This window comes from Streptomyces sp. SID486, from assembly GCF_009865385.1.
GTDB lineage: Bacteria > Actinomycetota > Actinomycetes > Streptomycetales > Streptomycetaceae > Streptomyces.
In genome coordinates this window covers 1-42,430 of the sequence record NZ_WWJT01000632.1, presented here as the reverse complement: position 1 = coordinate 42,430, position 42,430 = coordinate 1, and the positions used below count along the sequence as shown (strand labels likewise).

The 42,430-nt window shown below is 72.4% G+C and carries 35 protein-coding genes; 25 read left to right on the top strand and 10 right to left on the bottom strand.

Annotated elements, in window-relative coordinates:
• Positions 1–666: saccharopine dehydrogenase NADP-binding domain-containing protein (locus tag GT045_RS29275; protein ID WP_202516231.1), on the bottom strand; the 666-nt coding region annotated here is incomplete at its 3' end.
• A 401-nt stretch (positions 667–1,067) separates the two neighbouring features.
• On the opposite strand from GT045_RS29275, the gene GT045_RS29270 reads away from it, so the two are divergent.
• From GT045_RS29270 to GT045_RS29260, 3 genes are read left to right on the top strand one after another with little or no spacing between them, the layout of a single operon-like run.
• On the top strand, positions 1,068–2,237 hold the full coding sequence (locus GT045_RS29270) for a CaiB/BaiF CoA-transferase family protein (protein WP_202529125.1): 1,170 nt from the start codon (positions 1,068–1,070) through the stop codon (positions 2,235–2,237).
• 39 nt (positions 2,238–2,276) lie between these two features.
• Positions 2,277–3,491: an acetyl-CoA C-acetyltransferase gene (locus GT045_RS29265; RefSeq protein WP_161336015.1), complete on the top strand. Its 1,215-nt coding sequence runs from the start codon at positions 2,277–2,279 to the stop codon at positions 3,489–3,491.
• 41 nt (positions 3,492–3,532) lie between these two features.
• Positions 3,533–5,713 carry a 3-hydroxyacyl-CoA dehydrogenase NAD-binding domain-containing protein gene (locus tag GT045_RS29260; protein WP_161336014.1) on the top strand — a complete coding sequence of 727 codons (2,181 nt, stop codon included), beginning with the start codon at positions 3,533–3,535 and terminating at the stop codon, positions 5,711–5,713.
• On the opposite strand, the gene GT045_RS29255 is transcribed toward GT045_RS29260, so the two are convergent.
• Positions 5,699–6,409, bottom strand: a complete 711-nt coding sequence (locus GT045_RS29255; RefSeq protein WP_161336013.1) for a MerR family transcriptional regulator — start codon at positions 6,407–6,409, stop codon at positions 5,699–5,701. The genes GT045_RS29260 and GT045_RS29255 overlap by 15 nt on opposite strands.
• Before the next feature lie 232 nt (positions 6,410–6,641).
• On the opposite strand from GT045_RS29255, the gene GT045_RS29250 reads away from it, so the two are divergent.
• Entirely contained in the window at positions 6,642–8,108 is a 1,467-nt protein-coding gene (locus GT045_RS29250) for an amino acid permease (protein ID WP_161293445.1), read from the top strand.
• Between the two features lie 87 nt (positions 8,109–8,195).
• Here GT045_RS29250 and GT045_RS29245 read toward each other — a convergent pair whose 3' ends face one another.
• Positions 8,196–9,683 (bottom strand): M1 family metallopeptidase, encoded by a 1,488-nt coding sequence (locus GT045_RS29245; RefSeq protein ID WP_161293443.1) that lies wholly within the window; start codon positions 9,681–9,683, stop codon positions 8,196–8,198.
• Positions 9,684–9,861: 178 nt separating this feature from the next.
• Here GT045_RS29245 and GT045_RS29240 point away from each other — a divergent pair, with 178 nt between their 5' ends.
• The gene (locus GT045_RS29240; RefSeq protein ID WP_161336012.1) at positions 9,862–11,811 is read left to right on the top strand and encodes a Xaa-Pro dipeptidyl-peptidase; all 1,950 of its coding nucleotides are present in this window, start codon (positions 9,862–9,864) and stop codon (positions 11,809–11,811) included.
• Between the two features lie 389 nt (positions 11,812–12,200).
• On the opposite strand, the gene GT045_RS29235 is transcribed toward GT045_RS29240, so the two are convergent.
• The gene (locus tag GT045_RS29235; protein ID WP_202529124.1) at positions 12,201–13,139 is read right to left on the bottom strand and encodes an FAD-dependent oxidoreductase; all 939 of its coding nucleotides are present in this window, start codon (positions 13,137–13,139) and stop codon (positions 12,201–12,203) included.
• A gap of 113 nt (positions 13,140–13,252) precedes the next feature.
• Here GT045_RS29235 and GT045_RS29230 point away from each other — a divergent pair, with 113 nt between their 5' ends.
• A complete protein-coding gene (locus GT045_RS29230; RefSeq protein ID WP_161336011.1) occupies positions 13,253–14,890 on the top strand; it encodes an ABC-F family ATP-binding cassette domain-containing protein in 1,638 nt (545 codons plus the stop codon).
• Positions 14,891–15,037: 147 nt separating this feature from the next.
• Positions 15,038–15,178, top strand: a complete 141-nt coding sequence (locus tag GT045_RS39135) for a hypothetical protein (RefSeq protein WP_202515211.1) — start codon at positions 15,038–15,040, stop codon at positions 15,176–15,178.
• 81 nt (positions 15,179–15,259) lie between these two features.
• Here GT045_RS39135 and GT045_RS29225 read toward each other — a convergent pair whose 3' ends face one another.
• Together GT045_RS29225 and GT045_RS40540 are read right to left on the bottom strand one after the other, a co-directional pair.
• A complete protein-coding gene (locus GT045_RS29225) occupies positions 15,260–17,728 on the bottom strand; it encodes a Tex family protein (protein WP_161336010.1) in 2,469 nt (822 codons plus the stop codon).
• 213 nt (positions 17,729–17,941) lie between these two features.
• Positions 17,942–18,073: an LPFR motif small protein gene (locus GT045_RS40540; RefSeq protein WP_345942789.1), complete on the bottom strand. Its 132-nt coding sequence runs from the start codon at positions 18,071–18,073 to the stop codon at positions 17,942–17,944.
• 140 nt (positions 18,074–18,213) lie between these two features.
• On the opposite strand from GT045_RS40540, the gene GT045_RS29220 reads away from it, so the two are divergent.
• Positions 18,214–19,173 carry a GlxA family transcriptional regulator gene (locus GT045_RS29220; RefSeq protein ID WP_161336009.1) on the top strand — a complete coding sequence of 320 codons (960 nt, stop codon included), beginning with the start codon at positions 18,214–18,216 and terminating at the stop codon, positions 19,171–19,173.
• A gap of 165 nt (positions 19,174–19,338) precedes the next feature.
• Here the strand turns inward: GT045_RS29220 and GT045_RS29215 are convergent, their stop codons facing one another.
• Positions 19,339–20,094, bottom strand: coding sequence for an enoyl-CoA hydratase/isomerase family protein (locus GT045_RS29215; protein ID WP_161287059.1), 756 nt, complete (start codon positions 20,092–20,094; stop codon positions 19,339–19,341).
• 237 nt (positions 20,095–20,331) lie between these two features.
• Here GT045_RS29215 and GT045_RS29210 point away from each other — a divergent pair, with 237 nt between their 5' ends.
• The gene (locus tag GT045_RS29210; RefSeq protein ID WP_161287061.1) at positions 20,332–20,874 is read left to right on the top strand and encodes an ATP-binding protein; all 543 of its coding nucleotides are present in this window, start codon (positions 20,332–20,334) and stop codon (positions 20,872–20,874) included.
• Here GT045_RS29210 and idi read toward each other — a convergent pair.
• The 3 genes from idi to galE all read right to left on the bottom strand — a co-directional run bounded on the left by idi (position 20,840) and on the right by galE (position 23,789).
• The gene (gene idi, locus GT045_RS29205) at positions 20,840–21,433 is read right to left on the bottom strand and encodes an isopentenyl-diphosphate Delta-isomerase (protein ID WP_161336008.1); all 594 of its coding nucleotides are present in this window, start codon (positions 21,431–21,433) and stop codon (positions 20,840–20,842) included. The genes GT045_RS29210 and idi overlap by 35 nt on opposite strands.
• A gap of 275 nt (positions 21,434–21,708) precedes the next feature.
• The gene (locus GT045_RS29200; RefSeq protein WP_161292483.1) at positions 21,709–22,650 is read right to left on the bottom strand and encodes a cation diffusion facilitator family transporter; all 942 of its coding nucleotides are present in this window, start codon (positions 22,648–22,650) and stop codon (positions 21,709–21,711) included.
• Between the two features lie 167 nt (positions 22,651–22,817).
• Complete coding sequence (gene galE / locus GT045_RS29195) at positions 22,818–23,789, bottom strand: UDP-glucose 4-epimerase GalE (RefSeq protein ID WP_161336007.1); 972 nt, start codon at positions 23,787–23,789, stop codon at positions 22,818–22,820.
• Positions 23,790–24,055: 266 nt separating this feature from the next.
• Between galE and GT045_RS29190 the strand changes: the two genes are divergently transcribed.
• From GT045_RS29190 to dxs, 16 genes are all read left to right on the top strand, one after another.
• Positions 24,056–25,987 carry a DUF5941 domain-containing protein gene (locus GT045_RS29190; RefSeq protein ID WP_161336006.1) on the top strand — a complete coding sequence of 644 codons (1,932 nt, stop codon included), beginning with the start codon at positions 24,056–24,058 and terminating at the stop codon, positions 25,985–25,987.
• The gene (locus tag GT045_RS29185; protein WP_161336005.1) at positions 25,984–26,736 is read left to right on the top strand and encodes a phosphocholine cytidylyltransferase family protein; all 753 of its coding nucleotides are present in this window, start codon (positions 25,984–25,986) and stop codon (positions 26,734–26,736) included. The genes GT045_RS29190 and GT045_RS29185 overlap by 4 nt, the downstream gene beginning before the upstream one ends.
• Complete coding sequence (locus GT045_RS29180; RefSeq protein ID WP_161297728.1) at positions 26,724–27,785, top strand: iron-containing alcohol dehydrogenase family protein; 1,062 nt, start codon at positions 26,724–26,726, stop codon at positions 27,783–27,785. The genes GT045_RS29185 and GT045_RS29180 overlap by 13 nt, the downstream gene beginning before the upstream one ends.
• Positions 27,763–28,548, top strand: a complete 786-nt coding sequence (locus tag GT045_RS29175; protein WP_161336004.1) for a CDP-alcohol phosphatidyltransferase family protein — start codon at positions 27,763–27,765, stop codon at positions 28,546–28,548. The genes GT045_RS29180 and GT045_RS29175 overlap by 23 nt, the downstream gene beginning before the upstream one ends.
• Positions 28,545–29,429 carry a glycosyltransferase gene (locus GT045_RS29170; protein WP_161297726.1) on the top strand — a complete coding sequence of 295 codons (885 nt, stop codon included), beginning with the start codon at positions 28,545–28,547 and terminating at the stop codon, positions 29,427–29,429. The genes GT045_RS29175 and GT045_RS29170 overlap by 4 nt, the downstream gene beginning before the upstream one ends.
• Positions 29,430–29,532: 103 nt before the next feature.
• Positions 29,533–30,462 carry an ABC transporter permease gene (locus tag GT045_RS29165; RefSeq protein ID WP_161336003.1) on the top strand — a complete coding sequence of 310 codons (930 nt, stop codon included), beginning with the start codon at positions 29,533–29,535 and terminating at the stop codon, positions 30,460–30,462.
• A complete protein-coding gene (locus GT045_RS29160; RefSeq protein WP_161297724.1) occupies positions 30,455–31,243 on the top strand; it encodes an ABC transporter ATP-binding protein in 789 nt (262 codons plus the stop codon). The genes GT045_RS29165 and GT045_RS29160 overlap by 8 nt, the downstream gene beginning before the upstream one ends.
• A 359-nt stretch (positions 31,244–31,602) precedes the next feature.
• Entirely contained in the window at positions 31,603–32,499 is an 897-nt protein-coding gene (gene hpnC / locus GT045_RS29155; protein ID WP_161297723.1) for a squalene synthase HpnC, read from the top strand.
• Positions 32,496–33,458 (top strand): presqualene diphosphate synthase HpnD, encoded by a 963-nt coding sequence (gene hpnD, locus GT045_RS29150; RefSeq protein WP_161297722.1) that lies wholly within the window; start codon positions 32,496–32,498, stop codon positions 33,456–33,458. The genes hpnC and hpnD overlap by 4 nt, the downstream gene beginning before the upstream one ends.
• A gap of 124 nt (positions 33,459–33,582) precedes the next feature.
• A complete protein-coding gene (gene hpnE / locus GT045_RS29145) occupies positions 33,583–35,010 on the top strand; it encodes a hydroxysqualene dehydroxylase HpnE (protein ID WP_161336002.1) in 1,428 nt (475 codons plus the stop codon).
• The gene (locus tag GT045_RS29140) at positions 35,010–36,143 is read left to right on the top strand and encodes a polyprenyl synthetase family protein (protein WP_161297646.1); all 1,134 of its coding nucleotides are present in this window, start codon (positions 35,010–35,012) and stop codon (positions 36,141–36,143) included. The genes hpnE and GT045_RS29140 overlap by 1 nt, the downstream gene beginning before the upstream one ends.
• Before the next feature lie 117 nt (positions 36,144–36,260).
• Entirely contained in the window at positions 36,261–38,291 is a 2,031-nt protein-coding gene (shc, locus tag GT045_RS29135; protein WP_161336001.1) for a squalene--hopene cyclase, read from the top strand.
• A 1-nt stretch (position 38,292) separates the two neighbouring features.
• Entirely contained in the window at positions 38,293–38,934 is a 642-nt protein-coding gene (locus tag GT045_RS29130; protein ID WP_161297644.1) for a 1-hydroxy-2-methyl-2-butenyl 4-diphosphate reductase, read from the top strand.
• A 5-nt stretch (positions 38,935–38,939) separates the two neighbouring features.
• Positions 38,940–39,962 (top strand): adenosyl-hopene transferase HpnH, encoded by a 1,023-nt coding sequence (hpnH, locus tag GT045_RS29125; protein ID WP_161297643.1) that lies wholly within the window; start codon positions 38,940–38,942, stop codon positions 39,960–39,962.
• Positions 39,963–39,966: 4 nt separating this feature from the next.
• Complete coding sequence (gene ispG / locus GT045_RS29120) at positions 39,967–41,100, top strand: flavodoxin-dependent (E)-4-hydroxy-3-methylbut-2-enyl-diphosphate synthase (RefSeq protein ID WP_161336000.1); 1,134 nt, start codon at positions 39,967–39,969, stop codon at positions 41,098–41,100.
• Between the two features lie 31 nt (positions 41,101–41,131).
• Positions 41,132–42,430: 1-deoxy-D-xylulose-5-phosphate synthase (dxs, locus tag GT045_RS29115; protein WP_161335999.1), on the top strand; the 1,299-nt coding region annotated here is incomplete at its 3' end.

Sequence of the window (42,430 nt, the reverse complement as noted above, 5' to 3'; positions counted from 1 at the left end):
GGCGCCCGCGGGCGCCGTCACCCGGCGGCCCGGCAGCCGCGGCTCGTACCGTGCCCGCTCGCGCGCGGCCCTCAGCATCTGCCGCCCGCGGGCCAGCTGGTTCAGCGCCGAGGCGAGGGTGCCGCCGGAGAAGGCCGCGTCCACGGTGACGTAGCCGTCCACGGTCAGCGGCACGCCCTCGGGCAGCTGCCGGACGGTGAAGTACGCGCCCAGGTCGTGCGGCACCGAGTCGAAACCGCAGGCGTGCACCAGGCGCGCGCCCGTCTCCCGCGCGCGTGCGTCGTGCCGGACGTACGTCAGGTCCACGAACTCCGGCTCGCCGGTGAGGTCCAGGTAGTCGGTGCCGGAGTCGGCGCAGGCGGCGACGAGTTCCTCGCCGTACAGCACGTACGGGCCCACGGTCGTGGCGACCACGCGCGCCTGTTCGGCGAGGGCGCGCAGGGTGGCCGGCTCGGCCACGTCGGCGCGGAGCACACCGACGTCCGTGCCGGCGGGCAGGCTCTCACGCAGCCGCGCCAGCTTCCGCTCGTCCCGGCCGGCCACCGCCCAGCGCAGGTCACGCGGCGCGTGCGCGGCGAGATGGTGTGCCGTGAGCGTGCCCACGAAGCCGGTGGCCCCGAAGAGCACGAGGTCGTAGGGACGGTCTGTCCTGCTCATCCTGCTCATGACACCCCTTGTCTCGCGCCCGCCACGCAGCACGCGCCGCTGTCGGTGGCCGAGGCTAGCGTGAGAGGTGCGCAGTCCGAAGACCAGCCCGGAGGCAGCGGTGGCCGTAGCCAGGAATGCCCTGAAGAAGCGGGAGAAAGCACCCGCGTGCCCGGAGCGGCCGGCCGGCTCTCGCGGGGCGGGACCGTGACCGGGGTGGGCCGGTAGGCACCCGGCCTGCGCACGTGGTCCGCTGCCGCCGGCCGGGGCGGCAGGGGGAGTGCTCACTCTCCCGGGTGAAGGCCGGGGCGCCGGGCACTTGGCTAAGCGCTTGCTCGTTCAGGTCTTGTGTCCGGTGGAACGCGTTCTTAGCATCACCGGTGTTACATCAGTTGTGTCACACACGCTTGGGGGCTGGACGCATGACAACGGCAGGGACGCCACCGGCGCCGGTCACCGGTCCGCTCTCCGGCGTGCGCGTGGTGGAACTGGCCGGCATCGGGCCCGGCCCGTTCGCCGCCATGCTGCTGGCCGACCTGGGCGCCGACGTGGTCCGGGTGGACCGTCCGGGCGGTGTGGGCCTCGGCATCGATCCGGCCTGCGACGTCACCAACCGCAACAAGCGCTCCCTCGTGGTCGACCTGAAGGCGCCAGAAGGATCCGAGCGGGTGCTGGACCTGGCCGAGCGGGCCGACATCCTCGTCGAGGGCTACCGGCCGGGCGTCGCCGAGCGGCTCGGCGTCGGCCCCCGGGAGTGCCACGCCCGCAACCCCCGCCTGGTCTACGGCCGGATGACCGGCTGGGGCCAGGACGGCCCGCTCGCCGACCGGGCCGGCCACGACGTCGCCTACATCGCGCTCACCGGCACACTCGGCATGATCGGCCGCCCGGACGAACCCCCGGCCGTGCCCGCCAACCTCCTGGGGGACTACGCGGGCGGCTCCCTCTACCTGGTCGTCGGCGTGCTGGCCGCCCTGCACCACGCGCGCGCGACCGGCACCGGCCAAGTGGTCGACGCGGCCATCGTCGACGGCACGGCCCACCTGTCCTCGATGATCCACGGCATGCTCGCCGCCGGCGGGTGGCAGGACAAGCGCGCCGCCAACCTCCTGGACGGCGGCTGCCCCTACTACGGCACCTACGAGACCGCCGACGGCGGGTACATGGCGGTCGGCGCCCTGGAAGCCAAGTTCTACGCGGAGTTCCTGCGCCTGCTCGGCCTCGACGGCCTGGCGTCCGCCCGCACGGACCGGACCCGCTGGGGTGAGCTGCGCGAACGGGTCGCCGCCGCCTTCAAGGCCCGCACCCGGGCCGAGTGGACGGCCGTCTTCGACGGCTCCGACGCCTGTGTCGCCCCCGTCCTGAGCCTGCGCGAGGCCCCGGACCACCCGCACCTCGCGGCCCGCGGCACCTTCACCGAGCACGAGGGCATCACCCAGCCGGCCCCCGCCCCCCGCTTCTCCGCGACCCCCGCCACCCTGCGCACCGGCCCCGCCCGGCCCGGCGCGGACACGGCGGCGGTCGTCCGGGACTGGGGGCTGCCGGCACACCCCACCGACGACTGCGACGACCTGGTCACCGACGGCGGCTGACCGCCACCCGCTCGGCCCACCCTCCCGAAAGGCACACCAGTGAGCACCGAAGCGTACGTGTACGACGCGATCCGCACCCCGCGCGGCCGCGGCAAGGCGAACGGCGCCCTGCACGGCACGAAGCCCATCGACCTGGTCGTCGGCCTCATCCACGAGATCCGCGACCGCTTCCCCGGCCTGGACCCGGCCGCGATCGACGACATCGTGCTCGGTGTCGTCGGACCCGTAGGCGACCAGGGCTCCGACATCGCCCGCATCGCCGCGATCGCCGCCGGGCTGCCGGACACCGTCGCGGGCGTGCAGGAGAACCGCTTCTGCGCCTCCGGGCTCGAGGCCGTCAACATGGCCGCCGCCAAGGTCCGCTCCGGCTTCGAGGACCTCGTGCTCGCGGGCGGCGTCGAGTCCATGTCCCGGGTGCCGATGGCCTCGGACGGCGGCGCCTGGTTCAACGACCCGATGACCAACCTCGACGTCAATTTCGTGCCGCAGGGCATCGGCGCCGACCTGATCGCCACCATCGAGGGCTTTACCCGCCGGGACGTGGACGAGTACGCGGCCCTGTCCCAGGAGCGCGCCGCCACCGCCTGGAAGGAGGGCCGCTTCGACCGTTCGGTGGTCCCCGTGAAGGACCGCGCCGGCCTGGTCGTCCTCGACCACGACGAGCACCCGCGCCCCGGCACCACCGCGGACTCCCTCGCGAAGCTCAAGCCGTCGTTCGCGGACATCGGCGACCTGGGCGGCTTCGACGCCGTCGCACTGCAGAAGTACCACTGGGTGGAGAAGATCGACCACGTCCACCACGCGGGCAACTCCTCCGGCATCGTGGACGGCGCCTCGCTCGTCGCGATCGGCTCCCGGGAGATCGGCGAGCGCTACGGCCTCACGCCCCGCGCGCGGATCGTCTCCGCGGCCGTCTCCGGCTCCGAGCCGACCATCATGCTCACCGGCCCCGCGCCGGCCACCCGCAAGGCCCTGGCCAAGGCCGGCCTCACCATCGACGACATCGACCTGGTCGAGATCAACGAGGCGTTCGCCGCGGTCGTGCTGCGCTTCGTCAAGGACATGGGCCTGTCCCTGGACAAGGTCAACGTCAACGGCGGCGCCATCGCCCTCGGCCACCCCCTCGGCGCCACCGGCGCCATGATCCTCGGCACCCTCGTCGACGAACTGGAGCGCCAGGACAAGCGGTACGGCCTCGCCACGCTCTGCGTCGGCGGCGGCATGGGTATCGCCACCATCGTCGAACGCATCTGAACTCCCCGCGGAACCAAGCGACCTCAACGGAGACGACTGTCATGACCGAGAGCACCACCATCCGCTGGGAACAGGACGACACCGGTGTCGTCACCCTCGTCCTGGACGACCCCGACCAGTCCGCGAACACCATGAACCAGGCGTTCCGCGACTCCCTGGCCGCGGTCACCGACCGGCTGGAGGCCGAGAAGGACACCGTCCGCGGCGTCATCCTCACCTCGGCGAAGAAGACCTTCTTCGCCGGCGGTGACCTGCGCGACCTGATCCGGGTCACGCCCGGGACCGCCCAGGAGCTGTTCGACGGCGGCCTGGCCATCAAGCGCGACCTGCGCCGCATCGAGACCCTCGGCAAGCCGGTCGTCGCGGCGATCAACGGTGCGGCCCTCGGCGGCGGCTTCGAGCTGGCCCTCGCCTGCCACCACCGGGTCGCCCTGGACACCCCCGGGACGAAGATCGGCTGCCCCGAGGTCACCCTCGGCCTGCTCCCCGGCGGCGGCGGAGTCGTGCGCACCGTGCGGCTGCTGGGCATCGCCGACGCCCTGCTGAAGGTGCTCCTCCAGGGCACCCAGTACAACGCGCGCCGCGCCCAGGAGAACGGCCTGGTCCACGAGGTGGCGCAGAGCCCGGAGGAACTGCTCGCGAAGGCCCGCGCCTTCATCGACGCCAACCCCGAGTCGCAGCAGCCCTGGGACAAGCCGGGCTACCGCATCCCGGGCGGTACGCCCGCCAACCCCAAGTTCGCGGCCAACCTGCCCGCCTTCCCGGCCAACCTGCGCAAGCAGACGGGCGGTGCCCCCTACCCCGCTCCGCGCAACATCCTCGCCGCCGCCGTCGAGGGCTCCCAGGTCGACTTCGAGACCGCCCAGGTGATCGAGGCCCGCTACTTCGTGGAGCTGGCCGCCGGGCAGACCTCGAAGAACATGATCCAGGCGTTCTTCTTCGACCTCCAGGCGGTCAACTCGGGCGCCAACCGCCCCCGGGGCATCGAGCCCCGCAAGGTCCGCAAGGCCGCCGTCCTCGGCGCCGGCATGATGGGCGCCGGCATCGCCTACGCCTGCGCCCGCGCCGGCATCGAGGTCGTCCTGAAGGACGTCTCCCTGGAGGCCGCCGTCAAGGGCAAGGGCTACTCGGAGAAGCTGTGCGCCAAGGCCGTCGCCAGGGGTCGCACCAGTCAGGAGAAGGCGGACGCGCTCCTCGCCCGGATCACCCCCACCGCCGACGTCGCCGACCTCGCGGGCTGTGACGCGGTGATCGAGGCCGTGTTCGAGGACACCTCCCTCAAGCACAAGGTGTTCCAGGAGGTCGAGTCGGTGCTCGCCCCCGACGCGCTGCTGTGCTCCAACACCTCCACGCTGCCGATCACCACCCTCGCGGAGGGCGTGGAGCGGCAGAGCGACTTCATCGGGCTGCACTTCTTCTCGCCGGTCGACAAGATGCCGCTGGTCGAGATCATCAAGGGGGAGCGCACCGGTGACGAGGCGCTCGCCCGCGCCTTCGACCTGGTCCGGCAGATCAACAAGACGCCGATCGTCGTCAACGACTCGCGCGGCTTCTTCACCTCCCGGGTGATCGGCCACTTCATCAACGAGGGCGTCGCCATGGTCGGGGAGGGCATCGAGCCCGCCTCCGTGGAGCAGGCGGCCGCCCAGGCCGGCTACCCGGCCAAGGTGCTGTCCCTCATGGACGAGCTGACCCTCACCCTGCCGCGCAAGATCCGCAACGAGACGAGGCGGGCCGTGGAGGAGGCCGGCGGCACCTGGACGGCGCACCCGGCGGAGGCGGTCATCGACCGCATGGTCGACGAGTTCGGCCGGCCCGGCCGCAGCGGAGGTGCCGGCTTCTACGACTACGAGGACGGCAGGCGGACCGGACTCTGGCCGGGCCTGCGCGAGCACTTCACCGAGCCCGGACGCCGGATCCCGTTCCGGGACATGCAGGAGCGCATGCTCTTCGCCGAGGCCCTCGACACCGTCCGCCTCCTGGAGGAGGGCGTCCTGACCTCGGTCGCCGACGCCAACATCGGCTCCATCCTCGGTATCGGCTTCCCCGGCTGGACGGGCGGTGTCCTGCAGTACATCAACGGCTACGAAGGGGGCCTGCCCGGGTTCGTGGCCCGCGCGCGGGAACTGGCCGAGCAGTACGGCGAGCGGTTCACCCCGCCCGCGCTGCTCGTGTCCAAGGCCGAGAAGGGGGAGCGGTTCAGCGACTCAGTCCGCCCCTGAACCGGTGACCCACTCGCTCAGCTCCTCCCGCAGCGAACGCTGGAACGTCGTCAGCAGCGCCTGCACCACCAAGGGGTGCATGTGCGCGGACAGTGACTTCACGTCCCGGGCGTCGCGCTCCGCCACCTCGCCGCGGAAGAGCTGGGAGAGCTCGTGAGCCGCGGCGCGCGAGTGCTCGACGAGCACCTTGCGCGCCGCGAGGATCACCTCGTGCGCCAGCGGGACGTCCAGGAGCTGCACACCGAGCCGGAGCAGTCCGGTGTCCACCCGGTAGGTGTCGCCGTCCGCCGCCACGACGACGTTCATCGCCGCCAGGCGTTCCACGTCCTCGGCGGTCAGGGGACGTCCCGCCCGCCGCTCCAGCTCCCCGCGGGTCACCGTGTCCACCGAGTCCGGCGCCCAGGACGCGACCACCGCCCGGTGGATGGCCAGGTCGTGCGGGGTCAGGTCGTCGGGGAGCTGCCGGAGGTACCGCTCGATCGCCGACAGGGTCATGCCCTGCTGCCGCAGTTCCTCGATGAGGGCGAGCCGTGCCACGTGGTCCGGGCCGTAGTGCCCCACCCGGCGCGGGCCGATCACCGGCGGCGGCAGCAGCCCCTTGCTGCCGTAGAAGCGGACGGTGCGGACCGTGACGCCCGTCCGGGCCGCCAGCTCGTCGATGGTGAGGGGTGCCTGGTCCCCGGCGTCGGTCGTCATATGGAACAGTATTGCTGTCCCACCAAAGGTGTTAAACCTCCGGTGAACGTCGTGTGGCCGCTGAGTGGATCGTGTGAGAAGCGACGCTCTGTGACATGGGCCACCGCGTACCGGCGGACCTGTCTGGGAAGCTGCTGTCTTGGTCTGTACCGCGACACGAGGGTGGTGCGGGCCGAGACCTGCTCGAACCCCGGGTCCATGAGGTCCGGGCGCACCAGGAATGGAACCACCCGTGAGCAAGGAAGCCGTGGAATCGGCACAGGCCACCACCCACCCCCAGGTGGCCGGGACGCCCGCGGACGCGGGCGACGCCGGTTACAGCAAGGACCTCAAGGCCCGCCACGTCAACATGATCGCCATCGGCGGTGCCATCGGAACCGGACTCCTCCTGGGCGCCGGCGGACGACTGCACAACGCGGGCCCCGCACTCGCGCTCGCCTATCTGGTGTGCGGCGTCTTCGCCTTCTTCGTCGTCCGGGCCCTCGGCGAGCTGGTCCTGTACCGTCCGTCCTCCGGGTCCTTCGTGTCCTACGCCCGAGAGTTCCTCGGCGAGAAGGGCGCCTACGTCGCCGGCTGGATGTACTTCCTGAACTGGTCGACGACCGGTATCGCCGACATCACCGCGATCGCGCTCTACACGCACTACTGGAGCCTCTTCACCTCCGTACCCCAGTGGGTGCTGGCGCTGATCGCCCTCGCTGTGGTCCTCGCCGTGAACCTGATCTCGGTGAAGATCTTCGGCGAGATGGAGTTCTGGTTCGCGATCATCAAGGTCGCGACCATCGTCGGCTTCATGCTGATCAGCATTTTCCTGCTCGCCACCCAGCACAAGGTCGGCGGCCACACCCCCGGCCTGAGCGTCATCACCGACAACGGCGGGCTCTTCCCGCACGGGGTGATGCCGGTCGTCCTGGTCATGCAGGGCGTGATCTTCGCCTACGCCGCCCTGGAGCTGGTCGGCGTGGCCGCCGGCGAGACCGCCGAGCCGGAGAAGGTCGTCCCCCGCGCGGTGAACTCCATCATGTGGCGCGTGGGCCTCTTCTACGTCGGCTCCGTCGTGCTGCTCGCGGTGCTGCTGCCCGGGTCGGTCTACAGCGCCGACCAGAGCCCGTTCGTGACCGTGCTGTCCAAGATCGGCGTCCCGGCGGCCGGTGACGTGATGAACCTGGTCGTGCTGACCGCCGCCATGTCCTCGCTGAACTCGGGCCTGTACTCCACCGGCCGCATCCTGCGCTCCATGGCCATGGCCGGTTCCGCGCCGAAGTTCACCGCGCGCATGAACCGCAGCCAGGTGCCCTACGGCGGCATCCTGCTGACCTGCGCGGTCTGCGTGCTCGGCGTCGGCCTGAACTACCTGGTGCCCAGCCAGGCCTTCGAGATCGTGCTGAACGTCGCCTCCCTCGGCATCATCAGCACCTGGGTGATCATCATGCTCTGCCACATGGTGTTCGTCCGCCGCGCCCGCGCGGGCCTGGTGACCCGGCCGCACTTCCAGCTGAAGTTCACCCCGGTCACCGAGATCGCCACGATCGTGTTCCTGCTGGTCTGCCTCGGCATGATGTGGAACGACCACGAGGTCGGCCGCAAGACCCTGTTCCTCATCCCGCTGCTCGCCGTCATGCTGGTCGCCGGCTGGTTCGGCGTCCGCCGCCGGGTGACCCAGCACGCCGAGCAGGAGCTGACCGACCTCACGAAGTAGCGGCCCGGCGGCACGCCGCGGACCGCACAGGCACCCCCGGACACTCGTCGACGAGTGCCCGGGGGTGCGCTTCTCCGGGGCGCGGCGTCAGTGCCGGTGCACGTCGTTCGTCGCCTCGATCTTCCGCCACGACTTCGGCTGCGCCACCGCCGTACCGGACCTCACCAGCGCACGGGCCGACGGTGCGGCCGGCTTCGACGTCTGGAACAGCCAGGTGCCGAACACCGCGGACAGGGACCTGCCCGACACCCGCTCGGCGTACGCGCGGAAGTCGGCCACCGACGCGTTGCCGTAGGCGTGCTCCTTCGGCCAGCCCTTGAGGATCCGGAAGAACGCCTCGTCACCGACCGCGTTGCGCAGTTCCTGGATGGCGAGGGCGCCACGGTCGTACACGGCGGCGTCGAACTGGTGGTCCGCCCCCGGGTCACCGGGCGCCACCGTCCAGAACGCGTCGCCGGCCGGGTGCGAGGCGTACACGTAGTCGGCGAGTTCCTGCGCGGTGCCCTCGCCCTCGTGCTCGGACCACAGCCACTGCGCGTACCGGGCGAAGCCCTCGTTGATCCAGATGTCCTTCCAGCGCTTGAGCGACACGTCGTCGCCGTACCACTGGTGGGCCAGTTCGTGCACCACCACGGAGGTGTTGGAGCCGTTCGCGAACTGCTTCGGGCTGTAGTAGACGCGGGTCTGCGTCTCCAGCGCGTATCCGGTGGTGGTGTTCGGGACGTACCCGCCCGCCGAGCTGAACGGATACGGCCCGAAGTACCCGCTCAGCCAGTCGACCAGCTCCCCGGTGCGTTCCACGCTGGCCCGCGCGGCCCCGTCGTCGGCGCCGAGGTCCTTGCTGTAGGCGTTGAGCACGGGCACCCCGCCGTCCGAGGTGCTGGTGGTGATGTCGAACTTCCCCAGCGCCAGCGTGGACAGGTACGTGGCCTGCGGCTTGTCCTGCCGCCAGGTGTAGCGGGTCCAGCCCAGCTTCGAGCTGGTCGACTGGAGCGTGCCGTTGGAGATGGCCTGGGTGCCGTCCGGCACGGCCACCGACACGTCGTAGGTCGCCTTGTCACTGGGATGGTCGTTGCTCGGGAACCACCACCAGGCCGCCTCGGGCTCGTCCGCGGCCACCGCGCCGTCCGGCGTGCGGTGCCAGGTGGAGAAGCCGTAGGCGCTCTTCGTCGAGGGCACTCCGCTGTAGCGGACCACGACCGTGACCGGCGTGCCCTTGGCCAGCGGCGTCCTCGGGGTGACGACGAGTTCGTGCTGGCCGGACGCGGCGAAGGACGCCTTGGCGCCGTTGACCCGCACCTCGCTCACGTCCAGCAGGAAGTCCAGGTCGAAGCTGGACAGATCCTGCGTGGTCCTCGCCAGGATCGTCGCCGTCCCCTGCAACTCGTCCGTCTTCGGCTGGTACTGCAGCCTCAGGTCGTAGTGGGAGACGTCGTAGCCGCCGTTGCCGTAGTACGGGTAGTAGGGATCGCCGATGCCCGGTGCGCCGGGGGAGTGGCTCGCGGCCGATGCCGGGATCGCCAGCAGCAGGGAGGCCGCCGCCAGTGCGCCCGGGGCGATGATTCTGCGGTGCACGTCAGCTCCAAGTCGTCAGGACGGTAAGTCCGTTCGTCAGAAGTCTGTTCGGAGCCTATTCAGTCCCTGTGCCCTCTGACCTGTCCATGGCACCCCCTGTCACACGATCGCCATTCGGCCGTCACGAGCACCCGAAAGCCCCCTTCTGCGCGCGAGTTGCCCGGAGTACCGTCCGCGCATGCCGAAACGCACGCGCACGACGATCTGGAGAACGGCGGCGACCACGGTCGCCGTCACCCTGATGGCGGTGTTCCTCCTCCCGGCCACCGCCCGGGCGGCCGCCCCCGAGGAGAGCCGGCCCGTCTACTCCTACGCCCACGCCATCCGCGAGTCCGTATGGGTGGACACCGGGCTCGACGAGGACGGCGACGGCAGGGGCGACCGGGTCGCCGCCGACATCGTCCGGCCCGCCGAACCGGCCCGCGAGGGCCGCAAGGTGCCGGTCATCATGGACGCCAGCCCCTACTACTCCTGCTGCGGACGCGGCAACGAGAGCCAGCTCAAGACGTACGACGCCCAAGGCCACGTCGTCCAGATGCCGCTGTTCTACGACAACTACTTCGTGCCCCGCGGCTACGCCTTCGTCGGCGTCGACCTCGCCGGCACCAACCGCTCCGACGGCTGCGTCGACGTCGGCGGCCGGTCCGACGTCCTGTCCGCGAAGGCCGTGGTCGACTGGCTGAACGGCCGCGCCAGGGCGTACACCAGCCGTTCGGGCGGCAGCCCGGTGAAGGCCGGATGGACCAACGGCAGAACCGGCATGATCGGCAAGAGCTGGGACGGCACCGTCGCCAACGGCGTCGCCGCCACGGGCGTGAAGGGCCTGCGGACCATCGTCCCGATCAGCGCGATCTCCTCCTGGTACGACTACTACTTCGCGCAGGGCGCCCCGCTCTACGACGAGGGCCCCGACGAGCTGGCCGGCTACGTCGAGAGCGAGGACACGCAGGCCCACTGCGCCGCCGTGCAGCGACGGCTCGCCGACGGCAGCCCGCGCAGCGGTGACTGGACCCCGCTGTGGACCGAGCGGGACTACGTCAAGGACGCGGCGAAGGTGCGCGCCAGCGTGTTCGTCGTGCACGGCATGCAGGACCTCAACGTCCGCACCAAGAACTTCGGCCAGTGGTGGGACGCGCTCGCCCGGCACGGTGTGGAGCGCAAGATCTGGCTGTCCCAGACCGGGCACGTCGACCCGTTCGACTACCGGCGCGGCGCCTGGGTCGACACCCTGCACCGCTGGTTCGACCATGAACTCCTCGGCTACGACAACGGCGTCGACCGCGAGCCGGTGGCCGACGTCGAACGCCACCCCGACCAGTGGACCACCTCCGCCGCGTGGCCGCCGCGCGGCACCCGGACCGCCGTCCTGCACCCGGCCGCCGGGAGCCGGGCCGGCGTCGGCACCCTCGGACTGCGCCGGGCCGGCGGCACCGCGACCTTCACGGACGACCCGCGCCTGAGCGAGACCGACTGGGCCGCGCACCTCACCACGGCCACGCCCGAGAAAGCGGGCTTCCTCACCGCGCCCCTCACCCGCGACCTGCGGCTGGCCGGCTCCGCCGGTGTGACGGTCACCGCGACCCCGACGACCGCCTCCGCCCACCTGTCCGCCGTGTTGGTCGACGTCGGCCCCGACACCATCCGCGACTACGCCGACGCCGCCGAGGGCATCAGCACGCTGCCCGGCCGGAGCTGCTGGGGCCGGAGCACGGCCGGGGACAGCGCCTGCTTCCGGGAGACCAGGGCGAAGACGGCCGACGTCGACTACACCGTGGTCAGCCGCGGCTGGGCCGACCTCGGTCACCACGCCTCGGCCGGCGAGGGCGTGCCGCTCACGCCGGGCCGGTCCTACACGATGACCCTCCGGCTCGCCGCCACCGACCACGTCGTCCCTGCGGGGCACCGCCTGGCGCTGATCGTCGCCGGCACGGACAAGGACCTCATCGACCCGCCGAACACCCGGCCGACGCTCACCCTGGACCTCTCCCGGACGACGGCGCGGGTGCCGCTGGTGGGCGGGGCGGCGGAGTTCGACCGGGCCACGTCCGGCGGGGCCGCAGCGGCCGTGCCAAGGGTCCTGGAGGGTGTCCGCGCACCACGCGCCGACCGGCACGTTCCAGCGGCCTGACGCCGACCCCGACCTGACGCCGACCCCGGCCTGACGCCGCCCCCGGCCTGACGCCGACCCCGGTCTTACGCCCGACCGCGGGCTGACGCCTCCGCCACGGCCCCCGGGACCGCCACCCCGGGTCGACCCTTGGCCCCGGCCCCCGGCTTGTCCCTCCCCCCGGCTGGCCTCCCCGGCCCGGCCCCCGGCTTGTCCCTCCCCGCCGGGCGTGCCGCCCCGGCCCGGGCCGGGGGAAGGGGTGGGGAGGGGGCGTGGTGGCGGGCTGCGGGTCGTGGTGGGTTGCTCGCGCAGTTCCTCGCGCCCCTGGGGGGTTGCGGTGGTGTCGGTTCGCGGTGGCCGGCTGTGCGTGGCACAGGTGCCCGTGTCCCCTGGTGGGTGGTGTCGGGGGTTCAGGTCGGGGGGAACGTCAGGGACGTCGTCTGGCGGGCGCAGCCCCAGGCGACCGTGACGCCGGCTCCGCCGTGGCCGTAGTTGTGCACCAGCGCGCGGCCGTCGGGGAGCGGCTGCCGTTCCAGGCGGACCGCCTCCCGGGCGGGCCGTAGCCCCACCCGGTGCGCGAGGACACGGGCCCCGGCGACCTCCGGCCGGACCGCCGCACAGCGGGCGACGATCGCCGCGGCCGTGTCCGGATCCGGTTCCAGGGACCAGTCGTCCTCCTCGGCCGTGCCGCCCAGAAGCAGCCGGTCCGGCTGCGGAATGAGGTAGGTGGAGGTGGCCGAGGAGTGGTCGACGGCGGTGAACCAGTCGGTGACGCCCGGGTTCTCCACCACGACCAGCTGCCCGCGCACCGGACGCACCACCGGGTCCGGCACCAGCGAACGGGCCCCGAGCCCGGCGCAGTTGACCACCACCGGAGCCGGCACGGCGGCCAGGTCGGTCACCTCGCGCAGCTCCACCGTGCCCCCGGCCCGCACCAGCCGCCGCCGCAGCCACGCCAGATGCACCGGCATGTCGATCACCGGCAACCGCGCCGCCAGCCCCCCGGCCACCGCCCGCAGTCCCGGCACCCGGCCCGCCCAGGCGCCCAGCTCGTCCAGCCGGGCCCCCTGGTGGACGCCGTCGACCAGCCGCACCCCCGTCTCCACCGGCCGCTCCGCCAGCCCCTCGTACACATCGAGGGACTCCAGCGCCCACGCGCCGGCCAGCGGCTCAGGCTCGATGCGGTACGGCCACCACAGGCCGCCGGCGACCGCGGACGTCGTACGCTCGGCCGGCTCCCGCGCCCACACCCGCACCCGCCGCCCGGACTCGGCCAGCAGCACGGCCGTCGTCAGACCGGCGACCCCGCCACCGACCACGATCACTTCGTCCTCCGGCGCGATGCCCATGCCAGGACGATAGGCCCTGTGCGGCCGGCTCCGTCAGCCCGGGGAACCGATCCGGTGGGCGACGCGGAGGGTGGTGGGGAGGAACCGGGGGCGCCACTAAAATCGGCGTCCTGATGACTGCCACCCTCGTTGCCAAGAACCTCGCCGCCGGGCACGGCGACCGCTCCCTGTTCGCCGGGCTCGACCTGGTCGTCGCGCCCGGTGACGTGATCGGCCTGGTCGGCGCCAACGGCGCGGGCAAGTCGACGCTGCTGCGGATGCTCGCCGGACTCGTCCCGCCCGAGCAGGGCGAGCTGCGGCTGTCCCCGCCGTCCGCGACCGTCGGCCACCTGCCGCAGGAACCGGAGCGCCGGCCGGGGGAGACCGTCCGGGAGTTCCTGGCCCGCCGCACCGGCGTCGCCGAGGCCCAGCGGGTCATGGACGAGGCCACCCAGGCACTGGTGGACGGCGCGCCCGGCGCCGACGACGCCTACGCGACCGCGCTGGAACGCTGGCTGGGGCTCGGCGGCGCCGACCTGGAGGAGCGCGCGGAGGAGGTCGCCGACTCCCTCGGCCTGGCCGTGGACCTGGACCAGCCGATGACCGCCCTCTCCGGCGGCCAGGCGGCCCGCGCCGGCCTCGCCTCGCTGCTGCTGTCCCGCTACGACGTCTTCCTCCTGGACGAGCCCACCAACGACCTGGATCTGGACGGCCTGGAGCGTCTGGAACGGTTCGTCACCGGCCTGCGCGCGGGCACGGTCGTCGTCAGCCACGACCGCGAGTTCCTCACCCGCACCGTCACCAAGATCCTCGAACTCGACCTGGCCCAGCAGCAGATCAACCTCTACGGCGGCGGCTACGCGGCCTACCTCGAGGAGCGGGAGGTGGCCCGCCGGCACGCCCGCGAGGAGTACGAGGAGTACGCCGACAAGAAGGGCGCCCTCCAGGACCGCGCGCAGATGCAGCGGGCCTGGATGGACAAGGGCGTGAAGAACGCCCGGCGGAAGGCGGCCGACAACGACAAGCTCGGCCGCAAGTTCCGCAGCGAGGCCAGCGAGAAGCAGGCCGCCAAGGCCCGGCAGACCCAGCGCATGATCGAACGCCTCGACGTCGTCGAGGAGCCGCGCAAGGAGTGGGAGCTGCGCATGGAGATCGCGTCCGCCCCACGGTCGGGCGCGGTCGTGGCGACACTCCGGGACGCCGAGGTCCGCCGCGGCGACTTCTCGTTCGGACCGGTGTCGTTGCAGGTCGACTGGGCGGACCGGATCGCCGTCACGGGGGTCAACGGCGCCGGGAAGTCCACCCTGCTCGGCGCCCTGCTGGGCCGGATCCCGCTGGACAGCGGCCACGCGGGCCTCGGCTCCGGTGTGCTGGTCGGCGAGGTCGACCAGGCCCGCAAGCTGTTCCACGGCACCGAGACCCTGCTCGACGCCTTCGGCGCGGCCGTCCCGGACACCGAACCGGCCGAGGTCCGCACCCTGCTGGCCAAGTTCGGTCTGAAGGCGGACCACGTACTGCGTCCCGCCGAGTCCCTCTCCCCGGGCGAACGCACCCGCGCCGCGCTGGCCCTGCTCCAGGGCCGGGGGGTCAACCTCCTCGTCCTGGACGAGCCGACGAACCACCTGGACCTGCCGGCCATCGAGCAGCTGGAGTCGGCCCTCGACGCCTACGAGGGCACGCTGCTGCTGGTCACCCACGACCGGCGCATGCTGGACGCGGTCCGGCTGACCCGCCGCCTGGAGGTGGCCGCCGGCAAGGTGACGGAGCGCTAGCCTCGCGCTCCACCGGCCGCCGTGTCCGGGGCGTGCCCGAAGACGCCAGGAGCGCCGCTGCCCCGGGGCGACGGGCTTGTCCGGGGTCCGCTCCGCCGTCAGGCGCAGCCGGTCCCGGTGCGCTCACGGCCATCCGCTGTCGGGTACGTGCATCCCGCGACCGAGGGGGCGAAGGCGCTCGTGATCGCGGCGGCCGTGCTGACGGGGCTCGTCATCGAGCGCGTCACGGCGCTGCCGGGCTCTGCCTCCGGCGCCACCGGGCCCGTCGCCCCGCTCGCCCAGGCATGAGGCGGCTGCCCCGATGCGCACGGAGAACCGCGCCGGGCGGGGCCGGGCCCACCGCCGTGGCAGTCGGCCCGGCCCCGGTGGTCAGCGCTTCTTCGGGTCCAGCAGACCAGCGCGGCGCAACGCGTCCGCCATCGCGCTGTTGGCCGGTGCCGGGGCCTGCCGGCCGCCGCGGTCGCCGCCACGGCCCTGCCGCTGGCCGCCACCGCCACCGCCACCGCCACGCCCTTGCCGTTGGCCGCCGTCCTGCCGCTGGCCGTCCTGCCGTCGGCCGCCGTCCTGCCGCTGGCCGCCGCCCTGCCGCTGCTGGGGCGGCCGGGCACCGCCGCCGCGCTGCTGCCGGCCGCCGCCCTCGCCCTGCGGTGCGGCCTCGTCGTCCAGCCGCAGGGTCAGGGCGATGCGCTTGCGCGGGATGTCGACGTCCACGACCTTCACCTTGACGATGTCACCGGGCTTGGCGACATCGCGCGGGTCCTTGACGAACGTCTTCGACATCGCCGACACGTGCACCAGACCGTCCTGGTGGACACCGACGTCCACGAACGCGCCGAAGGCGGCCACGTTGGTGACGACGCCCTCCAGGATCATGCCCGCCGACAGGTCGGAGATCTTCTCCACGCCCTCCTTGAAGGTGGCCGTCCGGAAGCCCGGCCGCGGGTCGCGGCCCGGCTTCTCCAGCTCCTTGAGGATGTCGGTGACGGTCGGCAGACCGAAGGTGTCGTCCACGAAGTCGGCCGGCCGCAGGGAGCGCAGCACGCCCGTGTTGCCGATGAGGGAGGCCACCTCCTGGCCCGTGGTCTTCACCATGCGGCGCACCACCGGGTACGCCTCGGGGTGCACGCTGGAGGCGTCCAGCGGGTCGCCGCCGCGGATCCGCAGGAAGCCCGCGCACTGCTCGTACGCCTTCGGGCCGAGCCGCGCCACCTTCTTCAGCTCGGAGCGCGAGGTGAACGGCCCGTTCGCGTCCCGGTGCGCCACGATGTTCTCGGCGAGACCCGAGGAGATGCCGGACACCCGGGAGAGCAGCGGCACGGACGCGGTGTTGACGTCCACACCGACGCCGTTCACACAGTCCTCGACCACGGCGTCCAGCGAGCGGGACAGCTTCACCTCGGACAGGTCGTGCTGGTACTGGCCGACACCGATCGACTTCGGGTCGATCTTCACCAGCTCGGCCAGCGGGTCCTGCAGCCGGCGCGCGATGGAGACCGCGCCCCGCAGCGACACGTCCATGTCCGGCAGCTCCCGCGAGGCGTACTCCGACGCCGAGTACACCGACGCGCCCGCCTCGGACACCATCACCTTGGTGAGCTTCAACTCCGGGTGCCTGGCGATCAGTTCACCCGCGAGCTTGTCGGTCTCGCGGGACGCCGTGCCGTTGCCGATCGCGACCAGTTCGACCGCGTGCTCCGCGGCCAGCCGCGCCAGCCTGGTGAGCGCCTCGTCCCACTTGTTGGCCGGCACGTGCGGGTGGATCACGTCCGTGGCGACCACCTTGCCGGTGGCGTCGACCACCGCCACCTTCACCCCCGTACGGAAACCGGGGTCGAGGCCGAGCGTCGCGCGGGTGCCGGCCGGGGCGGCGAGGAGCAGGTCCCGCAGGTTCGCCGCGAACACGTTCACCGCCTCGTCCTCGGCGGCCGTGCGCAGCCGCAGCCGCAGGTCGATACCGAGGTGCACCAGGATGCGGGTGCGCCACGCCCAGCGGACCGTGTCGGTCAGCCACTTGTCGGCCGGCCGGCCCCGGTCGGCGATCCCGAACCGGGAGGCGACGACGCCCTCGTACGACGAGGGGCCCTCGGTGGCCTCCTCCGGCTCCAGGACGAGGTCCAGGACCTCCTCCTTCTCCCCGCGCAGCATCGCCAGGATCCGGTGCGAGGGCAGCTCGGTGAACGGCTCGGTGAAGTCGAAGTAGTCGGCGAACTTGGCGCCCGCCTCCTCCTTGCCCTCCCGCACCTTCGCGGCCAGCCGGCCGCGCACCCACATGCGTTCGCGCAGCTCGCCGATCAGGTCGGCGTCCTCGGAGAACCGCTCGGTGAGGATCGCCCGCGCGCCGTCCAGCGCCGCCTGCGCATCGGCCACGCCCTTGTCGGCGTCCACGAAGGCCGCGGCGGCCGCCGCGGGTTCCACCGACGGATCGGTCAGCAGCCCCTCCGCGAGCGGCTCCAGACCCGCCTCGCGCGCGATCTGCGCCTTGGTGCGCCGCTTGGGCTTGTAGGGGAGGTAGACGTCCTCGAGCCGGGCCTTCGTCTCCGCGCCGCGGATCCGCGCCTCCAGCTCCTCGGTGAGCTTGCCCTGCTCCCGCACCGACTCCAGGATCGCGGTCCGCCGCTCCTCCAGCTCCCGCAGGTAGCGCAGCCGTTCCTCGAGCGTGCGCAGCTGCGCGTCGTCGAGCATCTCGGTCGCTTCCTTGCGGTAGCGCGCGATGAAGGGCACCGTCGAACCGCTGTCGAGCAGCTCCACCGCGGCCTTCACCTGCCGCTCCCGGACGCCGAGCTCCTCGGCGATCCTGCCTTCGATGGACCCTGCTGCGAGGGACCCGGGTGTCGTCACGATGCCGTACCGCCTTCTCCACTGGGGTTGCGCGGCAATTGTGGCAGGTGACACCGACAACCGGGGATCAGGGCGGTCCCCGGCGGGGCGCCGGTGCGGCCGGGTGCGACGGCGGTCACCCGCGCGAGGCATCCGTCACCGGCCGCGGCCGGCCCGGGTACGCCGGGGCGCCCCGGTGGCGGCCGGCGCGCCCCGGCGTACCCGGGTCCGGGGTCAGGCCCGGCTCCCGCGCGCGGCGGACGACGCCCCGCCGAACAGCCGGGCGAGTGCCCGGAACGGGAGCGTGACCACCGTGGCGACGGCCCCGCCGATCTGCCGCAGTACGTCTGCGAGGGCACGGAACACGAGAGCACTCCTTCCCGTCCGGTCCCGGTGACCGGAGCGGGGACCCGGGTGCCTCCGCGCGGCACCGCGGAATCCCGCATGGCCGAAAAAGTGGGGAGGGAGTCGTTGCGGCCATCCCCGGACCCCCGAACAATCGAGTCATGGCCCAGCGAACCGTCCTCCTCGTCGTCTGCGACGGCCTCCAGAGCCTCGACGTCACCGGCCCGCTGGAAGTCTTCGCCGGTGCCGAGCTGCACACCCCGGGCTCGTACCGGATCCGCACGGCCTCCCTGGACGGCGCGCCGGTGCGCACCTCCAGCGGGCTGACCCTCGTACCGGACGGGTCGCTGGCGGACGAGGCGGATCCGCACACCCTGCTGGTCCCCGGCGGCCTCGGCACCCAGCACCCGGACCCGCGGCTGGTGGAGTGGCTGCGCGCGCACGGCCCGCAGGCCGTGCGTCTGGTCTCGGTCTGCACCGGCGCCGTCCCGCTGGCCCGCGCCGGGCTGCTGGACGGCCGGCGCGTCACCACCCACTGGGCGTACTGCGAGGAGCTCGCCCGGGACCACCCCGCGGTACGCGTCGACCCCGACCCGATCTTCGTCCGGGACGGGCACGTGTCCACCTCCGCCGGGGTCACCGCGGGCATCGACCTCGCCCTGGCGCTGGTGGAGGAGGACCTCGGCCGGCGGGCGGCCCTCGCCATCGCCCGCCATCTGGTGGTGTTCCTGCGCAGGCCGGGCAACCAGGCCCAGTTCAGCGCCCAGCTGGCCGCCCAGACGGCCCGGCGGGAGCCGCTGCGGGACGTCCAGCAGTGGATCACCGAGCACCCGGACGGCGACCTCGGTGTCGAGGCGCTGGCCGCCCGCGCCGCCCTGTCCCCGCGCCACTTCGCCCGCGCCTTCCGGGCCGAGACGGGCATGACGCCCGGCCGGTACGTCGACCGGGTCCGCCTCGAACACGCGCGCCGCCTGCTGGAGGACACCACCGACGGCGTCGAGCAGATCGCCCGGGCCAGCGGCTACGGCACGCCGGAGGCCATGCGCCGCGCCTTCCTGCGCACCCTCGGCACGCCTCCGGCCGAATACCGCCGCCGGTTCCGCGCCGCCCCCGTGTCCTGACCGGCACTCACCGGCGGGCGCTCGCCGGCGGGCGCTCACCGACGGCCCGTCACCGTCCCGGGGTCCGCGGGGCCGTCGCCACCGGCACCCGGCCGTCTCCGTCCCCGGGTCCGCGGGGCCGACGCCACCGGCACCCGGACCGCCTCGGTGTGCGCGGGCTCGCTGTCAGCCTGACGCGGGCACGTCCCAGGTGAACCGCGGCTGCCTGCGCTCCAGGAACGCGGCGACCCCCTCCGCGGTGTCACCGCCCGCGCGCGCCTGCGCCGTCCAGTAGGCGTCCCGGTCGGTGCGGCCGTCGGCGAATTCCTTCGCGGCGGCCTGGGTGAGCCGTGAGCGGGACACCAGCACCCGGGTCAGCTCAGCGATCCGCTTGTCCAGCTCGCCCTCGGGCAGCACCTCGTCCACCAGACCGGTGCCCAGCGCCCGCCGGGTGTCGATCAACTCCGCCGTGAACAGCAGGTACTTGGCCGTGGCCGGGCCCACCAGGGACACCAGCCGGCGGGTCGCGGAGGCCGGATAGACGACGCCGAGCCTCGCCGGTGTCACCCCGAACAGCGCCCCCTCCTCCGCCAGCCGGAGGTCGCAGGCCGCGGCGAGCTGCGCCCCTCCGCCCACGCAGTGCCCGCGCACCGCGGCGACGGTCGGCTTGGGGAATCCGGCGAGGGCTTCCTCGGCCGCCACCGCGAGGGACTGCGCCTCCTCCGGCGATTCCCGGAGGGTGGAGATGTCGGCGCCCGCGCAGAAGGTGCCGCCCTCGCCGGTCAGCACCAGGGCCCGTACGTCCCGATCGCGGGCCAGCCGGTCCAGCAGCGGGGGCAGGGCCCGCCACATCGCCGTCGTCATGGCGTTGCGCTTGGCGGGATGGCGGATCACCACCGTGGCGACGGAGTCGGTGACCTGGTGGCACAGCTGGGGCTCCATGCGGCGGATCGTATCCGAGCGCCCTCTCCCGGCGGCAGACGGAACCCTTACAACCCGACTAGTTCGCGAACCGGCGTCCGGACAGCAGGAAACAGTCCCACCCGGGACCCGCTCATACGCAGTCGGTCAGAAACCGTTCGATACCCGCTGACTTGTGTTCAGGTATCCGGGCCGGAGCGTCTCGTTACCAACACTCGACGTGTGGTGACAATCGAGCGCGAGGGTGGCGACCGGACGATGGACAACCACGGGCGCGGGGACGACCCGCGCCCCGCGGGAGGCGGCGAACGCCCGCCGGATCCGCTGCCGTACGAAGGCGTCTGGCGGTTCACCGCAGCGGCGGTGGACGCCTCGGTCCCGCAGGCCCGGCACGCGGTACGGGACCTGCTTCTGCGTCAGGGTGTACCGGTCTCCGACGACCTGGTGCACGGCCTGCTGCTGATCGTCTCCGAGCTGGTCACCAACGCGGTCCGGCACGCGGCGCTGCTGTCGCCGGTGCTGGCCGTGGAAGTGGCCGTGGGCGCCGAGTGGGTGCGGGTGTCCGTCGAGGACAACCACCCCTACCGGCCGACCGCCCTGGAGGCCGATCACGGGCAGACCGGCGGCCGCGGGCTGCTCCTGGTCCGCGAGGTGGCCCGGGAGGCGGGCGGGGTGGTCGACGTGGAGCACACCGCGAGCGGCGGCAAGGTGATCTGGGCCGCCCTGCCGCTCAAGCCCGCGGCGCTCCCCCAGGGGTACGGCGGGGTCACCAGCCCGCGGACGGGCCCGTCAGTTCCCTGATCGCCGGACGGGCCGCGTCCAGCACGGTCATGAACCAGGCCGAGAAGGGGTCCTCTGCGTGCCGCTCGGCCAGCTCGGCCGCCGTCACGAAGGCGGTCGAGGCGACCTCCTCCGGGTCCGGGGCGAGCGGCGCCTGCACCAGGCCGACGAAGAGGTGGTTGAACTCCTGCTCCACCAGGCCCGAGGCGGGGTCCGGGTGGTTGTAGCGGACCGTGCCGGCCTCCGCCAGCAGCGACGGCGAACCGCCCAGCTCCTCGTACGTGCGCCGGGCCGCCGCCGCGAAGGGGGACTCGCCCGGATAGGGGTGACCGCAGCAGGTGTTGGACCACACACCGGGGGAGTGGTACTTGCCGAGGGCCCGCTGCTGGAGCAGCAGCCGGCCCTGCTCGTCGAAGAGGAAGACCGAGAACGCCCGGTGCAGCTGTCCCGGTGGCTGATGCGCGGCGAGCTTCTCCGCGGTGCCGATCGTCACGCCCTTCTCGTCGACCAGTTCCAGCAAAATCGCCTCTGCGGTGCCGTTCGACGAGCTGTGCGTCGCGGTGGCAGGTGTGATCGGCATACCCATCCTTCGCTTCGGTCCTAGCACCCCAAGTCTGCCGTACGAATCCGGCACTCCCGGCACGTCCGCCTGTCCGCGCGGCGCGGCACCGGGAGTCGGATCCGGTAGATGATCGTGCCCGGCGCCCGTGGCCGGGAACCGTCAGGGGATGCGCCGAACGCCTGTCCGCGCGGCCGACGCCCCCCGCGGCCGTGCGGTCAGTACCCCTGCGGCACTGCGCCCCCTCGGCCGTGCGGTCAGTGGCCCGGCGGCCCTGCCGGGCAGTGGCCGTGCGGTCAGTGGCACAGCCGGGCCTCGTGCTCCGCGTGGCCGCCCGGTTCCAGCTGGAAGGTGCAGTGCTCCACGTCGAAGTGGTTGCCGATGCAGCCCTGCAGCTCGTGCAGCATCTTCTCGTTCCCGATGGCGTTCAGCACCTCGGAGCTGACCACCACGTGCGCGGACAGCACCGGCATGCCCGACGTGATCGTCCAGGCGTGCAGGTCGTGGACGTCCTCCACGCCGTCCAGCGCCAGTATGTGCGCCCGGACCTCCGCCATGTCGACCCCCTTGGGGGCCGCCTCCAGCAGCACGTCCAGCGTCTCGCGCAGCAGCTTCACCGTCCGCGGCACGATCATCAGACCGATGACCAGTGAGGCGACCGGGTCGGCCGCCTGCCAGCCGGTGGTCAGGATCACCGCGGCGGAGATCAGCACCGCGACCGAGCCCAGCGCGTCGGCGGCCACCTCCAGGAAGGCGCCGCGCACGTTCAGGCTCTCCTTCTGGCCCCGCATCAGCAGCATCAGCGACACGGAGTTCGCGACCAGGCCGATCAGACCGAAGACGATCATCAGGCCGCCCCGGGTCGCGGCGGGCTCGACGAACCGCTGCACCGCCTCGTACAGGACGTATCCGCCGACCCCGAGCAGCAGCAGACAGTTGGCCAGGGCCGCGAGGATCTCCGCGCGGGCGTAGCCGAAGGTGCGGTTGGTGCTCGGCGGGCGGTTCGCGAAGTGGATCGCGAGCAGCGCCATGCCCAGGCCCACCGCGTCGGTCGCCATGTGCGCCGCGTCCGCGATCAGCGCCAGCGAGTCCGCGAACAGGCCGCCGATGATCTCGACCACCATGATCGTGAGGGTGATCCCGAGCGCGATGCGCAGCCGGCCCCGGTACGCGGCCGTGGCCGTACCCGGAGCCTGCGCGTGGGAGTGCGCGTGCCCGTGGTCGTGCCCTGCCCCCATGACTGCCCGCCTTCCGTGTGCCTGCCCGGACGCCCAGTGAACTACGGGTGGGGGGTATCTGGCAACGCGGCACTGAACACCGTTGTCATGTGCCCTGACCTGCGCAAACGTTCCCCAGGTCAGGGGGTCGCCGGGTCACCGGCCGGGGGTGCGGGGCGGGTGCGGGTTCACCCGTCGTGGTGCAGCCGCCAGCCCGCCCACGCCGACTCGATCATCTCCCGTACCCCGCGCCGGGCCCGCCAGCCCAGCGTCTCGGCGGCCCGCTCCGCCGAGGCGACCGCGCGCGGCGCGTCACCCGGCCGGCGGCCCTCCACCAGGGGCGCCCGGCGGTCACCGGTGACCTCGCCGATCACGGTGATCAGCTCGCGCACCGAGACCCCCTCGCCCCGGCCGATGTTCAGTGTCAGATCGCCGGTGAGGTCCCCGGCGGCCAGCCGGCGCGCCGCCGCCAGATGGGCGTCCGCGAGATCGGCGACGTGGATGTAGTCCCGGACGCAGGTGCCGTCCGGCGTCGGGTAGTCGTCACCGAAGATCCGCGGGGCCTCGTCGCGGGTCAGCCGGTCGAAGACCATCGGCACGATGTTGAACACCCCGGTGTCCGCCAGCTCCGGCGCCGCCGCGCCCGCCACGTTGAAATAGCGCAGACATGCCGTGGAGATCCCGTGGGCCCGCCCGGCCGCCCGCACCAGCCACTCCCCGGCCAGCTTGCTCTCCCCGTACGGGTTCACCGGGGCGCACGGCGTGTCCTCGGTGATCAGGTCCACGTCCGGGTTGCCGTACACCGCGGCGGAGGAGGAGAACAGCAGCCGGCCGACGCCCGCCTCGGCGACCGCGTCCAGCAGCGTGCCGAGGCCGCCCACGTTCTCCCGGTAGTAGCGGGTGGGCTGGGCCACCGACTCCGCGACCTGCTTGCGCGCCGCGAGATGGACGACGCCCGTCACGCCGTGCTCCGTGAGGACCCGCTTCAGCAGCGGCCCGTCCAGCGTCGAGCCCCGCACGAGCGGGACGTCCGCCGGGAGCCGCTCGGGCACGGCCGCCGACAGGTCGTCCAGCGCGACGACGCTCTCCCCGGCGCCTGCCATGGCCCGTGCCACATGCGCCCCGATGTATCCGGCTCCGCCGGTGATCAGCCACGTCATGGTCGCCCACCCTATGCCGAGCCGTTCCGTGTCCCGGTTGCCCGGGTCTGCCCCATGGGTTTGTGGGCCGGCCCCCGGATCACCGATGATGATCGCGGCAACGGCCGGGGCAGCCGCCGTGGACCGGGCCGTGAACGGCCGGTGAACACGGGCTCCGGCCCATCGGATAGCCTCTGCCGACATGCCGCCCGGGTGCCGCAGGCAGGGGCGCCCCCATCACGCAGAAGACCGGCGCCCGCGCGCCGGCACCCAGGGAGTGAGTTCGGTTGCCGACCGCCATCGTCACCGGTCAGCCGGTTCCCGGATCGTCGCTGGAGGGCGATCTGCGGTCCCTCGGCTTCGACGTGCACATGGCCGCCGACGCCGCCGAGACGGAGACCCGGCTCGCGGCCGTGCCGGCCGACCGGCGTGTGGCCCTCGTCGACGCCCGCTTCGTCGGCCACCCGCACGCGCTGCGCCTCGGCCTGACCGACCCGCGCTTCCCGCTCGCCGCCGTCCCGGGCGCCGTCACCGCCCAGCCGGCCGCCCGGCAGCAGCTCACCCGGGCCCTGGCCCGTGAGACCACGGCCACCGGGTTCCCGACGGACGGCACCCCGGCTCCCGGCACTGCGGCCCCCGAGACCCCGACCCCCGGCACCCCGGCCCATGAGGCTTCGGCCGGCGGCACCCCCGCCCCCGGGGCCCCGGCCCCGCTCGCGGCGGACGGCGCCCCCGTGCCCGCCGGGGACGGCCTCGCCGACCGTGTCGCCACCGCCCTCGACGCCGACGGCGCCGCGGTGCACCGGCCCGAGCTGGGCAGCCTGGTCGCCGCCGTGCCGGCCGACCCGCAGGCCCGCAACGAGGCCCGGCAGGCCGTCGCCGCCGTCGACGACGAGGCCGTACGCCTGAAGTCGGCCGTGAAGTCCCGCGACGGCTTCTTCACCACCTTCTTCATCAGCCCCTACTCGCGCTACATCGCCCGCTGGTGCGCCCGCCGCGGCCTGACCCCGAACCAGGTCACCACGGCCTCGCTGCTCACCGCGCTGATCGCGGCCGGCTGCGCGGCCACCGGCACCCGCGCCGGATTCGTCGCGGCCGGCGTGCTGCTGATCGCCTCCTTCGTGCTGGACTGCACCGACGGCCAGCTGGCCCGCTACGCCCTGAAGTACTCCACGCTCGGCGCCTGGCTCGACGCCACCTTCGACCGCGCCAAGGAGTACGCCTACTACGCGGGCCTGGCCCTCGGCGCGGCCCGCGGCGGCGACGACGTGTGGGCCCTCGCCCTCGGCGCGATGATCCTGCAGACCTGCCGGCACGTGGTCGACTTCTCCTTCAACGAGGCCAACCACGACGCCACCGCCAACACCAGCCCCACCGCCGCCCTCTCCGACAAGCTCGACAGCGTCGGCTGGACGGTCTGGGTGCGCCGCATGATCGTGCTCCCGATCGGCGAACGCTGGGCGATGATCGCGGTCCTCACCGCGGTCACCACCCCGCGGATCACCTTCTACGTCCTGCTCGCCGGCTGCGCCTTCGCCGCGACGTACACCACGGCGGGGCGGGTCCTGCGCTCGCTGACCCGCAGGGCACGGCGCACCGACCGGGCCGCCCGGGCGCTGGCCGACCTCGCCGACTCCGGCCCGCTCGCGCAGGCGGTCGGGCGGGTGGCCCGGCGCGGCCTGCCCGGTCTCGCCGTGCCCGCCGTCGCCCTGCTCGGCGGTGCCGCGGTGGTCGCCTGCTCGGCGCTGACCGGCTTCGGGGGGATCCTCCCGGTCGTCGCCGCCGCCGTCTACGTCCTCACCTCGGCGCTCGCGGTCGCCCGCCCGCTCAAGGGCGCCCTGGACTGGCTGGTCCCGCCCTTCTTCCGGGCCGCCGAGTACACGACCGTGCTCGCCCTCGCGGGTAAAGCCGGGGTAAACGGTGCCCTTCCTGCGGCTTTCGGCCTGGTGGCCGCCGTCGCCTACCATCACTACGACACGGTGTACCGCATCCGCGGCGACGCCGGAGCGCCCCCGGCCTGGCTGGTGCGCGCCGTCGGGGGGCACGAGGGGCGGACGCTGCTCGTCACCGTGCTGGCCGCGGTGCTCACCGCCTCGCAGTTCACGGTCGCGCTCACGGTCCTCGCCGTGGCCGTGGCCCTGCTGGTGCTCGTCGAGAGCATCCGCTTCTGGGTGTCCGCTGGGGCGCCCGCCGTACACGACGAAGGAGAACCCGCATGATCGGCCTCGTGCTGGCGGCCGGCGCCGGACGGCGTCTGCGCCCCTACACCGACAGCCTGCCCAAGGCGCTGGTGCCGGTGGGGCCCGCCGGGATAGAGGACTCGATCACGGTGCTCGACCTCACCCTCGGCAACTTCGCCGAGATCGGTCTGACCGAGGCCGCGGTCATCGTCGGCTACCGCAAGGAAGCCGTCTACGAGCGCAAGGCGGCCCTGGAGGCCAAGTACGGCCTCAAGCTCACGCTCATCGACAACGACAAGGCCGAGGAGTGGAACAACGCCTACTCCCTGTGGTGCGGCCGTGACGCCCTCAAGGACGGTGTGATCCTCGCCAACGGCGACACCGTCCACCCGGTCTCGGTCGAGAAGACCCTGCTCGCGGCCCGCGGTGCGGGCAAGAGGATCATTCTCGCCCTCGACACGGTGAAGGACCTGGCCGACGAGGAGATGAAGGTCGTCGTCGACCCCGAGCGGGGCATGACGAAGATCACCAAGCTGATGGACCCGGCCGAGGCCACCGGCGAGTACATCGGCGTCACCCTGATCGAGGGCGACGCCGCCCCGGAGCTGGCCGACGCGCTGAAGACGGTCTGGGAGACCGATCCGCAGCAGTTCTACGAGCACGGGTACCAGGAGCTGGTGAACCGCGGCTTCCGGATCGACGTGGCGCCGATCGGCGACGTCAAGTGGGTCGAGATCGACAACCACGACGACCTCGCCCGGGGACGGGAGATCGCGTGCCAGTACTGACCCGGCTCATCCCGTCGCCGGTCGTCGTGGACATCCGCCCGGGTGCCCTGGACGACCTGGCGTGCGTGCTGGCCGACGAGCGCATCTCGCAGTCGGGCAAACTCGCCGTCGCCGTCAGCGGCGGCTCGGGCGCCCGGCTGCGCGAGCGCATCGCCCCCTCGCTGCCCGGAGCCACCTGGTTCGAGGTCGGCGGCGGCACCATCGACGACGCCGTCCGGCTGGCGAGCGACATGAAGGCGGACCGGTACGACGCGGTCGTCGGCCTCGGCGGCGGGAAGATCATCGACTGCGCCAAGTTCGCGGCGGCCCGGGTCGGCCTGCCGCTGGTCGCCGTCGCCACCAACCTCGCGCACGACGGGCTGTGCTCGCCCGTCGCCACCCTCGACAACGACGCGGGCCGGGGCTCGTACGGCGTGCCGAACCCGATCGCGGTGGTCATCGACCTCAACGTGATCCGCGAGGCACCCGTGCGGTTCGTCCGCTCCGGCATCGGCGACGCCATCTCCAACATCTCCGCGGTCGCGGACTGGGAGCTGGCCAACCGGGTCAACGGCGAGAAGATCGACGGCCTGGCCGCCGCCATGGCCCGGCAGGCCGGCGAGGCGGTGCTCCGGCACCCCGGCGGCGTCGGCGACGACGGCTTCCTGCAGGTGCTGGCCGAGGCGCTGGTCCTCACCGGTATCGCCATGTCGGTCTCGGGCGACTCCCGCCCCTCCTCCGGTGCCTGCCACGAGATCAACCACGCCTTCGACCTGCTCTACCCCAAGCGCGCCGCCGCCCACGGCGAGCAGTGCGGCCTCGGTGCCGCCTTCGCGATGTACCTGCGCGGCGCCCACGAGGAGTCGGCGTACATGGCCGAGGTGCTGCGCCGGCACGGGCTGCCGGTGCTGCCGGAGGAGATCGGCTTCACGGCGGACGAGTTCGTCCGCGCGGTGGAGTTCGCTCCGGAGACCCGGCCCGGCCGCTACACGATCCTCGAACACCTCGACCTCAAGACGAACCAGATCAAGGACACCTACGCCGACTATGTCAAGGCCATCGGTAGCTGAACTCCGTCCGGTCGTCCACCCCGCGGGGGTGAAGGACCGGCGCAGCGGTGAGCACTGGGCGGGACGCCTCTACATGCGCGAGGTCTCCCTGCGCGTCGACCGCTACCTGGTGAACACCAGGGTCACGCCCAACCAGCTCACGTACCTGATGACCGTCTGCGGCGTGCTCGCGGCCCCGGCCCTGCTGGTGCCGGGGATCGCGGGCGCCGTCCTCGGGATCGTCGCCACCCAGCTCTACCTGCTGCTGGACTGCGTCGACGGCGAGATCGCCCGCTGGAAGAAGCAGTACTCGCTCGGCGGGGTCTACCTGGACCGCGTCGGCGCCTACCTCACCGACGCCGCGGTGCTGGTCGGCCTCGGCCTGCGCGCCGCCGACCTGTGGGGCAGCGGCCGTATCGACTGGCTGTGGGCCTTCCTCGGCACGCTCGCCGCGCTCGGTGCCATCCTGATCAAGGCCGAGACCGACCTGGTCGGCGTCGCCCGGCACCAGGCCGGGATGCCGCCGGTGCAGGACGCCGCCGGCGTCGCCGAGCCGCGCTCCGCCAAGATGGCCCTGGCCCGCCGGGCCGCCGCCGCGCTCAAGTTCCACCGGCTGATCCTCGGTATCGAGGCGTCACTGCTCATCCTGGTCCTCGCGATCGTGGACCAGGTCCGCGGCGACCTGTTCTTCACCCGCCTCGGCACGGCCGTACTCGCGGGCATCGCCCTGCTCCAGACGCTGCTGCACCTGGTGTCCGTGCTCGCCTCCAGCAGGCTGCGGTGAGCGCCGGCATGAAGGTCGGCGTGGTCGTCATCACCATGGGCAACCGGCCCGAGGAGCTGCGGGCCCTGCTCGACTCCGTCGCCAAGCAGGACGGCGACCGGGCCGAGGTGGTCGTCGTCGGCAACGGCTCGCCCGTCCCGGACGTCCCCGAGGGCGTGCGCACCAGGGAGCTGCCCGAGAACCTGGGCATCCCCGGCGGGCGGAACGTCGGCATAGAGGCGTTCGGCCCCAGTGGCCGCGATGTCGACATATTGCTCTTCCTCGACGACGACGGTCTGCTCGCCCGCCACGACACCGTCGAGCTGTGCCGCGAGGCCTTCGCCGCGGACCCCCGGCTCGGCATCATCAGCTTCCGCATCGCCGACCCCGACACCGGCGAGACCCAGCGCCGGCACGTGCCCCGGCTGCGTGCGTCCGACCCGATGCGCTCCTCCCGGGTCACCACCTTCCTCGGCGGTGCCAACGCCGTCCGCACCCGCGTCTTCGCGGAGGTCGGCGGGCTGCCGGACGCGTTCTTCTACGCGCACGAGGAAACGGACCTGGCATGGCGGGCCCTCGACGCGGGCTGGATGATCGACTACCGGTCCGACATGGTGCTGTACCACCCGACGACCGCGCCCTCCCGGCACGCGGTCTACCACCGCATGGTCGCCCGCAACCGCGTCTGGCTCGCCCGCCGCAACCTCCCGGCCCCCCTGATCCCGGTCTACCTCGGGGTGTGGCTGCTGCTCACCCTGCTCCGCCGCCCGTCCCGGCCGGCTCTGCGGGCCTGGTTCGGCGGTTTCCGGGAGGGCTGGACCACGCCGTGCGGTCCCCGCCGCCCGATGCGGTGGCGTACGGTGTGGCGACTCACCCGACTGGGCCGTCCCCCGGTGATCTGACAAGCTCGACCCCGAGAGGTCGCGCCCGCCGGACAGCTCAGAACGCGTGTCCGCCGACGGGGCGGCGCGCGGCAGACGAACCCGAAGACGAAAGTTTCCCCCTGTGAGTGAGACCACGCACGACGCCACGGTCGCGGTGACCGCGGCCCCGTCACCCGACGCGGGACTGACGGCGGCCGAGCTGGCCGCGAAGTACGGGCTCGCCGTGAGCGGCGCCCGGCCCTCGCTCGTGGAGTACATCCGGCAGCTGTGGGGGCGCCGCCACTTCATCCTCGCCTTCTCCCAGGCAAAGCTGACCGCCCAGTACAGCCAGGCCAAGCTCGGCCAGCTCTGGCAGGTGGCCACCCCGCTGCTGAACGCCGCCGTGTACTTCTTCATCTTCGGGCTGATCCTGCACGCCAGCCGCGGCATGTCCCGGGACGTGTACATCCCGTTCCTGGTCACCGGCGTGTTCGTGTTCACGTTCACCCAGAGCTCGGTGATGTCGGGCGTCCGCGCCATCTCGGGCAACCTCGGCCTGGTGCGCGCGCTGCACTTCCCGCGCGCCTCGCTGCCGATCTCGTTCTCGCTGCAGCAGCTCCAGCAGCTGCTCTTCTCGATGATCGTGATGTTCATCGTGGCCATCGGCTTCGGCAGCTACCCGGGCGCGTCCTGGCTGCTGATCGTGCCGGCGCTGGTGCTGCAGTTCCTGTTCAACACGGGCCTCGCGCTGATCGTGGCCCGCATGGGCGCCAGGACGCCCGACCTCGCGCAGCTGATGCCGTTCATCCTGCGGACCTGGATGTACACCTCCGGTGTCATGTTCTCGATCAACCACATGCTGCAGGGGCACTCCGAGTGGATCGTCCGGCTGCTCCAGGCGAACCCGGCGGCGGTCTACATGGACCTGATGCGGTTCGCCCTGATCGACGGTTACGGTTCCTCGAACCTGCCGCCGCACGTGTGGGCGATCGCCCTGTGCTGGGCGGTGGCCGTCTTCGCCGGCGGCTTCGTGTACTTCTGGAAGGCGGAGGAGCGGTACGGCCGTGGCTGAGCAGAACATCCAGGACCCGCGTCCGACGGTCATCGCGGACGAGCTCCACATCGTCTACCGGGTCAACGGCGCGCGGACCGGCAAGGGCAGCGCGGCGGCGGCCCTGAGCCGGATACTCAAGCGGGGCTCCGACGACGCGGCGCGGGGAGTGCGCAAGGTGCACGCCGTGCGCGGCGTGTCCTTCGTCGCCTACCGCGGCGAGGCCATCGGGCTGATCGGCTCCAACGGCTCCGGCAAGTCCACCCTGCTGCGCGCCATCGCCGGCCTGCTGCCCGCGGAGAAGGGCAAGGTCTACACCGACGGCCAGCCCTCCCTGCTCGGGGTGAACGCGGCCCTGATGAACGACCTCACCGGTGAGCGGAACGTCGTTCTGGGCGGTCTGGCCATGGGCATGACCCGGGAGCAGATCAAGGAGCGCTACCAGGACATCGTCGACTTCTCCGGCATCAACGAGAAGGGTGACTTCATCACCCTGCCGATGCGGACGTACTCGTCGGGCATGGCGGCCCGGCTGCGTTTCTCCATCGCCGCCGCCAAGGACCACGACGTCCTCATGATCGACGAGGCGCTGGCCACCGGTGACCGCAAGTTCCAGAAGCGTTCTGAGGAACGCATCCGGGAACTGCGCAAAGAGGCCGGAACGGTCTTTCTGGTCAGTCACAACAACAAGTCGATCCGTGACACCTGTAACCGCGTGCTGTGGCTGGAGCGCGGTGAACTGCGGATGGACGGACCCACCGACGAGGTCCTGAAGGAGTACGAGAAGTTCACGGCCAGGTGAGCGGTTCAGGCCAGGGCCCCGCCGGCATGCTCCGGCGGGGCCCTTCGTCTGCAAAGGAAACGTCAACTCGCGCCGCTGCAAGGAATCTTGGAGCCAATCGGTGTGTTGTTGTGATGTGCAGGACACCCCGACGGTCCGCGCTGCGTTGTACAACGTAAGCTGTACCGGTGCCGGAAACCGGCAAGTAGGGCGATAACGCGCGCCGCCCTCCGTGGGGGTGTCCTCGCGCATTGCGGGGCGGCGTGTCCGAAATAGTGTGTATTGGGTCGGCAGTGTAGAACGGGAGATGTGACGGCAATGGCTACGGAAACTCCCCAGCTCAGCGCAGCACGTGCCGTCCCCGCCCCGGGCAGCGCCCGATGACGGGCACCGTCACGGCGCCCGACCCGGAACGCGCCACGCTGGACAAGGCCGCGCGCGAGAACTTCCCCGTGGCCCCCTTCTTCCTGCCCAGGGCCTGGCGCGACGACCTCATGGCCGTCTACGGCTTCGCCCGCCTCGTGGACGACATCGGCGACGGCGACCTCGCCCCCGGCGGCGCCGACGCCCGCCTGCTCGGCGTGTCGCCCGCCGAGGCCGCGGACCGGATGGTCCTGCTCGACGCCTTCGAGGCCGATCTGCGGCGCGTCTTCGACGGCACGCCGGGCCACCCGCTGCTGCGCCGCCTGCAGCCCACCGTCCGCCGCCGCGCCCTCACCCCCGAACCCTTCCTCGGGCTGATCGCCGCCAACCGCCAGGACCAGCTCGTCACCCGGTACGAGACCTACGACGACCTCCTCGCCTACTGCGAACTGTCCGCCAACCCCGTCGGGCGCCTCGTGCTCGCGGTCACCGGCACCTCGACCCCCGAACGGATCCGGCTGTCCGACGCGATCTGCACCGCCCTGCAGATCGTGGAGCACCTCCAGGACGTCGGCGAGGACCTCGGCCGCGACCGGATCTACCTCCCCGCCGAGGACATGAAACGTTTCCACGTCCGGGAAACGGACCTCGCCGCGAAAACCACAGGCGCATCGGTGCGCGCCCTGGTTGCATACGAAGCACAACGCGCCCGCGGTCTGCTGAATGAAGGCGCCCCCCTGGTGGGTAGCGTCCACGGCAGGCTCAAGCTGCTGCTCGCGGGGTTCGTGGCGGGGGGAAGGGCGGCGATCAGGGCGATCGCCGCCGCCGAATACGACGTACTTCCCGGCCCGCCCAGACCCGGCAAGGTCCAGTTGCTGCGCGAGGCGGGCGTGATCCTGCGAGGAGAGGGGTGATCCGGGCCGTGGATTCTGCTCCGCACACGTCCGCACCGGTACTCGCCGCCTACAGCTACTGCGAGGCCGTGACCGGGCAGCAGGCCCGTAACTTCGCGTACGGCATCCGGCTGCTGCCGACGGCCAAGCGCCGCGCCATGTCGGCGCTGTACGCGTTCTCCCGGCGCGTCGACGACATCGGCGACGGCGACCTCGCCGACGAGGTCAAGCTGGCGCGCCTGGAGGACACCCGGGCGCTGCTCACCCGGATCCGCGAGGACGAGGTCGAGGAGGACGACACCGACCCGGTCGCCGTCGCCCTCGGCCACGCCGCACGCGCCTTCCCGATCCCCCTCGGCGGCCTCGACGAGCTGATCGACGGCGTCCAGATGGACGTACGCGGGGAGACGTACGAGACCTGGGACGACCTCAAGGTCTACTGCCGCTGCGTCGCCGGTGCCATCGGCCGCCTCTCGCTCGGCGTGTTCGGCACCGAACCCGGCACACGCGGTGCCGAGCGCGCCGCCGAGTACGCCGACACGCTCGGCCTCGCACTCCAGCTCACCAACATCCTCCGCGACGTCCGCGAGGACGCGACCGGCGGCCGTACCTACCTGCCCGCGGACGACCTGGCCAAGTTCGGCTGCTCGGCCGGCTTCCACGCGCCGACCCCGCCGGAGGGCTCCGACTTCGCCGGTCTCGTCCACTTCGAAGTGCGGCGCGCCCGGGCCCTGTTCGCCGAGGGCTACCGGCTGCTGCCCATGCTCGACCGGCGCAGCGGCGCCTGCGTGGCCGCCATGGCCGGCATCTACCGCAGGCTGCTGGACCGCATCGAACGCGACCCGGAGGCCGTGCTGCGCGGCCGGGTCTCGCTCCCCGGGCATGAGAAGGCCTACGTCGCCGTGCGCGGCCTGTCCGGGCTCGACACCCGGCACGTCAGCCGCCACGTCTCCCGGCGCTCCGTCAGGAGGCGCGCCTGATGGACCACGCCGGAGCGGACGGCACGCCGGAGGCAACCCTGCGCTGCGGCGTGGCGTCCCTGACTGCGACGGCCGGGCGTGCACCGTTCAACCAGCACGCTCGGCACGCACGGAAGGACGCACGATGAGCGACGGCTCACCCCCGGCACGGGCGCAGGCCGGCGGACCGCGGACGGCGGGCCGCAGCGCGGTCGTGGTCGGCGGCGGCCTCGCCGGGATCACCGCGGCGCTCGCCCTCGCCGACGCCGGCGTCCGGGTCACCCTGCTCGAAGGCAGGCCCAGGCTGGGCGGCCTCGCCTTCTCCTTCCGGCGCGGCGAACTGACCGTCGACAACGGCCAGCACGTCTACCTGCGCTGCTGCACCGCGTACCGCTGGTTCCTCGACCGGATCGAGGGCGCGGCGCTGGCACCGCTGCAGGACCGCCTGGACGTGCCCGTCGTCGACGTCGCGAGGCCCGCCGGCCGGCGGCTCGGCAGGCTGCGGCGCGACCCGCTGCCCGTCCCCCTCCACCTGGGGCGCAGCCTGGCCACCTACCCGCACCTCTCGCTCGCCGAACGCGCGTCCGTCGGGCGTGCCGCACTCGCGCTGAAGAAGCTCGACCTCACCGATCCGGCCCTGGACACCCAGGACTTCGGCAGCTGGCTGGCCGCGCACGGCCAGTCGCCGCGTGCCGTCGAAGCCCTGTGGGACCTGGTCGGGGTCGCCACCCTCAACGCGGTCGCGGGCGACGCCTCCCTGGGGCTCGCCGCGATGGTGTTCAAGACCGGTCTGCTGTCCGACCCGGGCGCGGCCGACATCGGCTGGGCCCACGTCCCGCTGGGCGAACTGCACGACCGGCTGGCCCGCAAGGCGCTCGACTCCGCGGGCGTGCGTACCGAGGTCCGTACACGCGTCACCTCCGTCTCCTACAACGAGAACGGGGCCTGGAGCGTTCAGGTTCCCGGCGAGACGCTCTCCGCGGACGCCGTCGTCCTCGCCGTACCCCAGCGCGAGACCCACGAACTGCTGCCGCCCGGCGCCCTCGACGCACCCGGTCGGCTGCTGGAGATCGACACCGCGCCGATCCTGAACATCCACGTCGTCTACGACCGCCGCGTGCTCGCGCGGCCCTTCTTCTCGGCCCTGGGCACGCCGGTGCAGTGGGTGTTCGACCGCACCCACGCCTCCGGGCTGCGCGCGGGACAGTACCTGGCGCTGTCGCAGTCGGCCGCGCGGGACGAGATCGACACACCGGTCGCCGACCTGCGCGAGCGCTACCTGCCCGAGCTGGAACGGCTGATCCCCGCGACGCGCGCGGCCGAGGTGCAGGACTTCTTCGTGACCCGGGAGCGCACGGCCACGTTCGCCCCCACCCCCGGCGTCGGACGGCTGCGGCCCGGCGCCCGCACCAAGGCCCGCGGCCTGTACCTGGCCGGAGCGTGGACCGCCACGGGGTGGCCCGCGACCATGGAGGGTGCGGTCCGCAGCGGAGTGAGCGCGGCCGACGCCGCCCTCAGCGCCCTCGGCCGGCCCCGCCCCCGCCACCTCTTCGAGTTCGAGGAGGCGGCCTGATGCCCGACCGGCAGGCGGCAGGCCCCCGCACCCCCGGTACCGCAACAAGAGGAGAGACTGTGCCCACTGTGCCCCCGGCCGCGACGCCCGCTCGGAGGCCCGCGGTGGACGTGTCCGCGCTCCTGGAGCGCGGCCGGACCCTGGCCACACCGGTGCTGCGCACGGCCGTCGACCGCCTCGCGCCGCCCATGGACACCGTCGCCGCCTACCACTTCGGCTGGATCGACGCGGCCGGCAACCCCGCCGACGGCGACGGCGGCAAGGCCGTCCGCCCCGCGCTCGCCGTGCTCTCCGCCGAGGTCACCGGTGCCGCACCCGAGGCGGGCGTCCCGGGCGCCGTCGCCGTCGAACTCGTGCACAACTTCTCGCTGCTGCACGACGACCTGATGGACGGCGACGAGCAGCGCCGGCACCGCGACACCGTGTGGAAGGTGCACGGCCCCGCCCAGGCCATCCTCGTCGGCGACGCCCTGTTCGCCCTCGCCAACGAGGTCCTGCTGGAGCTCGGCACGGTCGAGGCCGGCCGGGCCACCCGCCGGCTGACGACCGCCACCCGCGCCCTGATCGACGGTCAGGCCCAGGACATCTCCTACGAGCACCGCGACCGCGTCAGCGTCGAGGAGTGCCTGGAGATGGAAGGCAACAAGACCGGCGCCCTGCTCGCCTGCGCCTGTTCCATCGGCGCGGTCCTCGGCGGCGCCGACGACGCCACCGCCGACGCGCTGGAACGATACGGCTACCACCTCGGCCTCGCCTTCCAGGCCGTGGACGACCTGCTCGGCATCTGGGGCGACCCGGAGGCCACCGGCAAGCAGACCTGGAGCGACCTGCGCCAACGCAAGAAGTCCCTGCCGGTCGTCGCCGCCCTCGCCGCCGGCGGCCCCGCCTCCGAACAGCTCGGGGAGATCCTCGCCGCCGACGCCAAGAGCAGCGACTTCGAGAACTTCTCCGAGGAGGAGTTCGCGGCCCGCGCCGCCCTCATCGAGGAGGCCGGCGGCCGGGACTGGACGGCCGAGGAGGCGCGCCGTCAGCACACCATCGCCATCGAGGCCCTCGACGCCGTGAACATGCCCGACCGGGTGCGGGACTCCTTCACGGCGCTCGCCGACTTCGTCGTCGTACGAAAGAGATGATCACTATCGGCCGAACACGCCTCGCGTAGTCGCCGGCCGGTGCCGCAGGCGTTGCGGACACCGGCCGACGGCGGACCCACAGCAGCACGACTCGCACGACTGCACGAAGGGGAAGCCATGACAGCGACGACCGACGGAAGCACCGGGGCGACCCTGCCGCCCCGCGCTGCCGCGGCCAGCGACACCACCCTCACCACCCCCGAGACGGCCGGGGTACCAGAAGCCGCCGCTCGCGCCGCACGACGCGCCACCGACTTCCTGCTCGCCGCGCAGGACAACCAGGGCTGGTGGAAGGGCGACCTGGAGACCAACGTCACCATGGACGCCGAAGATCTGCTGCTCCGCCAGTTCCTGGGCATCCTGGACGAACACACCGCGCAGGCCGCCGCCAAGTTCATCCGCGGCGAGCAGCGCGAGGACGGCACCTGGGCCACCTTCTACGGCGGACCCGGCGACCTGTCCGCCACCGTCGAGGCGTACGTCGCCCTGCGCCTGGCCGGCGACGTACCCGACGCCCCGCACATGGCGCGGGCCTCCGCCTGGATCCGCGAGCGCGGCGGCATCGCCGCAGCCCGGGTCTTCACCCGGATCTGGCTCGCCCTGTTCGGCTGGTGGAAGTGGGAGGACCTGCCCGAACTCCCCCCGGAACTGCTCTACTTCCCCACCTGGTTCCCGCTCAACATCTACAACTTCGGTTGCTGGGCGCGGCAGACGATCGTGCCGCTCACGATCGTCTCCGCCAAACGCCCGGTACGCCCGGCGCCCTTCCCGCTGGACGAGCTGCACACCGACCCCGCCCAGCCGAACCCGCCGCAGCCGCTCGCCCCCGTGGCCAGCTGGGACGGCCTCTTCCAGCGCCTCGACAAGGTTGTCCGCGGCTACCGCAAGGTCGCCGTGCGCCGGCTGCGCCGGGCCGCGATGAACACGGCGGCCCGCTGGATCATCGAACGCCAGGAGAACGACGGCTGCTGGGGCGGCATCCAGCCCCCGGCGGTGTACTCGGTCATCGCCCTGCACCTGCTCGGTTACGACCTTGAGCACCCGGTGCTGCGCGAGGGCCTCGCCTCGCTGGACCGGTTCGCCGTCTGGCGCGAGGACGGCGCCCGGATGATCGAGGCGTGCCAGTCCCCGGTGTGGGACACCTGCCTGGCCGCCATCGCCCTGGTGGACGCCGGACTGCCGGTGGACCATCCGCAGCTGGTCAAGGCGGCCGACTGGATGCTCGGCGAGGAGATCGTCCGGCCCGGCGACTGGGCCGTACGACGGCCCCATCTCCCGCCCGGCGGCTGGGCCTTCGAGTTCCACAACGACAACTACCCCGACATCGACGACACCGCCGAGGTCGCCCTCGCACTGCGCCGGATCCGGCACCACGACCCCGAGCGCGTGGACCGGTCGATCGGGCGGGCCGTCCGCTGGAACCTCGGCATGCAGTCGAAGAACGGCGCCTGGGGCGCCTTCGACGTCGACAACACCAGCCCCTTCCCGAACCGGCTGCCGTTCTGCGACTTCGGTGAGGTCATCGACCCGCCGTCCGCCGACGTCACCGCCCACGTCGTGGAGATGCTCGCCGCCGAGGGCCTGGCCCACGACCCCCGCACCCGGCGCGGCATCGACTGGCTGCTCGCCGAACAGGAGGCCGACGGCTCGTGGTTCGGCCGCTGGGGCGTCAACTACCTCTACGGCACCGGATCGGTCGTCCCCGCACTCACCGCCGCCGGACTGCCCGGCTCGCACCCGGCGATCCGGCGGGCCGTGGCGTGGCTGGAGCGCGTCCAGAACGACGACGGCGGCTGGGGCGAGGACCTGCGCTCCTACAAGTACGCCAAGGAGTGGAGCGGCCGGGGCGCCTCCACCGCCTCCCAGACCGCGTGGGCGCTGATGGCGCTGCTCGCGGCGGGGGAGAAGGGCTCCAGGGCCGTCGAGCGGGGCGTCCAGTGGCTGGCCGAGACCCAGCGGGAGGACGGCAGCTGGGACGAGCCGTACTTCACCGGCACCGGCTTCCCCTGGGACTTCTCCATCAACTACCACCTGTACCGGCAGGTGTTCCCGCTCACCGCCCTCGGCCGGTACCTGCACGGGGACCCCTTCGAGCGCAAGCTGCTCGCCCCGGCCGGCCCGGCGCCGACCCGGCCCGAGGGGGACTGAATTGAGCAACCAGCCCGCCCCGGCCCCGCTGCTGATCGCCTGCGCGCTCGGCATCGAGCACCTCGCCCTGCGCACCGGTGACAGGAGCGGGGCGGACGGGCCGGTGACCTTCGTCCGCACGGGCATGGGGCCCCGCGCGGCGGAACGCTCCGTCACCCGGCTGCTCGCCGGCCCGGCACCGGCCGACACGGCGGTGCTGGCCACCGGCTTCTGCGCCGGGCTGGCCCCGGGGATGCACCCCGGCGACCTGGTCGTCGCCGAGGAGACCCGGGACCCGCGCAGGACCGTTTCCTGCGCGGGTACCGAACTGCTCGTCAAGGAACTCGTGCGCCTGCTGCCCGGACGCACCGTCCACACCGGTCCGCTCACCGGCTCCGACCACGTGGTCCGGGGACCCGAGCGGTCCGACCTGCTCGCCACCGGCGCCATCGCGGTGGACATGGAGTCGGCGGCCACGCTCCTGGCCGCCGTCCGCACGGGCGAACGGCCGGTCGCGGCCGTCCGTGTGGTGGTGGACGCCCCAGAGCACGAACTCGTCCGGATCGGCACGGTGCGCGGTGGGATAACAGCCTTTCGCGTTCTCCGTTCCATCCTTCCCGCATTTTTCGAATGGCACCGTTCTTTGCTGCTCCCCCGGAGGTGAGCCAGATGGCCATGCCGTTGCGTCAGTCCATCAAGGTCGCTACATACCTGGCCGAACAGAAGCTCCGCAAGCGGGACAAGTTCCCGCTGATCGTCGAGCTGGAGCCGCTGTTCGCCTGCAATCTGAAGTGCGAGGGCTGCGGCAAGATCCAGCACCCGGCGGGTGTGCTCAAGCAGCGCATGCCGGTGGCCCAGGCCGTGGGCGCGGTGCTGGAGTCCGGTGCGCCCATGGTGTCCATCGCCGGCGGCGAACCCCTGATGCACCCGCAGATCGACGAGATCGTCCGGCAGTTGGTGGCGAAACGGAAGTACGTCTTCCTGTGCACCAACGCGATGCTGCTGCGCAAGAAGATGGACAAGTTCACGCCCTCTCCCTACTTCGCCTTCGCCGTGCACATCGACGGCCTGCGGGAGCGCCACGACGAGTCCGTGGCCAAGGAGGGCGTGTTCGACGAGGCCGTGGCGGCCATCAAGGAGGCCAAGCGGCGCGGCTTCCGCGTGACCACCAACTCCACCTTCTTCAACACCGACACCCCGCAGACCATCGTCGAGGTGCTCAACTTCCTCAACGACGACCTCAAGGTCGACGAGATGATGATCTCGCCCGCCTACGCCTACGAGAAGGCCCCCGACCAGGAGCACTTCCTCGGTGTCGAGCAGACCCGCGAGCTGTTCAAGAAAGCCTTCGCGGGCGGCAACCGCAAGAAGTGGCGGCTCAACCACTCCCCGCTCTTCCTGGACTTCCTGGAGGGCAAGGTCGACTTCCCGTGCACCGCGTGGGCGATCCCGAACTACTCGCTCTTCGGCTGGCAGCGCCCCTGCTACCTGATGAGCGACGGGTACGTGCCGACGTACCGCGAACTCATCGAGGAGACCGACTGGGACAAGTACGGCCGCGGCAAGGACCCGCGCTGCGCCAACTGCATGGCGCACTGCGGCTACGAGCCGACCGCCGTCCTCGCCACCATGGGCTCCCTGAAGGAGTCGCTGCGGGCGATGCGCGAGACCGTCTCCGGGAACCGGGACTGACGCGATGACCGCCGTCCCCCTGGGCGTCCCCGGGATGCCGGCCCGTCCGGTCGCGCCCCGGCGCGGCTCGCGGCAGATCCACGTCGGGCCGGTCGCGGTCGGTGGCGGGGCACCGGTGTCAGTGCAGTCGATGACGACGACCCGCACCTCCGACATCGGCGCCACCTTGCAGCAGATCGCCGAACTCACGGCGTCCGGCTGCCAGATCGTCCGCGTCGCCTGCCCCACGCAGGACGACGCGGACGCCCTCGCGACCATCGCCCGCAAGTCCCGCATCCCGGTGATCGCGGACATCCACTTCCAGCCGAAGTACGTCTTCGCGGCGATCGAGGCCGGCTGTGCGGCGGTCCGCGTGAACCCGGGCAACATCAAGAAGTTCGACGACCAGGTCAAGGAGATCGCCCGCGCCGCCAGGGACCACGGCACGCCGGTCCGGATCGGGGTCAACGCCGGTTCCCTGGACCGGCGTCTGCTGCAGAAGTACGGCAGGGCGACCCCCGAGGCGCTGGTCGAGTCGGCGCTGTGGGAGGCGTCCCTCTTCGAGGAGCACGGCTTTCGGGACATCAAGATCTCGGTGAAGCACAACGACCCGGTCGTGATGATCGAGGCGTACCGCCAGCTCGCCGAGAGCTGCGACTACCCCCTCCACCTGGGGGTCACGGAGGCCGGCCCGGCGTTCCAGGGCACGATCAAGTCGGCGGTCGCCTTCGGGGCGCTGCTGTCGCGGGGCATCGGGGACACCATCCGCGTCTCCCTGTCGGCCCCGCCCGCCGAGGAGGTCAAGGTCGGCATCCAGATCCTGCAGTCCCTGGGGCTGCGGGAGCGGCGCCTGGAGATCGTCTCCTGCCCGTCCTGCGGCCGGGCCCAGGTGGACGTGTACAAGCTCGCCGAGGAGGTCACCGCGGGCCTGGACGGCGTGGAAGTGCCGCTCCGGGTCGCGGTGATGGGGTGTGTGGTCAACGGCCCGGGGGAGGCGCGGGAGGCAGACCTCGGGGTTGCCTCGGGCAACGGCAAGGGGCAGATCTTCGTGAAGGGCGAGGTCGTCAAGACCGTACCCGAGTCGAAGATCGTGGAGACCCTCATCGAGGAGGCCATGAAGCTCGCCGAGCAGACGAGCCCCGCAGAACAGTTGAGTTGAGGCAAGGCACGGACCGAGAGGGGGCCCGAGCGTGACCATTCTGGAGACCATCCGGGGACCACGCGACCTGAAGGCGCTGTCCGAGGCGGAACTCGGCGAACTGTCCAAGGAGATACGTGAGTTCCTGGTGCACGCGGTGTCCAGGACCGGCGGACACCTCGGGCCCAACCTGGGTGTGGTGGAACTCTCCGTCGCACTCCACCGGGTCTTCGAGTCACCGGTCGACCGCATCCTGTGGGACACCGGCCACCAGAGCTATGTGCACAAGCTGCTGACCGGCCGTCAGGACTTCTCCAAACTGCGCGGCAAGGGCGGACTGTCCGGCTACCCCTCGCGCGAGGAGTCCGAGCACGACGTCATCGAGAACAGTCACGCCTCCACCGCCCTCGGCTGGGCCGACGGGCTCGCCAAGGCCAACCAGGTGCGGGGGGACAAGGGCCATGTGGTCGCGGTCATCGGCGACGGCGCGCTGACCGGCGGCATGGCCTGGGAGGCGCTGAACAACATCGCCGCGGCCAAGGACCGGCCGCTGATCATCGTCGTCAACGACAACGAACGTTCGTACGCCCCCACCATCGGCGGCCTCGCCAACCACCTGTCCACCCTGCGCACCACCGACGGCTACGAACGGGTCCTCGCCTGGGGCAAGGAGGTGCTCCAGCGCGCCCCGGTCGTCGGCGGCACCCTCTACGAGTCCCTGCACGGCGCGAAGAAGGGCTTCAAGGACGCCTTCGCGCCGCAGGGCATGTTCGAGGACCTGGGCCTGAAGTACCTCGGCCCGATCGACGGGCACGACGTCAAGGCCGTCGAGTCCGCGCTGCGCCGCGCGAAGCGCTTCCACGGTCCCGTCCTCGTCCACTGCCTCACCGTCAAGGGACGCGGCTACGAGCCCGCCCTCGCACACGAGGAGGACCACTTCCACGCCGTCGGCGTGATGGACCCGCTGACCTGCGCCCCGCTGACCCCGTCCGCGGGGCCTTCCTGGACCTCGGTGTTCGGCGAGGAGATGGTGCGCATCGGCGAGGAACGGGACGACGTCGTCGCCATCACGGCCGCCATGCTGCGCCCCGTCGGACTCGGCGCGTTCGCCGAGCGCTTCCCGGACCGGATCTGGGACGTGGGCATCGCCGAGCAGCACGCGGCCGTCTCCGCGGCCGGGCTGGCCACCGGCGGGCTGCACCCGGTCGTCGCCGTCTACGCCACCTTCCTCAACCGCGCCTTCGACCAGCTGTTGATGGACGTCGCCCTGCACAGGTGCGGGGTGACCTTCGTGCTGGACCGGGCCGGTGTCACCGGTACCGACGGCGCCTCCCACAACGGCATGTGGGAC

Excerpts from the sequence above, each read along its gene's own strand:
- GT045_RS29175 (WP_161336004.1), top strand. The coding sequence starts at position 27,763 with ATGTCAAGGCCATCGGTAGCTGAACTCCGTCCGGTCGTCCACCCCGCG.
- GT045_RS29270 (WP_202529125.1), top strand. The coding sequence starts at position 1,068 with ATGACAACGGCAGGGACGCCACCGGCGCCGGTCACCGGTCCGCTCTCC.
- GT045_RS29255 (WP_161336013.1), bottom strand. The coding sequence starts at position 6,409 with ATGACGACCGACGCCGGGGACCAGGCACCCCTCACCATCGACGAGCTG.
- idi (WP_161336008.1), bottom strand. The coding sequence starts at position 21,433 with ATGCCGATCACACCTGCCACCGCGACGCACAGCTCGTCGAACGGCACC.
- ispG (WP_161336000.1), top strand. The coding sequence starts at position 39,967 with ATGACCGCCGTCCCCCTGGGCGTCCCCGGGATGCCGGCCCGTCCGGTC.
- GT045_RS29235 (WP_202529124.1), bottom strand. The coding sequence starts at position 13,139 with ATGGGCATCGCGCCGGAGGACGAAGTGATCGTGGTCGGTGGCGGGGTC.
- hpnC (WP_161297723.1), top strand. The coding sequence starts at position 31,603 with ATGACGGGCACCGTCACGGCGCCCGACCCGGAACGCGCCACGCTGGAC.
- GT045_RS29220 (WP_161336009.1), top strand. The coding sequence starts at position 18,214 with ATGGCCCAGCGAACCGTCCTCCTCGTCGTCTGCGACGGCCTCCAGAGC.
- GT045_RS29215 (WP_161287059.1), bottom strand. The coding sequence starts at position 20,094 with ATGGAGCCCCAGCTGTGCCACCAGGTCACCGACTCCGTCGCCACGGTG.
- galE (WP_161336007.1), bottom strand. The coding sequence starts at position 23,789 with ATGACGTGGCTGATCACCGGCGGAGCCGGATACATCGGGGCGCATGTG.
- GT045_RS29240 (WP_161336012.1), top strand. The coding sequence starts at position 9,862 with ATGCCGAAACGCACGCGCACGACGATCTGGAGAACGGCGGCGACCACG.
- GT045_RS29140 (WP_161297646.1), top strand. The coding sequence starts at position 35,010 with ATGCCCGACCGGCAGGCGGCAGGCCCCCGCACCCCCGGTACCGCAACA.
- GT045_RS29210 (WP_161287061.1), top strand. The coding sequence starts at position 20,332 with ATGGACAACCACGGGCGCGGGGACGACCCGCGCCCCGCGGGAGGCGGC.
- shc (WP_161336001.1), top strand. The coding sequence starts at position 36,261 with ATGACAGCGACGACCGACGGAAGCACCGGGGCGACCCTGCCGCCCCGC.
- GT045_RS29200 (WP_161292483.1), bottom strand. The coding sequence starts at position 22,650 with ATGGGGGCAGGGCACGACCACGGGCACGCGCACTCCCACGCGCAGGCT.
- GT045_RS29230 (WP_161336011.1), top strand. The coding sequence starts at position 13,253 with ATGACTGCCACCCTCGTTGCCAAGAACCTCGCCGCCGGGCACGGCGAC.
- GT045_RS29260 (WP_161336014.1), top strand. The coding sequence starts at position 3,533 with ATGACCGAGAGCACCACCATCCGCTGGGAACAGGACGACACCGGTGTC.
- GT045_RS29185 (WP_161336005.1), top strand. The coding sequence starts at position 25,984 with ATGATCGGCCTCGTGCTGGCGGCCGGCGCCGGACGGCGTCTGCGCCCC.
- hpnH (WP_161297643.1), top strand. The coding sequence starts at position 38,940 with ATGGCCATGCCGTTGCGTCAGTCCATCAAGGTCGCTACATACCTGGCC.
- hpnE (WP_161336002.1), top strand. The coding sequence starts at position 33,583 with ATGAGCGACGGCTCACCCCCGGCACGGGCGCAGGCCGGCGGACCGCGG.